This is a genomic window from Sulfurimonas sp. (assembly GCF_018698455.1).
In the GTDB taxonomy this organism is placed as follows: domain Bacteria; phylum Campylobacterota; class Campylobacteria; order Campylobacterales; family Sulfurimonadaceae; genus Sulfurimonas.
This window is the reverse complement of record NZ_JABIOQ010000007.1, coordinates 1-40,553: the sequence shown is the minus strand read 5'-3', so window position 1 is coordinate 40,553 and position 40,553 is coordinate 1. Positions and strand designations below refer to the sequence as shown.

Annotated in this window: 42 protein-coding genes and 4 pseudogenes; 30 read left to right on the top strand and 16 right to left on the bottom strand. The window is 34.0% G+C overall.

What is annotated here, in order from left to right; genetic code table 11:
- The 5 genes and pseudogenes from HOG88_RS01540 to HOG88_RS01520 all read left to right on the top strand — a co-directional run.
- Positions 1-501, top strand: a pseudogene (locus HOG88_RS01540) (DNA topoisomerase IV); the annotation flags it as partial.
- Positions 501-1,121, top strand: coding sequence for a guanylate kinase (gmk, locus tag HOG88_RS01535; RefSeq protein WP_295002433.1), 621 nt, complete (start codon positions 501-503; stop codon positions 1,119-1,121). The pseudogene HOG88_RS01540 and the gene gmk, both read left to right, overlap by 1 nt.
- Positions 1,122-1,196: 75 nt before the next feature.
- Positions 1,197-1,427, top strand: a complete 231-nt coding sequence (gene tatA / locus HOG88_RS01530; RefSeq protein ID WP_295002431.1) for a twin-arginine translocase TatA/TatE family subunit — start codon at positions 1,197-1,199, stop codon at positions 1,425-1,427.
- 3 nt (positions 1,428-1,430) lie between these two features.
- A complete protein-coding gene (argS, locus tag HOG88_RS01525) occupies positions 1,431-3,032 on the top strand; it encodes an arginine--tRNA ligase (protein WP_295002429.1) in 1,602 nt (533 codons plus the stop codon).
- A gap of 1 nt (position 3,033) precedes the next feature.
- A complete protein-coding gene (locus tag HOG88_RS01520; protein WP_295002427.1) occupies positions 3,034-3,348 on the top strand; it encodes a hypothetical protein in 315 nt (104 codons plus the stop codon).
- A gap of 21 nt (positions 3,349-3,369) precedes the next feature.
- Here HOG88_RS01520 and HOG88_RS01515 read toward each other — a convergent pair whose 3' ends face one another.
- From HOG88_RS01515 to HOG88_RS01505, 3 genes are all read right to left on the bottom strand, one after another.
- Positions 3,370-4,923, bottom strand: coding sequence for an OmpP1/FadL family transporter (locus HOG88_RS01515; RefSeq protein WP_295002425.1), 1,554 nt, complete (start codon positions 4,921-4,923; stop codon positions 3,370-3,372).
- Positions 4,924-5,053: 130 nt separating this feature from the next.
- Positions 5,054-7,453, bottom strand: a complete 2,400-nt coding sequence (locus HOG88_RS01510; protein ID WP_295002423.1) for a hypothetical protein — start codon at positions 7,451-7,453, stop codon at positions 5,054-5,056.
- Between the two features lie 315 nt (positions 7,454-7,768).
- Entirely contained in the window at positions 7,769-8,440 is a 672-nt protein-coding gene (locus HOG88_RS01505) for a L,D-transpeptidase family protein (protein ID WP_295002402.1), read from the bottom strand.
- A gap of 53 nt (positions 8,441-8,493) precedes the next feature.
- On the opposite strand from HOG88_RS01505, the gene HOG88_RS01500 reads away from it, so the two are divergent.
- Complete coding sequence (locus tag HOG88_RS01500) at positions 8,494-9,114, top strand: acyl-CoA acyltransferase (protein ID WP_295002400.1); 621 nt, start codon at positions 8,494-8,496, stop codon at positions 9,112-9,114.
- A gap of 57 nt (positions 9,115-9,171) precedes the next feature.
- On the top strand, positions 9,172-10,509 hold the full coding sequence (locus HOG88_RS01495; RefSeq protein ID WP_295002397.1) for a Na+/H+ antiporter NhaC family protein: 1,338 nt from the start codon (positions 9,172-9,174) through the stop codon (positions 10,507-10,509).
- Here HOG88_RS01495 and HOG88_RS01490 read toward each other — a convergent pair.
- Both HOG88_RS01490 and HOG88_RS01485 read right to left on the bottom strand, forming a co-directional pair.
- Positions 10,484-11,227, bottom strand: a complete 744-nt coding sequence (locus HOG88_RS01490) for an exonuclease domain-containing protein (protein WP_295002395.1) — start codon at positions 11,225-11,227, stop codon at positions 10,484-10,486. The genes HOG88_RS01495 and HOG88_RS01490 overlap by 26 nt on opposite strands.
- Positions 11,228-11,263: 36 nt before the next feature.
- Positions 11,264-12,283, bottom strand: a complete 1,020-nt coding sequence (locus HOG88_RS01485) for a hypothetical protein (RefSeq protein WP_295002394.1) — start codon at positions 12,281-12,283, stop codon at positions 11,264-11,266.
- Between the two features lie 87 nt (positions 12,284-12,370).
- Between HOG88_RS01485 and HOG88_RS01480 the strand changes: the two genes are divergently transcribed.
- Both HOG88_RS01480 and HOG88_RS01475 read left to right on the top strand, forming a co-directional pair.
- Complete coding sequence (locus HOG88_RS01480; RefSeq protein ID WP_295002392.1) at positions 12,371-13,501, top strand: DUF819 family protein; 1,131 nt, start codon at positions 12,371-12,373, stop codon at positions 13,499-13,501.
- Positions 13,502-14,500 carry a dipeptide epimerase gene (locus tag HOG88_RS01475; RefSeq protein ID WP_295002390.1) on the top strand — a complete coding sequence of 333 codons (999 nt, stop codon included), beginning with the start codon at positions 13,502-13,504 and terminating at the stop codon, positions 14,498-14,500.
- A gap of 99 nt (positions 14,501-14,599) precedes the next feature.
- Here HOG88_RS01475 and HOG88_RS01470 read toward each other — a convergent pair.
- From HOG88_RS01470 to HOG88_RS01460, 3 genes and pseudogenes are all read right to left on the bottom strand, one after another.
- Positions 14,600-14,668: pseudogene (locus HOG88_RS01470) on the bottom strand (hypothetical protein); the annotation flags it as partial.
- Between the two features lie 49 nt (positions 14,669-14,717).
- Entirely contained in the window at positions 14,718-14,993 is a 276-nt protein-coding gene (locus tag HOG88_RS01465; protein ID WP_295002388.1) for a Na+/H+ antiporter NhaA, read from the bottom strand.
- 44 nt (positions 14,994-15,037) lie between these two features.
- Positions 15,038-16,285, bottom strand: a complete 1,248-nt coding sequence (locus HOG88_RS01460) for a diguanylate cyclase (protein WP_295002386.1) — start codon at positions 16,283-16,285, stop codon at positions 15,038-15,040.
- Positions 16,286-16,360: 75 nt separating this feature from the next.
- Between HOG88_RS01460 and HOG88_RS01455 the strand changes: the two genes are divergently transcribed.
- Both HOG88_RS01455 and HOG88_RS01450 read left to right on the top strand, forming a co-directional pair.
- Positions 16,361-17,635, top strand: a complete 1,275-nt coding sequence (locus tag HOG88_RS01455; RefSeq protein ID WP_295002384.1) for an ATP-dependent RecD-like DNA helicase — start codon at positions 16,361-16,363, stop codon at positions 17,633-17,635.
- Positions 17,628-18,521, top strand: a complete 894-nt coding sequence (locus HOG88_RS01450) for a DMT family transporter (RefSeq protein ID WP_295002382.1) — start codon at positions 17,628-17,630, stop codon at positions 18,519-18,521. The genes HOG88_RS01455 and HOG88_RS01450 overlap by 8 nt, the downstream gene beginning before the upstream one ends.
- 67 nt (positions 18,522-18,588) lie before the next feature.
- On the opposite strand, the gene HOG88_RS01445 is transcribed toward HOG88_RS01450, so the two are convergent.
- Positions 18,589-19,185: a peroxiredoxin gene (locus HOG88_RS01445; RefSeq protein WP_295002380.1), complete on the bottom strand. Its 597-nt coding sequence runs from the start codon at positions 19,183-19,185 to the stop codon at positions 18,589-18,591.
- A gap of 187 nt (positions 19,186-19,372) precedes the next feature.
- Between HOG88_RS01445 and metK the strand changes: the two genes are divergently transcribed.
- From metK to HOG88_RS01410, 7 genes are all read left to right on the top strand, one after another.
- Positions 19,373-20,530, top strand: coding sequence for a methionine adenosyltransferase (gene metK, locus HOG88_RS01440; RefSeq protein ID WP_295002378.1), 1,158 nt, complete (start codon positions 19,373-19,375; stop codon positions 20,528-20,530).
- 111 nt (positions 20,531-20,641) lie between these two features.
- Positions 20,642-20,926 carry a 4Fe-4S dicluster domain-containing protein gene (locus tag HOG88_RS01435; RefSeq protein ID WP_295002376.1) on the top strand — a complete coding sequence of 95 codons (285 nt, stop codon included), beginning with the start codon at positions 20,642-20,644 and terminating at the stop codon, positions 20,924-20,926.
- A gap of 163 nt (positions 20,927-21,089) precedes the next feature.
- Complete coding sequence (ndk, locus tag HOG88_RS01430) at positions 21,090-21,503, top strand: nucleoside-diphosphate kinase (RefSeq protein ID WP_295002374.1); 414 nt, start codon at positions 21,090-21,092, stop codon at positions 21,501-21,503.
- Positions 21,504-21,513: 10 nt separating this feature from the next.
- Positions 21,514-21,885, top strand: coding sequence for a hypothetical protein (locus HOG88_RS01425; RefSeq protein WP_295002372.1), 372 nt, complete (start codon positions 21,514-21,516; stop codon positions 21,883-21,885).
- Between the two features lie 15 nt (positions 21,886-21,900).
- Positions 21,901-22,050: a 50S ribosomal protein L32 gene (gene rpmF, locus HOG88_RS01420; protein ID WP_275851265.1), complete on the top strand. Its 150-nt coding sequence runs from the start codon at positions 21,901-21,903 to the stop codon at positions 22,048-22,050.
- A 3-nt stretch (positions 22,051-22,053) separates the two neighbouring features.
- Positions 22,054-23,052, top strand: a complete 999-nt coding sequence (gene plsX / locus HOG88_RS01415) for a phosphate acyltransferase PlsX (protein ID WP_295002369.1) — start codon at positions 22,054-22,056, stop codon at positions 23,050-23,052.
- Positions 23,052-24,050 carry a beta-ketoacyl-ACP synthase III gene (locus HOG88_RS01410; protein WP_295002367.1) on the top strand — a complete coding sequence of 333 codons (999 nt, stop codon included), beginning with the start codon at positions 23,052-23,054 and terminating at the stop codon, positions 24,048-24,050. Before plsX ends, HOG88_RS01410 begins: the two co-directional genes overlap by 1 nt.
- A 15-nt stretch (positions 24,051-24,065) precedes the next feature.
- Here HOG88_RS01410 and HOG88_RS01405 read toward each other — a convergent pair whose 3' ends face one another.
- Both HOG88_RS01405 and HOG88_RS01400 read right to left on the bottom strand, forming a co-directional pair.
- A complete protein-coding gene (locus tag HOG88_RS01405) occupies positions 24,066-24,440 on the bottom strand; it encodes an HIT domain-containing protein (RefSeq protein ID WP_295002435.1) in 375 nt (124 codons plus the stop codon).
- A gap of 116 nt (positions 24,441-24,556) precedes the next feature.
- Positions 24,557-26,170 carry a DEAD/DEAH box helicase gene (locus HOG88_RS01400; RefSeq protein WP_295002365.1) on the bottom strand — a complete coding sequence of 538 codons (1,614 nt, stop codon included), beginning with the start codon at positions 26,168-26,170 and terminating at the stop codon, positions 24,557-24,559.
- A gap of 246 nt (positions 26,171-26,416) precedes the next feature.
- On the opposite strand from HOG88_RS01400, the gene HOG88_RS01395 reads away from it, so the two are divergent.
- The 3 genes from HOG88_RS01395 to HOG88_RS01385 are packed head-to-tail and all read left to right on the top strand — an operon-like array spanning position 26,417 to position 28,238.
- A complete protein-coding gene (locus HOG88_RS01395) occupies positions 26,417-27,661 on the top strand; it encodes a DNA recombination protein RmuC (protein WP_295002363.1) in 1,245 nt (414 codons plus the stop codon).
- A complete protein-coding gene (locus HOG88_RS01390; RefSeq protein ID WP_295002361.1) occupies positions 27,662-27,862 on the top strand; it encodes a hypothetical protein in 201 nt (66 codons plus the stop codon).
- Positions 27,852-28,238 (top strand): DoxX family protein, encoded by a 387-nt coding sequence (locus HOG88_RS01385; protein WP_295002359.1) that lies wholly within the window; start codon positions 27,852-27,854, stop codon positions 28,236-28,238. Before HOG88_RS01390 ends, HOG88_RS01385 begins: the two co-directional genes overlap by 11 nt.
- Before the next feature lies 1 nt (position 28,239).
- On the opposite strand, the gene HOG88_RS01380 is transcribed toward HOG88_RS01385, so the two are convergent.
- Positions 28,240-28,797: a CDP-alcohol phosphatidyltransferase family protein gene (locus HOG88_RS01380; protein WP_295002357.1), complete on the bottom strand. Its 558-nt coding sequence runs from the start codon at positions 28,795-28,797 to the stop codon at positions 28,240-28,242.
- A gap of 148 nt (positions 28,798-28,945) precedes the next feature.
- Here HOG88_RS01380 and HOG88_RS01375 point away from each other — a divergent pair, with 148 nt between their 5' ends.
- The 6 genes from HOG88_RS01375 (at position 28,946) to mltF (ending at position 36,012) form a co-directional block, all read left to right on the top strand.
- Entirely contained in the window at positions 28,946-30,160 is a 1,215-nt protein-coding gene (locus tag HOG88_RS01375) for a hypothetical protein (RefSeq protein WP_295002355.1), read from the top strand.
- 41 nt (positions 30,161-30,201) lie between these two features.
- Positions 30,202-30,429, top strand: coding sequence for a FeoA family protein (locus HOG88_RS01370; RefSeq protein ID WP_295002353.1), 228 nt, complete (start codon positions 30,202-30,204; stop codon positions 30,427-30,429).
- Entirely contained in the window at positions 30,426-32,561 is a 2,136-nt protein-coding gene (gene feoB / locus HOG88_RS01365) for a ferrous iron transport protein B (protein WP_295002351.1), read from the top strand. The genes HOG88_RS01370 and feoB overlap by 4 nt, the downstream gene beginning before the upstream one ends.
- A 72-nt stretch (positions 32,562-32,633) precedes the next feature.
- Positions 32,634-33,296 (top strand): response regulator transcription factor, encoded by a 663-nt coding sequence (locus HOG88_RS01360; protein WP_295002349.1) that lies wholly within the window; start codon positions 32,634-32,636, stop codon positions 33,294-33,296.
- A 14-nt stretch (positions 33,297-33,310) separates the two neighbouring features.
- On the top strand, positions 33,311-34,585 hold the full coding sequence (locus HOG88_RS01355; protein WP_295002347.1) for an ArsS family sensor histidine kinase: 1,275 nt from the start codon (positions 33,311-33,313) through the stop codon (positions 34,583-34,585).
- 23 nt (positions 34,586-34,608) lie between these two features.
- Positions 34,609-36,012 (top strand): membrane-bound lytic murein transglycosylase MltF, encoded by a 1,404-nt coding sequence (mltF, locus tag HOG88_RS01350; RefSeq protein ID WP_295002345.1) that lies wholly within the window; start codon positions 34,609-34,611, stop codon positions 36,010-36,012.
- On the opposite strand, the gene rsfS is transcribed toward mltF, so the two are convergent.
- A complete protein-coding gene (gene rsfS / locus HOG88_RS01345; protein WP_295002343.1) occupies positions 35,999-36,337 on the bottom strand; it encodes a ribosome silencing factor in 339 nt (112 codons plus the stop codon). The genes mltF and rsfS overlap by 14 nt on opposite strands.
- Positions 36,330-36,869 (bottom strand): nicotinate (nicotinamide) nucleotide adenylyltransferase, encoded by a 540-nt coding sequence (gene nadD / locus HOG88_RS01340; protein ID WP_295002341.1) that lies wholly within the window; start codon positions 36,867-36,869, stop codon positions 36,330-36,332. The genes rsfS and nadD overlap by 8 nt, the downstream gene beginning before the upstream one ends.
- Positions 36,870-36,932: 63 nt before the next feature.
- Between nadD and gap the strand changes: the two genes are divergently transcribed.
- The 3 genes from gap to HOG88_RS01325 are packed head-to-tail and all read left to right on the top strand — an operon-like array spanning position 36,933 to position 39,908.
- Positions 36,933-37,934 (top strand): type I glyceraldehyde-3-phosphate dehydrogenase, encoded by a 1,002-nt coding sequence (gap, locus tag HOG88_RS01335; protein WP_295002339.1) that lies wholly within the window; start codon positions 36,933-36,935, stop codon positions 37,932-37,934.
- Positions 37,935-37,944: 10 nt separating this feature from the next.
- The gene (gene pgk / locus HOG88_RS01330; protein ID WP_295002337.1) at positions 37,945-39,138 is read left to right on the top strand and encodes a phosphoglycerate kinase; all 1,194 of its coding nucleotides are present in this window, start codon (positions 37,945-37,947) and stop codon (positions 39,136-39,138) included.
- A gap of 8 nt (positions 39,139-39,146) precedes the next feature.
- A complete protein-coding gene (locus tag HOG88_RS01325; RefSeq protein WP_295002335.1) occupies positions 39,147-39,908 on the top strand; it encodes a triose-phosphate isomerase in 762 nt (253 codons plus the stop codon).
- Positions 39,909-40,264: 356 nt separating this feature from the next.
- On the opposite strand, the pseudogene HOG88_RS01320 reads toward HOG88_RS01325, so the two are convergent.
- Both HOG88_RS01320 and HOG88_RS01315 read right to left on the bottom strand, forming a co-directional pair.
- A pseudogene (locus tag HOG88_RS01320) lies at positions 40,265-40,378 on the bottom strand (transposase); the annotation flags it as partial.
- Positions 40,374-40,553 (bottom strand): annotated as a pseudogene (locus HOG88_RS01315) (hypothetical protein); the annotation flags it as partial. The pseudogenes HOG88_RS01315 and HOG88_RS01320, both read right to left, overlap by 5 nt.

The window sequence follows — 40,553 nt, the reverse complement described above, 5'->3', positions numbered from 1 at the left end:
GAACTAGACTTAGACGATTTAGATTTAGGAGAAGATGATCTTGAGCTAGACGAAGAGTTATCACTAGACCTAGAAGAAGAACCTGAAGAAGCTCCGGCCCAAGAGGAAGAGGAACTAGATATAGAAGCTCAAATAGAGAATGCTGTTGATGAGTTGAGTGAAGAAGAATTAGAAAGTGAGGTTGATGCAGAGACCCTTTTAAATATAGTTGAGAATGATATGAATGTGTTTGACGGTTTAACGAGTAAAGACCTTAAAATTGCGATTGGTGAAGAAGTAGAAGAAGAAGGCTCAATCATTGATGAGTTAGTAGAAGAAAGTTCTGAAGAAGAGAATGAAGTAAACGAAGAAGTTGTTACAGATAGCATTAAAGAAGAAACATCTGATAATAATGGTATAGAAGCTTTAAAGAAACTTCTAACAGCTTTAAGTGATAAAGATGTCGCAGCTTCTATGAAAGGGATGAAAATAAGTATTAACATTACTCTGGGTGATCAATAGTGGTTGAGAAAAATGGAGTAGTTTTAGTTTTATCTGGACCAAGTGGAGCTGGTAAAAGTTCTTTAATAAATAAGATATCTGATGCCATTGGTGATTATTACTTTTCAATCTCTACGACGACTCGTCCCATAAGAGAAGGGGAAGTACAAGATGTACATTACCATTTTGCTACAAAAGAAGAATTTGAAAAAGACATAGAAAATGATAATTTCTTAGAGTATGCATCAGTTCATGGTAACTACTATGGGACATCTATAAAACCAGTAAAAAAAGCACTGGCAGATGGTAAGTTAGTTATCTTTGATATAGATGTTCAAGGTAATATGGCTATCAAAAATAGACTAGGTGATATAACTACTTCAGTATTTGTTACACCACCTAGTTTGTCTGAACTGCAAAGACGACTGAAAAACCGTTCTACTGATTCACAAGAAGTAATTAATCGACGTGTTAAAATGGCGATTAGAGAGATACAAAGGGTTTCTGAATTTGATTATTTTATAGTAAATGATGACTTGGAAACAGCTGCATCAGTTCTTAAAAAAGTAGCAATCACAGCACGATTAAAGATCCCTCACGACAGGATAAATACTTTTGTGCAAGGATGGGAAGAGATATAGTAATAGCCTCGATAAGAGAAGTTACAGCAAAGTAGCGATATACTCACAACTTAATTTTATAAAAGGAAATATATAATGGGCATGCCTGGTACAACAGAACTAGTAATAATATTTGGAATAATTGTTCTTCTCTTTGGAGCAAAGAAAATACCTGACTTAGCAAAAGGTTTTGGAAAAGGAATCAAAAACTTTAAGAGCGAAATGAAAGAGGTTGATGAAGAGATCGCAGCAGATGAGCCTAAAAAAGTTGAAGGTAGTGAAGAAGTAGCTTCTGCTGAAACAACTGACACAACAACAAAAGTATAATATATGAAACAACGTGTATCGGCGCTATTGCGCGAAAAGCTAGGTCGAGAGGTTGTTTTAGAAAAACCACGTGATCGTTCTTTTGGTCACTTTGCGACTCCTATAGCATTTTCACTTGCTAAAGAGTTGAAAAAATCCCCTATGATAATTGCAGAAGATTTAGTTGCATCTTTTACAGAGTCTCCAGAGTTTTCAAGTGTTGAGTCTGTTAAAGGTTATATAAACTTTCGTTTAAGTGAGGGCTTTTTAGCTGAGTATGCATCTTGGGCATTAGATAATCCAAGTGCATTTGCTAAGCAAGACAAAAATCAAAAAATACTTTTAGAATTTGTATCTGCAAACCCTACTGGACCTCTTCATATAGGTCATGCACGTGGTGCTGTTTACGGAGATACACTTTACCGTTTAGCAAAACATTTAGGTTATGACATTACTGCAGAGTATTATGTTAATGATGCTGGAAATCAGATAGATTTACTTGGTCTCTCTATTCAACTGTATGCTCGTGAAAATATTTTAAAAGAAGATAACGTTGAGTATCCTGAGTCTTATTATAGAGGTGAGTATCTTGAGTCTTTAGCTTCAGGTGCAAAAGAACATTTTGGAGCTGAAATTCTAAATGATGAATCTCGCCAAAAAGAACTTGCAATGTGGGCTAAAGATAAAGTAATGGACATCGTAGTTGATTCTTTAGCTGACACTAACATCCATTTTGATACTTTTGTTCATGAGTCTGGTCTCTATGCTGACTGGGATAGAGTAATGAAGAAGATGGGTGACAATGTTTATGAGAAAGAAGAGAAGCTTTGGATAAAGTCTGAGTCTAAGGGTGATGATCACGATAGAGTAGTTGTTCGTGATGATGGTCGTCCAACTTACTTAGCTGGTGACATAGTCTATCACAACCAAAAGTTTGAACGAGGCTATGATCATTACATAAATATCTGGGGAGCTGACCACCATGGGTATATCCCGAGAGTAAACGCAGCTATAGATTTTCTCGGCTATGATTCAAATAAACTTGAAGTACTTCTTTCTCAAATGGTTTCTCTTTTAAAAGATGGTGAACCTTACAAAATGAGTAAGCGCGCAGGTAATGTAATCCTTATGAGTGACATAGTTGAAGAGATCGGTTCTGATGCTCTGCGTTTCATCTTTGCATCTAAGAAGTCTGATACTGCATTAGAGTTTGATTTAGCTGAGTTTAAAAAGCAAGATAGCTCAAATCCTGTTTTTTACATTCAGTATGCACATGCTCGTATTCAAACATTACTGAGCAAGGCTACTGTTTCAAAAGACGAGATAAATGCAGCCGAGCTTAAAAACTTGGGTGAGAGTGCAGATATCTTACTTTTTGACGCTCTTTTACTTCCTGAGATTGTTGAAGACGCTTTTAATTCTCGTCAAGTACAAAAACTACCTGATTACCTAAAGTCATTAGCGGCATCTTTACACAAGTTTTACTATGATGTAAGAATGATAGGTACAGATGATGAAGCAAAACTACTCAAGCTTATACTTGTTGTTGCTTTAAGTATAAAAACTGGTCTTTCTCTTATGGGAATTGCAGCTAAAGATAAGATGGTTAAAGAAGAGGAAGTATAAAATGATAATTCCAGATAATAGAACAGGTTTCTCTATGAAAGTAGAAGGTATACACCTCACTCGTCCTGATCTACATGAGATTGCAGCAGACTTGAAAATACAACCTAAAGATATATTGTTTACAAATAAGATACTAACTATTTATACTACATCTGAGGCATGTCAAGAGATTGTTGATGATAATGCTCTTATGTCTTTTGTTTCGATGGCTCTTGATATTCCAGTAGAAGACCTCAGTGAATTGACAGCGGTGAAGGCAAAGCCAAAAGTCTTAGACATGAGCGATTTGCTTGAAGATGATGAGGACGATGACTAGTTTATATTGTAAGAAATACTTTTAGAACTTATAGTTAATACCAAAAGAGAGGCTTAGTTGTTGCATAGTTGTTTGATATTCATAAGGCATATCTACAGCTTCAAATCCTAGTTCAACTGGATTTAGTGAACCAGAGCGAGTTGCAGTTGCTGTTGGCGAGTACATCATGGCAAGGTCAAAATCTATATCTTCATCAAAGGCATAACCTCCACCAACACTAAAATGTGTGGTTGAAATAGCAGGAAACCCTACCATATTTAACATAGAAACTGCCTGTTTAAATACAAGTGTACCTTGCACATCTGTCAAGACTGCTCCAAATTCATCAGTAGTATTTGGGATAGGTGAATCAGCATAGGAATAACCTGCACGTAGGACATAATCTTTTCCTGTGTGTTGCATACCAAAAGCATAAACATGTTGGCTATCCCAGCCAAAATCTCTATAACCTTCAGCCGTTCCCCATGCAATATAACGATAATCAAATGTCACAACCATTTTATTAGATATATCATAAGCGAAGCCAACTGCTATTTCCCAAGGCTGTTCCATTGTTAAATCATCTCGGTGATCTGGATTCGTTGCAGCAAGTGCATCTGTAATACTACCAGCTCCAGAAAGTTTTTGAATAGTATCTGCTATATCCTGTGCATTTGGAATAGTTGAAAAGGCTACATTATCCATTAATTGAACACCAATAGTACTGACATCACCTGTTGTTAGTCCTGCTCCTGTATTATTTCTCATCCATTCATCAGCCATGTAGACCATTCCATTTGGTCCAAACTGCGAAAAATTTGCAACTTCTCTATAGGTATTTTTTAAAGCAGAGTTATAAGTTGCACCTATACGTAGTTTTGGAGTTACTTTGACATCCATTCCAACAGTATAGCCAATAGCGGATTCTAATTCACTTCCTCCAACATTAGTTCCAAATATACCCTCACGCTGTGATTGTGGTTTTGTACCATAATCATAAGAATTACCACTTTCATCTAGGTAACGATCATCATAATTTAAGCTTAAAGAACCAAGACCTAAAACGGGTGCAAAACCAAAGGTTGTATTACCTTGTCTATACGAAAAACCTGGAATTATTTTCATAAGTAACATTGAAGAGTTTAACTGACGCTGTGAATACTCACCCTCATACTGTGTTGCCATACCAGCAGCTCCTATAATTGCAAATCCAAATACTAGTTCATCAAATATACGAGTTGCATAAGTCATTGATGGTATGAAGTTAGTATCGAACATATTTGCACTTGTCGCTGTTATTGGATTGTCGTAACTAGGGAGATTTGGAAGCACTAGATTTGCATTGAGTGGCATTTTATCATAGACAGTTGAATTCACTGTGGCACTAAAAATAGTCATATCAAACTGAAATTCATCTTTTTCTATGTCGCCAAGCATTGAGATATTTTTATGCATAGCTTCTGTTGCATGAGAGTAAAAGGCTACACCTGTTCCACCCATAGAACGAGAAACCGTAGAAGTACCTACCATGTTAACACCGTTTGTGGCAAGCAGTAAAGTAGCAGACAGTGATAGTAAAAGAGTTTTTTTTAACATATAAAGCCTATTGTTGAAAATTTTTGTATTAAAATTCTACTGAATATTAAGAGAAAAATTTCTTAGAGTGTAAAGTAGAGTAAACCAGCTTAAAGCTGGTTTACATATAAGCGAATAAGGAATTAGCTACTTACGGTGCTACCGTAGTATCTACATTAGCAGTGTTTGAAGAGTCAAGTCCGATAGCACTTAATGCACTATCACTTAGATCTGATAGGTAGTTCATAAGAGCTTGAGTATCTTCTGGTGTAATAGCACGGATTTTATAAACATTAAGACCAGTAATATCAAGACCATCTTCATCAACAGCGATAATATCATCGTTACCCATATCAACTTTAGATATTTCAATAGTTTTAACAGTACCAGCAACCGTAACTAAATCAATGTCGCCAGTTGTTGTTACATTGTTTTCATCAGTAACATGAAACAGAGTCTCATTTATTGAAGTTACATAGATATCAAAGTACCCAGCATTAAAGTCAAAGTTAGTTTTAGCAACATTTGTATTTTTAAAGTTTGCAGGGGCACTTAGCCAATCAACAGCGAGCAACCAGTTCGGAATATAAATATTTTTAGCAGATGGATAAAAGTATTCACGAACTAGTTCATTTGAACTTAAGTCAGCGAGCCAATTAGCATCAACATTGTTATCATAGTAAGCCATTGCACCATTAGTTGCAGTACCGTAAGCAAATTCCCAAGTAAGTTCGTTAAATGCTGGTAAAGTAAACGCAGCTTTAGCATGAGCCATAGTGTAACTTACATTGTTATCACAAGTGTATCCAAGTGAATTTTCAAAAGAGGTAGTTATATCAGTTGCACTACTACCGCAAGTAACATAAAAAATATCTTCTTGCATAGCTAATTCAATGAGACCATGTATCCCATAGACATTGTCATTTTCTATTCCATCTTGAGTCGATGGAATATAATTAGGATTAGTAATTGTAGTCATATAAGCTTCATTTTTACTTCCATCAGCATTACGACCATCTACAAAAATTGAGTATGCAGTATTACCTTGATCAGTTAACTCAGCCATAACAGATTGATCACTACTTAATAGTGCGGAACTAAGGTCTGCAAGACTTACACTTGACCATGCACTAAGCATAAGGTCAAAAATATCATCATACCAGTCTGAACCTGTAAGCCCTAAACCAGCTGAACGAGCAGGAGAAGGAGTTGCTGCTACATCAGTTGGAGCAGTATAAGCATCCCATGCAGCTTGAGCAACAGTAGTTGCACTATCAAGTGCAGTACCCCAAACATTTATACCATGAAATTCAGCATACTTATAGCCAGCATTCATAAATGCTCTAGCATAAGTCATGTAACGATCAGATGGAATAAGACCTGCAAAACCAATAAATGCTCCAGAGTAAGCACCAAAACCATAAGCACCAGAACGAGTACCTTCAGCATTAGCTTCGCCATAAATTCCATCATACATACCAGAACCTATAGCGATTATGTTTAAGTAACCTTGTATAGTATCAGCTTCACCAGCACCATTTGGTTTGCCAAGAAAGATGTTGTCCATAAGCATAGTAAGTGTATTAGTTCCATTAGCTGCATCAGCTGATTTTACTTTATCCATTGCAGAGACAAAAGAGTCTGTTGTTTCTGGTGTTTTGAAAAGTGAGTAGAAGAATTTTTCATTTATAAGTTCATTTGCATCACCATGACCTGTAAAAGTCTTAGTATTTGCATCATAAGTTGCATTAGCACCTGTGTTTAAAAGTAAAGAAACAAACTTATCAGCACGACGCACAGCTGTTGAACCAGTTGGAGTAATGAAGTAGTCATTTGCATAACGATCCATTAAAAGACCCATATATGCATTTGTAGAGTGTGAAACACTTCCATCATGTACAGCATCATTGTTTGAAAGAAGCATGGCATCTGTTAAACAGCCGTACATATTTGCGTCTATTCTTTCAAAGAAGAAACGACCTATGATGTCACGTTCTTCTGCAAGTGCAGTAAATTTTTCACCAAACTCTGTACTCCCGCGAAGCATAGGACACATTTTTTCAGCTAAACCCCAGTCTGCTTCCATAGAGTTAATCATGATTTGTGAAGTTGTCTCAGACTTACGTGCTAAATCAAGCATAACAACAGTAACACCCTCGGAGTTAAGTACAACATCAAAAGCAGCAGTTGTAACTTTGTCACCAAGTTTTGTATCTAGTACTTTTACAAGACCATCTTTAACTTTATCTTTAACTTTATCAGTAATTTTAGAAAATAAACCAGCTGTCTGTGTAGCAGTTTGAGTTGATGAAACAGGTTGACTAGCTAAAAGTTTTGCTTCTCTTGTGGCTGCATCAACTTCTTCTTGTGTTGAGTTTTCATCTAAACCTACAAATGCTTCATTAATTGCATCAATAGTATTTTCTGCTTGAATAACTGAAGCAGAAACCTTGGAAGTAACTGTTGTGTTCTCTGATTCGCTTGAACCACAACCTTGTAAAAGAAGAGCTGCTAATAGAACTGATCCAACATACGATTTTAAATGTAACATGAGTTTCCTTGCTAGAATTTTGCATTAAAATAACAAAACCCTATATTTAAATTTCATATATTATAAAAAAATCTAATGTATAGAGAGCTTAATTTATAACATTTTTTTATTTAGTGTATGACTGAAATTGGTATAGAAACGGCTGTAATCCATGTGTGTAGTGTATTTATGTGTAAAAAATAGAGAGATATCCATGTTACTAATGTACACACTATAAACACGTGATTGGGAAGGGTAAGACTAAATGAATCACTAACTTTTGAGTCAAGGTCTGAAATATTTATAATAACATGAAAATGAAGACGAGGATGACGACTAGAACTTTTTAATAAGTTCTTTCACTTCTTGGAGATACTTTTTTGGTACTTGTATTAAAAGAGGTTTTTTCTTTTTATCTAACCAGTTAACTATCTTTTTTAAATCACCATATTTCATCGATGTGCAACCAGCCGTTGATGCACCTTCCTCTTTTTGAACATGTAAAAATATACAAGAACCTCGTCTTGAAATAGCTTGTCCATTATGCCCTATAACCACACCTAAAGTATATTGTGAGTCTTTGCGTTTCATGTACTCAAAACTTTTCTCATTTCCATGTGCTTGAATGATTTGATTATAGAAGTTTGATTTGGAGTCATCAACACAGATAAGTTCCTTTGATGTATATAAATAGGGTAAAGAAAAGTTGTTTACACTTGAGTATCCAAATATATCAGTGAGCTTAAAGATACCTATTGGGGCTTTCCCATCACCTTCATATTTTATAGGTTCTCTAGAGTCATGTTGTATACTATGGTCCCCAAGCCCCCATGCTAAGCCCGTCCTCCCAATATTCACTTTTATATTAGAGAAAATTAGTTTATCATCTTCATAACAATTTAAGCTTGCTTTTGACGTGTTGAAGTCATCTGCAGTAACTAGAAGTATTTGTTGAGATGAAAATAGTAAAATTGAGGTATTTAGTAAAATTAAGAAACTTTTTATCATAAAGTATGGTACTATTACTATTATATGATTTAAATTAAATATTGGAAAATATTATGGGTATTAAAATACGTAAGGCTACTGTTATTGATAGTTCATTTTTAGCACAGATGATTTTACAAAGTTCACGTGCTGGAAAAAAAGATGGTCTTTTCGATTTACTTTTTAAAACAAACGATGATAAAGTTATTTTAGAGTATCTAGAAAAGCTAACAGTTACCAATGCAAAAAGTCACTGTAACTATAGTAATTTTTTAATAGCAGAGATGGATGGGAAAAGTGTTGGAACACTTTGTAGCTATGAACCAAGAATAGCTACTAAAGAAACATTTTTAAAAGCACTCCAAGAAATTGGTGTCGATGAAATGGATGAAGCTCTTTCTGTTATGTACTGTTGTGATTTTAATTTAAATAACAGAACATTAATGTTTGACTTTATGGAAGAACTTGAGGGTTTTATAGATGTAGGAATTTTAAAAGAATTGATGCAAAAATCACTTTTAACAGCACGATTAAAAGGCTATAGAATCGCACAAACAATGATAGAAATAGGCTCTCTAGATGCAAAATTATTTTATACAAAACTTGGATTTAAAGAAGTCTCTCAACTAGAGTGTGAACTTTATAAAGAAAAGTTTGGACGTGCTGGTCTTGTACTACTGTCCTTAGAGTTTTAGGAAATATTTATAGAACTCTCTGCATTATCTTTACTCCCTTCTCTCCTTGCTATTGTCTTGGCACTTTACACAAAGAATGTGATTGTATCCTTGTTTAGTGGTATTTGTGTCGGTCTTTTCATACTTAATAATTATGATGTTCTTGCATCACTTGAAGCCTTATATACTCTTTTTACTTTTTTACTAAGTGAAGGATGGATACTTAAAACCTTGGCTTTTGTTATTTTAGCAGGTGCAATTATGGCACTTATTCAAAAGAGCGGTGGAGTACATGGTTTTGTGAATTTCATGTTACATCAAAAAAAGATAATTAAATCTGAGCGTTCAGCATTGATGGTTAGTTATATTTTAGGTGTTGTTATATTTGTTGAAACTTCAATAACAGCACTTGTTTCGGGAGCAGTTGGAAAACCACTCTGCGATAAATACAAAATACCTCATGAAAAGTTAGCCTTTGTATGTGACTCAACTTCTGCACCCATAGGCTCACTTATAGTACTTAATGGTTACGGAGCACTTCTTTTAGGATTGTTAAATACACAAATATCTCAAGGATATATTCAGGAAAATTCAACAACACTTTTAATAAACTCTTTGATGTATAACTTCTATGCTATATCTGCACTAATTGTCACATTTACATTTATATACTTCAACTTTGAAATAGGTGCTATGAAAGAAACTGTTTATAAAGCTAAAGTAAATGTAGACAAAGAGCATCGACCCTCAAGTATGTATTATATGCTTTTACCTATTTTTTTAATGGTTAGTTTAGTCTTTGTATTTTTATATATTACGGGTAATGGTGAAATACTCAAAGGAAGTGGTTCATCTTCTATTTTTTACACTATGTTAAGTACATTTGTATTTATACTTTTTTACTATGTGGGTACTAAGAACTTATCCCTTCGTGAGTGGAGTAGTACTGCTTACAAAGGTGCAAAAAGTTTTGTTCCAATTTCATTTATATTAGTCTTTGCCTTTGGAATCGGGAATGTGACAGGAGAACTTAAAACTGGTGTCTATCTTTCAACTTTAGCTACTGAGAATGTAAATCCATACTTTTTAGCAGGAAGTATTTTTTTACTAAGTTCTTTGATGTCATTTTCAACAGGCACATCTTGGGGAACATTTAGTATTATGATACCTATAGCCATTCCTATGGCAGTAGGTATGGACACTGATGTAGCCTTAGCAATAGGAGCTGTTATAAGTGGAGGTGTCTTTGGTGATCATTGTTCACCTATTTCTGATACTACTATTATTTCTTCGATGGCTTCAGATTGTGAAGTGATGGATCATGTGAAAACACAACTACCTTATGCACTTATCAGTGGAGTAATCGCATTAAGTTTATTTATTATTTTTGCTATTGACCCAATGCAATATTTATAGAGTACTTCATGTCATCATCGAGGTTATCCATGGAGCTTAGCATCCATCTTAGGTAGCCAGCATCTTCTCTCGCTACTTCGACTAACTCTTTTCCCTTATGTTTTCCAAACCTAAATGTTTTGACTAATATAGGTGTACTAGTAAGGTCGACCATTTTTTCCACTGGATTTTCTCTAGGATAAAGTAGAGTAACGCTCTCTTTTAGTTTTGAAAGGAGTAACTTTAGAACAAGAACATCACCTATCGCATCATGAGCCTTTACAACTACACCAAGAGCTGCTGCTTCTTTCTCTTCTTCTTTGTATAGTTCCATTTTATATCTAAAATATTGAAGTCTGTGAGCATCTTCATCTGGAAGTATATGTTTTGCTACTCTCAGTGTATCTATAATCTTCATTTGGGGAGTAAAGCCCTCTTTTTGAAGCATTTTAACATCAAATGGTGCATTATGAATGATGAGATAATTTTCGTTATTATTGAGATCGAGGAGCCTTTTATATGCAGAAGTCTCCGTACACTCAGGTTTTCCTTCAAGTAAGTCCGGAGTAATTCCATGCACTTCCATTGCCCCAAAATTTATTGGAACATCAGTAGAGTTGAATTCATTATGAACTTCTATGGGTTTAGTACCAAGAACGATATAACCTAATTGTATAACGCGGTCATTGTCTCCTGTGCCTGTTGTTTCTGTGTCTAGAATTATATATTTTGCTGCCAATGTTTAGCCTTTTTTATTTAAATGTCGAATATCTTGTTATTCATTGCTTGTTGCATAGTTATGCACTTCATTAATAATATTATTTTGCTGTTTAGTAAGGTATTCATGAATTTTTTTACTACTTTTATTTATACTTATAATTAAAAATATGATTTTTATTACTTGCCCGTCTTTATTATAAATAGTTTTAAGATACTTTGTTTGAATAGGGAGTTTATCTTCATAAAGAGTAATTGACATTGAAGTTTTATTTTTTAAAAATTCTTCTTCTTCTTTGGATATAGCTATACTAATACCTTTTTCTGATAAATCGTGTACTGTAAACTCTAAAACTTTATAATTAGTATCTGTAACTTCTACAATTACTTTAAACGTAGGCTTTATTCTAATAGATTGTCTTAGGTGCGCATCTTTTTTTACTAAAACAAAATTATTAATTGTAAAGATATTCTCATGTGTATTGGCAACATGCCCATGAACAACAAATTTCCCTCTTTTAGTATTAGAAATAAGTAAAATATCATCACTTTGGAGGAGTGAAATATGATGCTTATGGTCTACTAATATCTCTATAGAGTTTTCACTTAGCCTAAGAATCTTACCAAGATTTTTTAAAGGAAGACCTTTATATAAAGTCAATACTGTTATTTGCGATATTTCATTAACTTTATAAAATTTTGCGACTTTAGAATCAATATTTATTGTGTCAACTTTCTTGTGATCTAGCACGTGCTCTTTCTCATAGTTTTGTATCGTACCGAGCAAAGAATGAGTGATTAGCATAAATGAGAATATGTCTAAATTATCATATTTTTTTTGTGAGATAATAATTGTTTTACCGATATATTTAAAATACTCGTAGTTACAGAAAAACAAAAATAGATTTTCTTCATTTTCTATATTAATAGTTTTGAGAAAAATATCAATGCCATTTTTCTTGCTAAGAAATTCAATGTTTAGGACTTCTAACATATACTGGTTTATATGTTCAATCTTTTTATTTTTAAAGGTTATAACACCATTCCCGAGTAAATTAAAAGCTTCTAAATTATCCATATGTTCCATCTTTGTGAATTATTTTATTATCTTGTATATATTATAACAGATAGTTCGCTAAACTTATAAAAAAATATAGGCAACAATTTGATTAGTAATCCGTATATATACCTTTTGACTCTTGCATTTATAGCTACTGCTTTATACAGTATTGAGACAAAACTTAAATTTAGAGTTTTCAAGCTAGTTCCAGCTATTGTCATGATATATGCTTCAAGCATGATACTCGCTACAAGTGGTGTTTTTGAGTTCAACGAAGAAGTGAATTCCATATATAAGCTAACAAAGTCAAACTTACTCCCTGCGATGCTTTTTTTGATGCTTATGCGTATTGATTTTAAACACTTTTTCAAACTTGGAAAATCTTTACTGATAGCTTATGTCTTAGCTGTCTTATCTCTAGGTATTGGATTTATAGTAGTTGCAATAATATTTAATTTTTCACCTGAAATGTCAGCTGCATTTGGAGCACTTGCGGGAAGTTGGATGGGCGGTACAGCAAATATGATAGCTGTGGGTTCCGCACTTGGAGTAAGTGAAGAAGCTTTTGCTTATGCTTTTGTTGTCGATAGTGTAAATTATACCCTATGGGTGATGTTACTTCTTTTTCTTGTTCCTTTTGCAAAGTACTTTAACAAATTTACTTCAAGTGATACGAATTTAGCCTATGTAAGTGATATAGCATGTGCTTGTAATATGGGAGCTAAGCGGTACTGGCTTTTAATTCTTTTATCTCTAGTAGCTTCTTTTTTAGCACAATATATAAGTACAATAATCTCAATACTAAACACGCCCACAACAACTGTTATCATGGCGACTCTCTTAGGAATTGGGGCTTCATTTACAAAATTAAAAGATTTAAATGGATCGAGTGAGGTGGCTACTTCTATGCTCTATATAATTATAGCTCTCATCGGTTCAAAGGCAGTTATCCAAAGTTTTAGTGGACTGGGTGTTTATGTTGGAGCAGGTTTTAGTATTTTAGCTATTCATGCGGCTATTATGATTGTGGGGGCAAAGGTTTTTAAACTTGATCTGTTTTCAATAGCAGTCGCTTCACTTTCAAATATAGGAGGAGTAGCTTCAGCTCCCATACTTGCAGCAACTTATAATAAGAACCTTGTGAGTGTAGGTGTGCTTATGGCAATCATGGGGTATATCATAGGTACGTTTGGTGGATTACTGGTAGGAAATATTTTAATAGGAATAACAAGCTAAATGAATAAAATAATATCTACAATAACAACAGAGGTAAAATACATTGCCCTTAAAACACCATTTATCACTGCTTTAAGACGAGTAGAAGACATTGAGTTTGTGCGTGTTAGTATAGAATGTAGTGATAGAAGTATTGGTATAGGTGAAGCACCTGCTACTTTTGCCATTACAGGCGAAGACATAGAAACTATACTTCATTCCATCAAGAGTATTAAGGATGAACTTATCGGCTTACAACTCCAAGATGCAATGACTGCACTACATAATTCATCTATTGGTTCAAGTGCAAAAGCCTCTCTTGATATAGCAATACTCTCTCTAATGGGTTACTTTAAACTGGAGAATTTTGAGAGTATCAAAACAGATATAACTATAAGCTTTAATCCAAAAGAGAGAATGCTGAGCGATGCAAAAGATGCTCTCTGTCGAGGTATGGATATACTAAAAGTAAAACTTGGCAAGGACATCAACCATGCTATAGAAGTTACAAAAGAATTCTCAACAAAATTACAAAATGCAAGACTACTCATAGATGCGAATCAAGCCTGGAGTTTAGAAGATTCACTTCTGTATGTAAACGCGACGGATGATTTAGGCTTAGAACTTATAGAACAGCCAGTTGTGGCAAGTGACCTAAAGGGTCTCAAAGAGATTAGAAACGCTACAAAAACTCCTTTATTAGCAGATGAGTCTGCATTTACACTTGATGAGGTGAAAACAATTGTAGAGTCTAAAAGTGCAGACATGATAAATATCAAACTTATGAAATGTGGTGGTGTAAGTAAGGCCGTAGAGATTCTAGAGTATGCACGAGAAAAAGGTATAGACTGTATGTTAGGTTCTATGCTCGAAGGACCATACTCTATAAATGCAGCTCTGTACCTCGCATTTAACTATAGAGATGTTATAAAGTATGTAGACTTAGATAGTCCTCTTCTTTATAGAGAGGCTTCTTCTGAATTGGACTTTCATTTTGATGGAGCAGTTATTAGTTTTTAAAGATTAAATTTCGCTCTTAGCTACATAATGTAACCAAATATATCCAAATACTCCTGCAAATAGAGAGGCACAGAGTATTCCAATTTCAGCTTGAGAGATTCATGATTCGTTACCTAAATATGCTAAATCAGCTATGACAATTACAGCACCAATATCATCTACAATAGCAAGAGCTACAAGAAAAGTAACAAGAGCTCTCCCATTAAAGCTTCGCGTTTTATTTCAAGTCCAACATAAAGAAAAAAATAGCCATGAGACCATCGTTTATCCAATGATGTACAGTATGAGAGAGATACCAAGAACCAACACAAAGGTCTACTTTCATATGAAAAAAGTGGACATATGTTTCAGTCAAAGGAGTGTTGGCAAGTAAAAGTGCGATAAAAGTCATGACTATCAAAACTAAACCAGTTGTAGTCTGAGCATGAATAAAGTGTTCAAATGGTGTTGCGACTTTATTGAAGGCTTTTCCCCATGGTGCATATATTTTCATTTTACTCTGGCCTTTATAAACTACTTCCCGTAAAAACTGCTAGATTACTCAAAAACTACCATGTTTCGACCAGAACTCTTTGCCTTATGTAACATCATATCTGCTTGAGCGATAATATCTTCGAGTGAATTATTGTTATGAATGGCTACGCCAATAGAAATAGTGAACTTAATTGTAGTTGAGGGATCAACTCTAAATATAAAGTCTTCTACATCTTGTCTTATACGTTGAAAAATATCTAAAGTACTGTTATGGTTGATGTTTTTGAGAACAATACAAAACTCTTCTCCACCAAAACGAGATACTAGGTCTTTATGGTTTGTAGATGATCTTAGTACCTCTGAAAGTGCTACTATCACTTTATCACCTACATCATGACCATATGTATCATTTATTTTTTTAAAATAGTCTATATCTATCATTGCAAGTGCAAATTCTTCACTATGAAGTTGCCTATTTTCTATATATTCATTCATATTTCCAAAGAAAAATCGGCGGTTATAAAGTCCAGTTAAAAAGTCGCGATTTGCATGATTTGTTATAATTTGTATATTTTCTAAAGCTTCTATTGAATTATTAATTCGACAAGAGAATTCTTCTTTTAAAAAAGGCTTCTTGATGTAGTCGCTTGCCCCTTCTTTTAAAAAAACAGAATTTATTTCATTATCTTCATTTGAAGAAATAGCAACGATGCCTAGCTCATTTTTATTATATTTTTTCCTAAGCTCCCTTGTGAGTTCTAGGCCATTCATAACAGGCATATTATAATCTGTTAAAACAAGTGAAAAGTCCGTATCGCGTCCTATTAGGCTTATTGCTTCTTCTCCATGTGCAACAGCCGTAACAATAAAAAACATATTTTCTAACATACGTTGCAACTGTTTTCGAAACACTATAGAATCATCTACGACGAGAACTTTATGGTTTGTATTTTTTTTTAGTCTTTGAATAGTTTGAATAATATAGTTTACATCTTTTGAGCCACTTTTATTGACATAATCTATAATGTTTTTTTGAAGCATTTGTTGACGAAATTCGTTGTCTATAGTTCCACTTAGAACGATAGCTCGATTGCCTTTTTCTAAAACATAATCGACGACTTCACCATTGGGAGCATCAGGAAGGTTGATGTCAAGAAGTGTTAAAAAGTATGTGTACCTTTTTAGAAATAACTTAGCCTCGGAAAATGTGTAGGCAATATCTACCTGATATTTTAAAGAAGTCTCTATTTTTCTAGATATTAATTTTGCCAGTGCTTTGTTGTCTTCTACTATTAATACTCGTTCAGTCATAATTTCTCCATAATTCTTCTAGCTATAATACTATAATTCATCTGAAATTATAGTGATAATAGATATAATAATTGAATGAATTATCTTGAGATGGCAATAGAAAAACTACTAAATGGGAATAATGTCTTCTTAACAGGAGGTGCTGGAGTTGGGAAAACAACAATTACTCGAGAGATAATATGTCACTATGAAAATGAAGCAAAAAAAGTAGCAAAACTTGCCTCAACTGGAATGGCTGCAACACTTATAGGTGGTCAAACACTCCATAGTTTTTTAGATTTAGGTATCGCTTCAGATATGGAGGATTTAAAAACTAAGGGTAAGTACGAGATAAAAAATAAAGTTAAAAAACTTATTTTATCAATGAGTCTCATAGTTATAGATGAAATATCCATGGTAAGTGATACTCTTTTTGAAATGATATCCCTGCGTTTACATCAGGCAGAATTTAACGGTACACTTTTAGTTGTAGGTGATTTTTTACAGCTTCCTCCTGTTGTCCGTGGAAGCAGTGAAGTCAGATTTGCATTTGAGTCTTCTTCATGGAATATATCAGCATTCCAGAAGATAGAACTTACACATATATATAGAACTGATGACAAAAAATTTATAGAACTTTTAAACCATGTGCGTTTTGGTCTTGTCAATGAACAAGTGCATAACTATCTAAATGAATATATTAAGCCTTTGCCAAATGATGGAAGTAAGTTTACATTTCTTTTTGGAAAAAATATCTCAGCACAGAGACATAACAAAAAACAACTTGAATTTATCCAAAGCGAACTTTTTATCAAAGAAGCACAAATAATCAAACATAACAAGTCCACAAAAGAGAATGAAATCGAGCGATTTATGAATGATGCAAGGATAGAAAAAGAGTTGGAGTTGAAGGTAGGTTGTCCGGTGCTCTTTACAAGAAACTCGTGGAACTATTTTAATGGTGAAAGAGCAGTGGTAGTCAATGTAGAGGCAACATACATCTATGTGCAAAAGAGTGATGGGAAAATCATAAAACTGGAATCAGTGGCACAGAGCAAAGCCAAGTGGAATGAAAAAACAATAGATGGAAAAAAAGAGATGATAGAAGAGAACATTTTTACCATTTATCAGTTCCCAATCAAGTTGGCGTTTGCGATAACCATTCATAAGTCACAGGGAATGAGCATAGAAGACTTAATAATAGAAACAAACGAGATATTTGCTCCCTCACAGTTTTATGTAGCACTTTCACGTAGTTCAAATCCGAGTAACCTAAACCTTATAGCACCTCAAAAACAGTGGCATTCTTTAGCATATGCTAATGAGAGGGCAATGGCATTTGTGAAAAATAAAAAAGAATACATTGTTTAAAGCAATAGATAAAGGCATATTATATATGCTTTTTGGTGCTCTTGTATCAGCACTGAATGGGGCAGTTTCAAAGATACTTACTGATGATATGTCAGCTATGGAAATAGTCTTTTTCAGAAATATTATAGGAGTTGGACTGATTCTTTATGCACTTAAGCATACTCCTCCAACTCTGAGTGGTGGAAAGTGGTACTTGCTTATAACTCGTGGAGTTTTTGGTTTTTCTGCCATGATACTTTTTTTCTATACAATTGCAACCATCCCTCTTGGAGAAGCGATAACTCTTAACAAAACTTCACCACTTTTTGTGAGTATTTTAGCTTACTATCTTCTTAAAGAAAAGCTAAATAAAACTACACTGGTCGCACTTTTAATAGGTTTTTTAGGAGTTGTATTTATAGTTAAGCCTATGGGGATGAGTATATCATATGAGCATTTTTTAGGGATATTGGGTGGATTCTTTGCAGCAGCAGCTTATACGACCATAAAAAAGATAAAAGACATTTACGATGCTAGGGTGATTGTACTCTCTTTTGTGGGAATAGGGACTCTGTTGCCAGCACTGTTTTTTTTCCTTGCTCCTTTTGTAGATGGACCAGAGTCTCTTTCATTTTTATTTCCAGTGTTTAGTTATCCGAGTTCATTTAAAGTGTGGGGGCTTATTGCTTTTATGGGTGTAATTTCTGTTGTATCACAGTGGTTACTCACAAAAGCATATAGTGCTACAAACCTAAGTATAATAGGTGTAATCTCTTATACTAATATTCCTTTCGCAATTGGTTTTGGCTGGATGCTTGGTGATGTTTTTCCAGATATTATGATGTTTATAGGTATAGGATTAATTGTTTTAGGTGGTATTTTAGTAGGAAATAAAAGTAAAAAATGATATGTAAAATAACTAGACAAAGAAGTTAAGAAGTAAGTAGTACTTACTTCTTAGGGTGGAGTGATGATTATAAGTCACCCTCGTGCTTACCAAGATACTCAGCAACACCTTCAGTTGTAGCCTTCATACCTTCGTCACCTTTTGTCCAACCAGCAGCACATACTTCACCATGCTCATCAGTAAACTGCATTGCATCTACCATACGAATCATTTCATCAATGTTACGACCAAGTGGTAAATCATTAACTACTGAATGACGAACAACACCATTACCATCAATTAAAAATGAACCACGCAGCGCAACTGCTTCACCAAAAAGTACATCGTAATCTTTAGAAATTTGTTTTGTAAGGTCAGCTACAAGAGGATAACCAACACGGCCAATACCACCATTATTAATTGGAGTTTCTCTCCAAGCAAAATGAGAAAATTGGCTATCTACTGAACAACCGATAACTTCAACACCACGGTCTTTAAATTCTTGAAGTCTGTGATCAAAAGCGATAAGTTCTGATGGGCAAACAAATGTAAAGTCTAGTGGATAGAAAAATAAAACTGTACCTTTCTTTCCCATATTCTCTGATAATTTGAAATCTTCAACGATTGAACCGTCACCTAAAACTGTTGTTGCTGTAAAGTCTGGAGCTTGATTAGTTACTAACATATATAATGTCCTTTAGTTTTGTATGTGCCATTCTAGCTAAAGTAAACTAATAACACTCTGATTCATAATTGAAAGAAATTACTTAAAGAAAATATTTATTTTTTGTATACAAATTTTATTAATTAATTCTTAGATATACTTTCATCGATTTATAGGGCTAGAACCTATACTTCAATAAGGAAAATCGATGACAAAAGAGTATATATTTACTTCAGAGTCTGTAACAGAAGGGCACCCTGATAAGATGGCAGATCAAATTAGTGATGCAATTTTGGATTATATTATTGAGAAAGACCCACAAGCACGTGTTGCTTGTGAGACATTAGTGTCTAATGGTTTTTGTGTAATTGCAGGCGAATTGAAGACAACGGCTTATGCCCCTATGCAAGAGATTGCTAGAAAAGTTATTCAAGAAATAGGATACACTGATGCTCAATATGGCTTTGACTATAGAGCGGCAGCTGTATTAAATGGAATAGGTGAACAATCACCAGACATTAATCAAGGTGTAGATCAAGCTAATGGCGAGATTGGTGCTGGAGATCAAGGTCTGATGTTTGGATATGCTTGTCGTGAGACAGATGTTCTTATGCCTTTACCAATTCACTTAGCGCACCGCTTAACACAAAGACTGGCACTAGTACGTAAAGAGGGTATCGTTCCTTATCTACGTCCTGATGGAAAAGCACAAATAAGTGTAAGATATGTAGATGACAAACCAGTAGCGGTTGAGACTGTTGTTATTTCGACTCAGCACCACGATGGAATTAGTCAAGAACAGATTCACAAAGATATGATAGAAGAAGTAATTAAGCATGTTATCCCTGCTGACATGATGGATGAAAATACTATTTTTCATATCAACCCAACTGGTAAGTTTGTAATTGGCGGACCGCAAGGTGATGCTGGTCTTACTGGTCGTAAGATTATAGTGGATACTTATGGTGGTTCATGTCCTCACGGTGGTGGAGCATTTAGTGGAAAAGATCCTACTAAAGTTGATCGTTCAGCTGCATATGCAGCTCGTCATGTTGCAAAAAATCTTGTTGCTGCAGGTTCATGTGACAAAGCTACAATTCAAGTTGCTTATGCAATTGGTGTTGTTCAGCCTGTATCTATTATGGTAGATACTCATGGAACAGGAAAAGTTGACGAAGAAAAAATCGAAGAGTGTGTAAAAGAGCTTTTTGATTTATCCCCTGCTGGTATTATTAAGTCTTTAGACTTACTAAAACCTATATATAGAAACACCGCAGCTTATGGTCACTTTGGCCGTGAAGAAGATGGCTTTACTTGGGAAAAACTAGACAGAGTCGCTGAGATTAAAGAGTATTTATCTCTTTAGTGCTTTCTACAAATGTAACAAATCTGTAGATTTTTATTGTAGCTAGAGAATTTTAGCTACATTTAAAACTCTACAGTGTATAGTACGAGGATTAAAATAAAAGGAGAAATAATGTCAGTAATAATTAATGATACTTGTATCAACTGTGGTGCTTGTATAGATGAATGTCCTGTTGAGGCAATTGTAGATGAAGATGATAATCCAGATGGTGAGGATGTTTACTATGTATATGGTGACAAATGTGTAGAGTGTGTAAGTCATCACGATGAACCAGCATGTGCTACTGCATGTCCTACTGAGGGATGTATTACTTGGGATGCTATCGGTGATAGTCCATCACATAGAGAAGACATTACTGAAGAGCAACGTTCAAATCACGAAAATATCGTAGAGTAGTTTTTTTACTCTTCAAACTAGAATATCTTTTGATATTCTAGCTTTTTATCCCTGCTAAATAACAACTTCCCCTTTATAAATCAAAAAATATTCTTTTTAAACAAAAAAACATCTTTATTTAGATATAATTCCACTCACAATTTATATTTTTAGAGGAGATTTGATGGAAAGAACACTATCAATTATTAAGCCAGATGCAGTTGCAAAAGGTGTTATAGGTAAAATTTTAGACAGATTTGAGAGCAATGGTCTTAAATTAGCAGCAACAAGAAAGATGCAACTTTCTCGTGGTGATGCAGAAGCATTTTATGCAGTTCATGCAGAGCGTCCTTTTTTCAACGACTTAGTTGATTTCATGATTAGTGGTCCTGTTGTTGTGACAGTACTTGAAGGTGAAAACGCGATGCAAATTAATCGTGACCTTATGGGTGCTACTAACCCTAAAGAAGCTGAAGCTGGTACAATCCGCGCTGATTTCGCTGAAAATATCGATGCAAATGCAGTTCACGGAAGCGATTCAGTTGAAAATGCAGCTGTTGAAATAGCTTTCTTTTTCTCAGAACGAGAAATTTCTTAAGTATATACTAATGAAAGTTGTACTTAGAAAAGTAAATAAAACTCCATTGGATTTTGATATAAAATTCAATGAAATAACTTTTAAAGGTTATTTACAGTATCATACAGGTAAATTAATTTTGCTTAAAGCGAACTTGGAAGGTTTACTCCCAAAATCGTGTGATATATGTGCAGAAGAATTTATGATGCCAGTTAAAGAAGAGATAGAGTTTTTTATCTCGGATGGTATTTATGAAGATGAAAATAACATCGAATTTGATGTTGTTGAATCTTTTGATGGGAATGCAGATATAGATGAGTTACTTAACTCAGAAATAGAACTTATCAAAAGTGACTATCACAGTTGCGATGAGTGTAAGCACTCAAACTTAAATTTAAAATAAAAGGAACTTAATACTATGGCAGTACCTAAACGAAGAGTCTCTCATTCACGTGGAGCGAAGAGAAGAACTCACTATAAAATCACATTAGCAAAACCAGTTAAATGTGAAGATGGAACTTACAAGTTACCACATCACCTTAACCCAACTACGGGTGAGTACAAATAGTCAATGATTAAAATTGCTATTGACGCAATGGGCGGGGACTTTGGTCCTGAGCCAATTGTTAAGGGTTGTATTGCCGCACTTAAAAAGAAAAAATTCATACCTATTCTTGTAGGGAAAAAATCAGAAATTTTACCTCTGTTACCAAAACGTTATAGAGATAAGATTTCTATAGTAGATACTGATGATGTAATTTCTATGAGTGATGCAGCAACTGATGCAGTTAAACGCAAACAAAGTACTATTTATATGGCTGTAGATCTTGTGAAAACTGGTCAAGCTGATGGTGTTGTCTCAGCTGGGCATAGTGGAGCAACGATGACACTTGCAACATTGAGACTAGGCCGCCTTAAGGGTGTCTCGCGTCCAGCACTAGTAACTCTTATGCCAACAAAAACTGGTCGCCGTTCAGTTGTGTTGGATGTTGGTGCAAATGTAGACTCAAAACCGGAACATTTAGTGCAGTTTGCGGTAATGGGTGGTTGTTATGCGGAAGATGTTTTAAATATTGAGAATCCCAGTATTGGCCTTTTAGCTAATGGCGAAGAGTCATCTAAAGGGAATGAAGTAACTAAAGCAGCATTTAAACTTTTAGAAGGTTATAGAGGCTTTAAAGGAAATGTTGAGGGCGGAGATATATTTAATGGATCTTGTGATGTTATTACCTGTGATGGATTCATTGGAAATTTAGTTCTTAAGACTACTGAGGGTGTTGCCTCGACTATTGGTCAATTGATAAAAGATTATATTAGAAAATCTCCTATTGCTATTACTGGTGCTCTTTTAATGAGAAAAGTTTTTAAACTTCTTAAAAAACAGATAGATTATGCAGAAGTAGGTGGTGCACCACTTATTGGAATAAAGGGATGTGCTATTGTGAGTCATGGTAAAAGTAACCCGAAAGCTATCCAAAATGCAATCTATCAGGCTATTAGTTATGTAGATACTGGTGTGAATGAGCATATAATAAAAAGACTAGAAGAGTTACAACAAAAGGAATCTTAATGGCATATGCTGCTTTTCGTTCTATAGGTGCTTATGTGCCAGAGAAGATACTTACTAATGAAGACCTTGCTAAAATGGTTGACACTTCAGATGAGTGGATTACTAAACGTACAGGTATTAAAGAACGTCATATTGCGGCAGAAAATGAGTTCACTAGTGATTTGGGTACTAATGCAGCTAAAATAGCTATTGACAGAAGTGGTATAAATCCTGATGAAATAGACATGGTCATATGTGCAACTATTTCACCAGACTATTTTTGTATGCCATCAACTGCTACTATTGTCAGTAAAAAACTTGGACTTAAAAATATTACTGCATTTGATATTAGTGCTGCTTGTACGGGGTTTGTTTATATACTTTCAATTGCAAAAGCTTTTATAGAATCTGGTATGAAGAAAAATGTACTTATTATTGGTGCTGAAAAACTTTCTTCGATTACGGATTATACAGACCGTGGAACTTGTATTATATTTGGTGATGGTGCAGGTGCAGCACTAATTAGTGCAACTGAGAATAAAGAAGAAGCAATAATAGATGTTCACACAGGTGCTGATGGTACGTATGCTGACTTGCTTATGACACCAAATGGTGGAAGTGGTTCAGAACATGATTCATTAAGCGAAGAAGTAAATAGTTGCTTTATGCAAATGAAGGGCAACGAGACATTTAAAGTAGCCGTACGCACACTTACAAAAGATGTTAAAGAGATTTTGAGCGAGAATAATATAGAAAGTGACTCTGTAAAACATTTTATACCGCACCAAGCAAATTATCGTATTATTAAAGCTGTTGGTGATGCTTTAAAAATGAAAGATGAACAAGTTGTAGTAACTGTTGGAAAATATGGAAATACCTCAAGTGCATCTATCCCAATGGCGATGAATGATATTTATGAGAATGGTAAACTTCAAAAAGGAGACCTTATGCTTCTCGATGCATTTGGTGGTGGCCTTACTTGGGGTTCAGCACTTGTCCCTTTTTCCCCTCTCGTATAAAATTTAACAGAGCTTTTAATTGTGTTTTTGTGTAAGAGCATTAAAAACTCTTTTGTGAAAAGCATCTTGATCTGCTAATTGAAGTTTTGAATCTCTCTGCTTTTCTCCCCACATTGGGTTTGGAAAGTAACTATCTTCTTTAAACCTTGCCATTACATGAATATGAACACGAGGTAAGATATTGGCAAAAGATGCCATATTAATCTTGTCTGGATTATAATAATGTTGCATCTCGTATTCTATTAAGTCATAAGTTTCCCAAAGTTTTTTACGAAGACCAAGTGGAATATCACCTAACTCTTTATATGGCTCTTTTGTAAATATCTTCAACCAAGGTATTTCACTTTCTTCTTGTTCGACATAGAAAGAAGCATCTTCATATATAATCATATTTGACATAACTAGAGCCTTTTTAACAATTATAGCAGATATTAGAAAGAATGTGTGAGAAAAGAGATTCTCGGGAGAATCCCGAGAAAGAGTAGAAGAGTGTTATAGGTTTAAAATTAGTCTCTGTTACCTTTATAACCACCAGAACTTCTTCCGCCAGAGCGGTTTCTATCGCCACCTGAAGAATTTCTGTCACCACCTTCACGGTTACCTTTGTATCCACCACCGCCACCAGAACGGTTTCTATCTCCACTACCTGAACGAGGTTTGTTTCCACGGTATCCACCACCACTACGACTACCACCACGACCACGACTATTTCCACCACCACGCTGTGCAGCGCGAGCTAAAATAGCATCAAGTTTATCAGCAGGAATACCAATGTTAGCAGGCCCTTTTATATCTTGCTTATCAAGAATCATAGAAATTAGCTTGTACATGATTTGCTCTTCATCTATGTCTTCTTTAAGACGGTCAAGAATTTTATGTGCTTCATCGTAAATATGTTGCTCTTCAATGCTACTTACCATTGCATCAACAGTATTACTTCTTAGGTCATTTTTACTTGGAATAAAAGCATGAGTCATTGAAGTTCCAACTTTTTGCTTGATACGTTGTAGTTCTTTGAACTCCATTGGAGTAAGAAGAGTTATCGCCTTACCTTTTGTACCAGCACGCCCTGTTCTACCAATACGGTGAACATAAGACTCAGGGTCAAATGGAATATGGTAGTTAAAAACATGAGAGATGTTACTAACGTGGATACCACGAGCAGCAACATCTGTTGCAACAAGAACATCTATTTGATTATTTTTAAAACCCTTAATTACGTTTTCACGTTGGCGTTGCTCCATATCTCCATGAAGGCTATTCGAAGAATAACCTTCTTTACTTAGAACATTTGAAAGTCTATCTACTTCAGATTTTGTTCTACAAAATACAACTGATTTTGCACTAGCTTCAGAACCCATAAGACGGATGATAGCATCATCTCTCTCATGCTCGTCAATTACATAGTACTCTTGTTCGATATCAATGTTTGTAGTTTCACCTTTAGTGATTGAGATAAACTCAGGGTCTTTAAGAATTCTAGACGCAAGCGTTTTAATAGGTGCTGGCATAGTTGCTGAGAAAAGTAGTGTTTGACGCTCTTTAGGTAAATATGAAAAGATTTCATTGATATCATCCAAGAAACCCATGTCAAGCATCTCATCAGCTTCATCAAGTACAACAATTCCTGGAGCAAAATCTGGTACCATTCCACGCTTAAGTATGTCTAACATACGTCCTGGAGTTGCAACAACAACTGAAGCACCACGAGCGATAAGGTCAAGTTGACGTTTGTATGAGCTACCACCATAAACTGTTACAGTTTTAGCTCCTAAGTTTCTACCATATTTGAAAATTTCATCACTTACTTGAGTTGCAAGTTCACGAGTTGGTGTTATAACTAACATCTCAACTGAACCATCCATCTTCATGTTATGAAGTGCTGGAAGACTAAACGCAGCAGTTTTACCTGTACCTGTATGTGCTTGACCAACCATATCACGACCAGCTATCACAACTGGGATTGCTTGTGCTTGAATCGGTGACGGCGTAGTAAAACCTGCGTATTTTACACTTTGAAGTAGTTCAGATTTTAATCCTAACTCGTCAAATGTCATAGTTTTTTCTTCTTCTATCTTTGGTTCTTCGGGTGTTTGTTCGTTTTGTGCATTTTCTTGCATTATAATCCTTTAAATTAAGGAGATAATACAAGCTGCTTATACACATTACACAAAGCAGGGTACCTTCCCCTTAAATATTAGGCGAATTATACCCAAATTTATCTTTAATATGATTAAAAATTCATATACTACTAATTACTTAAGTTTATAATGCTACAAATAGAGCTCTTATTTTGCAATATGTCATATAAATGAAAGTAGAAAATATTTAGTGTATAATCTTCTAATATAAATATAGGATACACAATGGCATTTAACTTCTACATTCTTTCTAGCATTATTGGATTTATATCTTTTCTAATTACATTCTATCTATACATAAAAGAAAAAAGTTTGAACCAACAATATATTTTCTTAGCCGATAACTATAGAAAAATCCAAGAATCCCATAAAAACTTAGAACTTAGTAGTACGATTTTAAAGACTCGCTATGAAGAAGAACAAAAATCTTCTATAGAAAAATTAAAAGTATTACAAGATGCAAAAGATGAACTCTCAAATGAGTTTAAACTTTTAGCAAATAAAATATTCGAAGACAAGGCTAAACAATTTAGCTCTTCAAATAAAGAACAACTTGAACTACTTCTAAAACCTTTTCGTGAACAAATAAGAAATTTTTCTATTCAAACAAAAGAACAATTTATATCGCAAACAAAAGAAGGAGTTCTTCTTAAAGATGAACTGTCGCGTTTAAGAGATATGAACTCACAGTTATCAAGTGATGCACTCAACTTAACAAATGCACTCAAAGGTGAAAATAAAACGCAAGGTAATTGGGGAGAAATAGTTTTAGAAAGTATTTTAGAACAATCTGGATTAAGGAAAGATCTAGAGTATGAACTTCAAGCAACTTTAAAATCTGAAGAAGGTAAGAGTTATAGACCAGATGTAATTATTCATATGCCACAAGAACGCGATATAATTATAGATTCGAAGGTGTCACTTGTTGCATATGAAAGATTTATAAATGCAGATGATAAAAAGATAAAATCAGATTCACTCAAGGAACATATACTTAGTATTAAATCTCATGTTAAAGGTTTGAATGAGAAAAAGTATGAGAAGTTAGAAGGTGTAAATACACTTGATTTTGTACTACTATTTATGCCAATTGAAGGTGCTTTTTTATTGGCTCTTGAACATGATGGAGAATTTTTTAAAAGTGCATATGAACAAAATATACTTGTTGTTTCTCCCTCAACACTTTTAGTTACACTAAGAACTATAGAACATATTTGGAGAACACAGAGACAAGAGGAGCATGCTCTAAAAATTGCAACTGAAGCAGAAGGAATGTATGAAAAACTTGTTGGTTTTGTTGATGAGATGCAAAAAATAGGCACACATCTAAATAAAGCTCAAGAATCATATGACAAGTCAATGAATAGACTCCATACTGGACGAGGAAATGTTATTAAAAAAGCTGAAAATATTGTCAAGCTTGGGATTAAACCTAAAAAAGAATTAAGTATTAAAAGTGAGGAAGAGTAGTTGAATATACAAACATGTTACAGTTATGAAAAAAAGTTTACAGATACTAATGAAAAAGATTTATTAAGAATAATAGAAGAAGAAATAGGTGATGCCGATGTAGCGGGAACACTCCTATATATTAAAGAAGTCATTAAAAATTCAAAAACAATTAGCGTTGGTAGTTGTAAATTTAAATTAAAGGAAAGTAATGTTTCTTAGTCCAGATATAGCAAAACTTTTATTAAGAGTGAGTCTAGGTGTTTTAATCTTGTTTCATGGAATTCATAAAGTAATTTATGGAGTAGATGGAGTTAAAGGCATGCTCAGTAATGTTGGCCTTGCTGAGTTTTTCGCTAATGGCGTTTATATTGGAGAGGTAATAAGTCCTATATTTATTATACTTGGTCTTTATGCTCGAGTTGCTTCTTTAGTCTTGGCATTTAATATGCTTGTAGCTATATTTTTAGCTTATGGATTTAGTTTTTCTTTGTCGAAGTATGGTGGCTTAGGAATGGAATCACCACTTATCTTTTTTATAATGTCTCTTGTAGTCTTCCTGCTTGGAAGTGGAAGATATGGAGTTAATTCGAAATAGTCTAAGGGTGTTTTACTTTTAGTTTTGAATTAAGACTCCATCCTATGAGAAGCATTAAAATTCCTACCGCATATGCAGGTAAGAAAGAATAAGTAAACGCGACATAAACTAACCAGAGAAGAATAGCACCGAGTGGAGTAGGGACTCCAGTGAAATATTTGTCAACTGACCCAGCATCTGTATTTATATTAAAATGTATTAGTCTTCTAAGACCTGCAATTACATAGTAAATACTAACGATAGCAGCAGGTATGAGAAAAGTACTCTCAAGTGAAGTTGTATAAACAGCTTGAAAAATTAAAAAGACAGGAACAAGTACAAAACTTAAAAAGTCTGCAAAACTGTCTAGCTGCACCCCAAATTCATTACTTAATTCATATTTTCTAGCAATTTTACCATCAAAAATATCAAAAGCACCACCCACCCATGCTAAAATAATTGCAAGAGTAAAATTATTTTGAGTAATAAAATAAGTAGCCGTTAGACCAGCAGAAATGTTAACAAAGGTAAAAAGGTTTGCTAAGTTAAATTGAGAAGAGGGTGTCCATAAAAATTTCATACTAAAAGCCTTAAAAATATTTCTGACATTATATCTAACTTAAATGCAAGATTAAAAGAGTAACTAAAATAGTATAATGATAATAGATATCAATATTAATTTGTCTCTAAGTAAATTATTGCTATTATTCCGAAATAAGGTCAAGTGAATGATAAAAATAATGAAAGCTTCTTTAATAACTGTAATCATGATACAAATACTTGGTGCAGCAGATATAGAAGAAATAGATACATTAGAAAAAATGTTTACTAATGCATCAGTAAGTGGTGAAATAAGGTTTATATCTGCTGGTGAACACCAACCATCACCAGCAATGGATAGTACTTATACAACTGCTATTGGTGGTATGCTTAAGTATGAGTTGGCTGTATTAAATGGCTTTAATGCAGGGTTTGCATTTAGAACTTCTCAAGACATTGGTGTTGCAACACATGAAGCTAGTATAACTAAAACTTCTGGTAATTCAAATCTATCTTCATCAGCAGGTGTATATACTAAACTAACAGAAGTTTATGTTAATTACAAGTATAATGGTTTAAATATTAGACTTGGTCGTCAGGTGATAGATACACCCTTGGCTGATAGTGATGATTGGTCTATGAATTCAAATAGTTTTGAAGCTTACATTGCCACTTATGAATATAGTGACTTTAGTTTTATGGCTGGAAATCTTCAAAATTGGCAAGGTACTGACGCTGGTCTTGATAACTCTTGGGTCAGTCATGGTGAAAATGGAACCTACTTAGTAGGAGTTATATATTCACAAGCCTTTGATATGAGTGCATGGTATTATGATATTTCAGTAAAAGGTGCAGAGACAAAAGCTATTTATTTTGATGCTTCATATAGTTATGAGTTTAATAAAAATATTTCATTAAATAGTTCCATTCAATATATTAATCAATCACAGGTAAATAATAGTGGAGTGGAAGCAAATATTTATGGTGCTTTAGAAGAACTTGCTGTCTATGGTGCGACAATAAATGTAGCTTATAGCAAATCTCTTGAAAATATAGATAAAAAAAGTTTTAGTGGATTTGGTGGAGGAGTGCTCTACACAAGTATGAATATTATGATTTTAGACGTCATAGCACAAGATAGAGAAGCCGATGCATTTATGGCTATGATTAACTATAACCTTTTTGGTGCCGATATTTATTATGCTTATACAAACTTCATAGGTGGAAAAAATAGTTTAGGAAAAGAAGAACACATCGTTGAGCGTGATATTGGTGTTAATTATGCATTTAATGATAACTTTGAATTAGTGTCAGTTTATGTAATAGAAGAAGATTTCAAAAGTAGTGTGAAAACACCTAATGATTGGGAACGTTTTCAGGTAATGTTACGATATACATTTTAACTGGTAATGATTATAATTATAAAATATTCTGAGAGGAAACAATGAAAACATTAAAAGATTGCAAGAAAGCATGTAGAGTTAAAGTTGTTAAGCTAAATGCAGATACTGATTTAAAGCAGAGATTAATTTCATTTGGAATTATGAAAGAAACAATAATAGAAGTAATAGAGTACTCACCAACAAAAAGTACAATAGAAATTAAAGTAGGCAAAATGAAAATAGCTCTCAGAGCAAATGAAGCTCAAAAAATAGAGGTAGAGAAGATATGAATGAAGATATGAAAGCCTGTCCAATAACTGCGAAACACATCAAAGTGGCTCTTGTTGGACAGCCAAATGTTGGAAAAAGTATGCTTATAAATTCTGTAGCGAACTCACATTTACATGTTGGAAATTTTTCGGGTGTAACAGTAGATAAGACAGAAGTAATTTTTGACTATAAAGATTACAGCTATACAGTTGTTGACTTACCGGGAACTTATGCTTTTACGGATTATACTATTGAAGAGAGAGTAACACATGATTATCTTAGTGCCCAAGAGTATGATATTATCATTAATGTAGTAGATTCAACTAACTTAGAAAAAAACCTACAACTTACGTCTGAACTTTTAACAATGAGTAAAAAAGTAGTAATCGCTTTAAATATGAGCGATGAAGCAGACAGAGAAAATATTCAAATAGATGAAAATTATATGAGTGAGTTAATTGGTGTCCCTTGTGTAAAAGTATCAGCAGTTACAAAACTTGGAATTGAAGAGTTAATAGAAACTGTTAGTTTAGCCAATGAAACACCAAACAATGGTTCAAAACTTATATTTAGCGAAGCTGTAGAAGAAGAAATAGCTCGTTTAGTTTGGTACCTTGATAAACATAAGTATGAGTCTGTTAATTCTTATAGAAACATAGCAATTAATATTCTCAAAAACAATAAACGAACATATGAAAAACTTCATGATAATCCTATATGGACTGAGCTGCAACCTATTCTTATAGATGCAAGTAGACATATAGAACTACATCATGATAGTGATGATATAAAAGAATGTTTTGCTGAAGAGTATGCCTCTTTTAATAGAGGTGTTGTCGCTGAAGTAGTTAAGAGTAAGTTGCTTGAAGAAAAAGTGACAATGACAGAAAAAATAGATTTTATTCTTATTCATCCAACTTTGGGAATACCAATCTTTTTATTTTTAATGTGGGGTCTTTTCCAATTGACATTTGAAATTGGTGCGATACCAATGGATTACATAGATATGTTCTTTTCTTGGTTTGGCAATACAATAGGTTCAACAATTCAAAATGAGGATATACGTTCTTTGATTGTAGATGGAGTAATTGCGGGAGTTGGAGCAGTTGTACTTTTTGTGCCAAATATTATAATACTTTTTATAGGTATAGCACTTTTAGAGAGTACGGGTTATATGTCACGTGTTGCCTTTTTACTTGATGGCTTTTTCCATAAATTTGGTTTGCATGGACAAAGTTTTATCCCACTCGTGACAGGATTTGGCTGTTCAATACCCGCCTATATGTCTGCAAGAATACTTAAAAATGATAGAGATAGATTACTTACTCTTTTTATCATAGGCTTTATGTCATGTGGAGCAAGACTTCCCGTTTATGTACTTTTTGCAGGTGCATTTTTTAGTCCTGAAATGGCTGGAAATGTTTTATTTATTATTTATATAAGTGGAGCTATGTTTGGTTTAGTTGCCGCGAAAATATTAAAGCTCACTGCGTTTAAAGGGGTCGATGAACCTTTTGTTATGGAAATGCCTAAGTATAGACTTCCCTCCGTGAAGTTAATTTGGCATACTGTTTTAACAAAAACAATGATGTATCTTAAAAAAGCAGGAACATATATCGCTGCAGCTTCTCTGCTCATCTGGTTTTTAAGTAATTATCCACATAATCAAGAGTTGGAAAAAGAGTATAACTCTAAAATAGAAATTGCAGTGAGTGAAGATAAAAAGTTTGTTTTGCAAAACCAACTTGCAGAAGGCTTACTTGAACAGAGTTATTTAGGAACTATTGGAAAGTTCTCTGAGCCTATATTTGCTCCACTTGGCTTTGACTGGAAGATGAGTGTTGCTCTTCAAACTGGTCTTGCTGCGAAAGAAGTAGTAGTATCAACACTTGGTGTATTGTATGCACTTGGTGGAGATGTAGATGAATCAAATAGTTCTCTGGTTAATGCTATATCAAAACATATATCTTTGGCTTCTGCTATTGCATTTATTATTGTTGTCATGATTTATTTACCATGTCTAGCAGCCTCAGTTGTATTTACTCGTGAAGCAGGACATATTAAATACTTTTTTTATCTTTTTATGTTTACATCAATAATTGCTTATGTAATGGCATTTCTAGGGTATAATATTACATTATTAGTAGTGTAGAAAGTATCCTTAAGCGATGAGTTTTACATTAGAGTTTACCAAAACATTAATAAACTCTGATAAGATGTAACTATGAATAAAATACTAATGATTGAAGATGATTTAGAACTCGCAGAGATACTTACAGAATATCTTGAGCAGTATGAGTTTAAAGTTATCACAGAAGATGACCCCTTTAAAGCAGTAAGCATTCTAAAGCTTGAACCATATGATTTAGTAATCCTTGACTTAAGTCTTCCAGGTATGGATGGTCTTGAAGTCTGTGAAGCAATTCGTGAACGCCAAGATATTCCCATAATTATTTCCTCAGCTAGAAGTGATGTAAATGATAAAATAAAAGCATTAGAACTTGGAGCAGATGACTACCTTCCAAAACCTTATGATCCAAGAGAATTAGAAGCAAGAATTCATTCTGTACTCCGTCGTTATGAGGCAAAAAGTGAAGAAAAGGCAGAATCTAAAAGTGATTTTAAATGCGATAAAGCGACAATGGTGATAACCTATAAAAGTCGTAATATCGATCTCACTAATGCTGAATTCGGGATACTATCTTATATGATAAGTAAACAGGGACTTGTAGTTTCACGTGAAGACCTTATACATAATGTTAATGCTATTAATGAAGATTCTTCAAATAAAAGTATAGATGTAATGGTTGGCCGTATACGTAATAAACTTGGCGATAAAACCCTCATAGAATCAGTTCGCGGTGTTGGCTATAAGCTCTTAAAATAAACTATAGGTCTCAAATGAAACGCCATGCTGTCCTCATAACTATTCTCTTTGCACTTACTGTTTCGCTTGCAAGTGTAAGTGCAATATTTTGGGAGTTTTATAAGCTAAATAAGCAACAATATATAGACCATATCTTTACAAAATATTCTGTTATAACTCAAATCTATCGTAACCATCAACAAAAAAATCATTCAGAAATTATGTTAGACGCTAATCTCGCTGTTTACAAGATGCAGATAACAAAAAATGAAGAAGAGCAAAATTGTGTAATTACTAATGGAAAAATTCTTAAACGCGAAGGGTTTGAAAGTCTGAACTCATCATTTTTGATAGATGGAGGGGGAATTTATCGAAAGGATATAGTTACAAAGTTACGTGCAACAATGATAGAACATAAACAGGGTATATATTTTTATATACAAACACAATCTGCAGGTATCTTGATAAAGGATGGCAGTTTAAAGGTTTATAATTATCTTAGTATGTTTTATACATACATCACCATTTTTTTGATAATAAGTACTTCTTTTGTTCTGGTCCTTCAAAAACTACGTCCACTTATTAGACTCAGAAGAAAGATAGCTCTTTATGGTGATGGAAATATGGATATATCCTTTAAGACAAAAAGTTATGATGAAATAGGGCTTGTATCTAATGAGATAGAATCGACTAGGCAGTATGTAAACAATCTTCTCGAGTCAAGAACACTTTTTTTGAGAAACTTGATGCATGAACTAAAAACACCGATTGCTAAAGGTACTATTGCTACACAGATGTTAGATTCACAAAAGCAACGTGATAGATTTAGCTCAATATTTACAAGGCTAGAAAATTTAGTAACGGAATTTGCTCTTATAGAAGAGGTAACGAGTATAGATGATAAACGCGACTTTAAAGAGTATCGACTCGTTGACATCATAGATGGGGCAGTAGATATATCAATGGTCGATAGAAGCAACGTCAACATTGATATATCATGTGATACAAAAATAATGGCGAACTATAGACTCTATTCAACAGCTATAAAAAATATGATAGATAACGCCATGAAGTACTCAGATGATTCAAAAATCAAGATTTTACTACTAAACGATGAACTTAGTTTTGAGAGTAAAGGACAGTGTTTATCTAATCCTTTAAGTTACTACATCGAACCATTTACTAAAGATAATCCATCCAAAAATAGTTTTGGTTTAGGTCTATACCTTGTAGATTCTATACTCAAAGCACACGGAGAGGTTTTAGCACATGAGTATGAAAATGGAGTGAATCGTTTTATTTTTGCATAAGTTTAAAGATGTAAACTATAAGAATGAATAATTATAAATACTTCTTAGGAATTTTTCTTGCACTCTCTTTTTTTTCTTTTGGTTGGGTAAGTCATGCTTCTTATGAACCAGGTAAAAAGATAGGAAAACTTTCATTACTAGATAAAATAAAAAAACGAAAATCCTTGAATGTAGTTTTACTTAATGGTCCTTCTACATATTATATAGGAACACAAGACTCTCAAGGTTTTGAATACGATCTTTTAAAAGCATATTCAGATTCTTTAGGAGTTAAACTCAATATTACAGCTGTTCATACTGTAAAAGAGGCACTAGAGCTTAGCAAAAGTAAGGATATTGACATAACCTCTGCTTCTATTGCTAAAACAGTATTGAGAGAAAAAAAATATAATTTTGGTCCATCCTACTTTGAAGTACAAGAGCAGGTTGTCTGCCATCGTGGAATGCTTGGAAGTCCACAGTTTCCCAGAGATGTTGAAGAGCTAGCAGGATTAAGTATTGTTGTTGGAGCAGAAACTAGTTATAGTGAGACAATAAAATCATTACAAAATGATGGTTTTGATATTAATGTAAGCTTGAGTGAAGACTACTCTACTGAAGAGTTATTAAGTCAAGTCTCCTCACACGAGATAGATTGTACTATTGCTGATTCTAATATTTATGCTTTAAATTTACGATATTTTCCTGAAATTGCTTTAGCGTTTTCTATTAGTGGACGAGAGCAGTTAGCTTGGATACTTCCTGAGGGGTCAGAAGAACTTGAAAAAGATATGTATTCATGGTTAAACTCTTTTAATCAACAAGGAAAAATGTTACAGCTAAAAGATCACTACTATAGCTATGTTCTCTTTTTTGATTATTATAATACAAAGATGTTTTATAAACGAATTAAAAGTAGACTACCAAAATTTAAAAAGTATTTTGAGGAGGCTGCTACTCGTTTTAGTATACCATGGAGTCTTTTAGCAAGTATGTCTTATCAGGAATCTCACTGGAATCCAAATGCAAAAAGTTTTACAGGAGTAAGAGGCTTGATGATGCTTACTCAAAGTACTGCAAAAATGTTAGGTGTTACAAATCGACTTGATCCAAAAGAGAGTATTAAAGGTGGAACGAAACACATCAAACATATGCTTAAGTATGTTCCAGAAGAAGTACAGGGGGACAATAGACTTAAGTTCGCACTTGCTGCTTATAACATAGGGATGGGACATGTGAGAGATGCTCAAAAGCTAGCAGTAAAACTGGGTCTGAATAAAAATGTTTGGAGTGACTTAAAGATAGTACTTCCTCTCTTATCAAAAAAGAAGTACTACAAAACTTTAAAGTATGGTTATGCAAGAGGTGCTGAACCTGTAAAGTATGTAGAAGCTATTTATAACTACAGAGAAATACTAGATAATGGAGATATAGCTATTCTTCCGTAGAATCTTCATTGTTATTTGATAGTTCAGCTAAAAAAGCTTCCATATCATATTTAATTCTATACTCTGGAGTCATTATGTGTATAAGTACATCACCTAGATCAATAACAACCCAGTCTCCACTTTCATCAACATTATTGAAATTTTCAGACGGTTTAAGACCATTTTTAAGGTGGTCTAAAAGAGCAGTTGTATGTCTCAGACCAAGTGATGATGCGATTATTGCATAATCTACAAAGTAGTTTTTCTCTCGTAAATCAAAAACTTCGATAGCTTCTGCTTTGTTCATATCTAGAATGTTAGTGATTGTTTCTATTCTATTATTCATTGTTTTCCTTGTAATATTGTTGAATTTTTTTTGCCATTTTTTTTGATAGTTTAGCGATATCTATCTTTTTTCTAAGAGCTGATGAAGATATCTTTTCATCTACTTCCAAAGTGATGAAATTTTCAGAAATCTCAACTCCATCTCTTTGTGCAACTATAAATGTAACAAGTTCTTTTAACTCATCAAACTTATACCAACTTTGTAGTTTCTCTAAGTTGTCAGCACCTATTACTAAGTATACTTTTTCATAAGTTTGAAGTAAAAACTTCACACTTTGGATAGCAGGTACTTTTTTGTTTTTATCTACTTCATAAGAGCTAACACTTACTCTCTCATAATTAGAGTAAATCTCTTCTAGCCAATCTAAACGCAATGAAGCAGGGGCAGTTGAGACATCCTTAAAAGGATTTAGAAAAGTCGGCATTATTATGATTTTATCAATATAGTTTAAATCTAAAAGAGCTTTTACAACTGCTTCATGACCGATATGTGGTGGGTCAAAAGAACCACCATATAATGCTATGTTTTTCATTTAAAGCGAATTATAGCTTATTTTTGCTAAAATAGCCCAATTAAAATATATATAGGATAGATAATGGCACTGAAAATAGCAATTAATGGATTTGGAAGAATTGGTCGTTGTGTTGCTCGTATAGCAGCTACAAGAAACGATGTAGAGATTGTAGCTATTAATGATATGGCAAGCATGGATATGATGCTGTACCTTTTAAAAAATGATTCCGTTCATGGTACTTTTAAAAGTGACATTATAGAAATAGATGATGATAACATTAGCATTGATGGTCATAAAATCAGAGTTTTTTCAGACCGTGATCCTAAAAATCTAAAGTTTGCCGATTGTGGTGCAGATATGGTTTTAGAGTGTACAGGTGTGTTTTTAACACAAGAGTCAGCTCAAGTACACATAGATAACGGTGTGGAGAAAGTTCTTTTTTCTGCTCCTTCAAAAGATACAGCTACTGATACTTTTGTAATGGGTGTTAACCACGAGTTATATGATGGTCAAAAAATAGTTTCAAATGCATCTTGTACTACAAACTGTTTAGGTCCTGTTGCAAAAGTTTTAGATGATGCATTTGGAATTGAAAAAGGTCTTATGACTACAATTCACTCATACACAAATGATCAAAATATCTTAGATGTAAAACATTCAAAAGATAAACGCCGTGCTCGTGCAGGTGCTATAAACATGATCCCAACAACAACAGGTGCAGCAAAAGCAATTAGCCTAGTGATGCCACAGCTTAAAGGTCGTTTACATGGTCAATCTGTTCGTGTACCAACACCTGATGTTTCTATGGTTGACTTAAATGTTGTTGTTAAACGCGACACTACAAAAGAAGAAGTGACAAAAGTATTTAATGATGCTGCAAATGGTTCACTTAAAGGTCTTTTACTGATGGATAAAGAGATGAGAGTATCTCAAGACTTTGTTGGTTGCGAATATAGCTCTATTGTTGCAGAGGATTTAACACAGGTTATCGGTGGTGATATGGTTAAAATAATGGCTTGGTATGATAATGAGTGGGGCTATTCAATGCGTTTGATTGACATGGCACTTCACATCAGTAAATAGGAATTTTTAATTGGAATTATTAAATATAAAAGAATTAGACTTAAAGAAGAAAAAAGTATTTATTAGATGTGACTTTAATGTTCCAATGGATGAATTTGGAAATATTTCTGATGATAGACGTATTCGCTCTGCTATAGCTACGATAAATTACTGTTTAGATCAAGATTGTGCGATTATATTGGCTTCTCATTTGGGCCGACCAAAAGGTGAGGCCAATGAAAAGTACTCACTTACTTCTGTAGCAAGAAGACTACATCATCTTTTAAAAAGAGAAGTTGTTTTAGCGAATGATGTTGTAGGCTTAGATGCAATGGCTAAAGTAAAAGCCCTCAAATGCTGTGAAATACTTCTTCTAGAAAACCTTCGTTATGAATCTGGAGAGACAGAGAACTCAAAAGAACTTTGCGAAAAACTCGCTTCAATGGCAGATGTTTATATAAACGATGCATTTGGAGTAAGCCATCGTGCACATGCTTCAGTAGAAGGAATTACACATTTCTTTGATGAGAAAAGTATGGCCGCTGGTTTTTTACTTGAACGTGAGATTCGTTTTTTTGGTAAACTAATCGATGCACCAGTACGCCCTTTCGCAGCTATAGTCGGTGGAAGTAAGGTTTCTGGAAAACTTGAAGCTTTAGTAAACTTACTTCCGAAGGTAGATAAAGTTTTTATTGGTGGAGGGATGGCATTTACCTTTTTAAAACAGATGGGGTATGACATAGGAGCTTCACTAGTAGAAGATGACTTATTAGAAGAAGCTCAAAAGATTATGGACGAAGCTAAAAAACTTGGTGTAAAGTTTTACCTCCCAGTAGATGTTATCGCAGCTGACAAATTTTCAGAAGATGCGGTTATAAAAATAGTAACATCTCAAGAGATACCAGATAACTGGATGGGACTTGACATCGGTCCGGCGACTGTAAGACTTTACCGTGAAGGTTTAGCTGATGTGCAAACTGTACTTTGGAATGGCCCAATGGGTGTTTATGAGATGGATAAGTTTGCACGTGGATCTTCAAAGATAGCAAATTTTGTAGCTGACTCATATGCTACAACTGTTGTTGGTGGCGGTGATACTGCTGACTTAGTGCAACGTATAGGTCTTGATGACGAAATGAGTTTTATATCTACAGGTGGTGGTGCTTCTTTAGAACTACTTGAAGGTAAGATTTTACCAGGTGTAGTACCTCTTATTAAAAAGTAGGATAGAAAATGATTATTGCAGCAAATTTAAAGACAAACTTTACGAGAACAGAGACTAGAGAATATATAGAGAAAACTGAAATTTTTATAAAAGAGACGAAGACTACTCAAGAAGTTCTCGTTTTTCCTGCAATGTCATCATTAGATTCATTTGACACTAAACTTATACAGGGTGCACAAAATGCTTACCCAACAATAGATGGTGCATTTACAGGTGAAATAGGTCTGAAACATTTAGAAGAGTTTGGCATTAAAACTATTTTAATCGGACATAGTGAACGTCGTCATATATTTGGCGAGTCACAAGAAGAATTAGTGAAAAAGTTCAACTTTTACAAAGACTTAGGCTTTAAAATAGTTTACTGTGTAGGTGAGCCACTTGAAAAACGCGAGGCTGGAAACACTGCTATGATGGAGTATATATCATCTCAATACGAGGGGATAGATACTGAATATGAGAACCTCATTATTGCTTATGAACCTGTTTGGGCTATTGGAACAGGTCTTACTCCTACCTTTGAAGATATAGAAGAAATACATACTGCACTTAAGAAAAAGTCACTTGCATCCTTACTTTATGGTGGAAGTGTAAAAGTAACGAATGCTAAGGATGTTTTAGCTATTGCTAATGTTGATGGTATACTAGTAGGCAGTGCAGCACTCTATGTAGAGCACTTTTGTAATATGATAAGTTTCGCAGAAGAGCTTTCTGTGACTGATCACCCTGTGAAATCTCAAAAAAATTCTAATATCTATCCTAATAAAGAGTGATACGGCTACACTTATTCACACAAAGAATACAAAGGTCTACAGTTAAAGAGACAATTGATGATGAGAACATTAGGCTTAGAGCTGAAAACAAAGATCTCAAACAAGAGCGTGATATTTAAAAAAAGGAAGCGGCATATTTTGCAAGAGAAGTTCTGTAAAATATGCCTGGATCAAAGAAAATAAATTGAACTTCAGTATAACAATTATTTGTAAAGTTTTGAAAGTTAATGTGAGCAGCTATTATCACTGGGTTAGAACAGGTTGTATAGTTCAAAAGGTTGATGAAGAGCTGAGTAATCTCATCAAGAGCATCTTCAAAGCTGACAGAGAAGCTTACGGACAAAGACGGATTAAAGAAGCCCAACGAATCGTATGAACAATAAGTTTGCATATAGAGCATCTTCCATCCTTTGAACACTTAGGTTGTAATATTTTTGTACAAGGAGTATTCTAAACATTAAAACATTAAAACATTAAAACATTATCATAAGCAGGCGATCCAGTTGCATTCTTTCCACCTTTACCATTCTTATTTAGTATTGGTCTGAGTTTTTCAAAGTTTATAATTGACTCTCGCTCCTTTAGGAATGAAGTCACATTATTAAGTCTTGATGTTATTGCTATATCTGAAAATGTGTTATTTGT

Bases quoted from the DNA above. Each gene is read 5' to 3' on its own strand.
- tatA (WP_295002431.1), top strand. From the start codon at position 1,197: ATGGGCATGCCTGGTACAACAGAACTAGTAATAATATTTGGAATAATT.
- argS (WP_295002429.1), top strand. From the start codon at position 1,431: ATGAAACAACGTGTATCGGCGCTATTGCGCGAAAAGCTAGGTCGAGAG.
- HOG88_RS01520 (WP_295002427.1), top strand. From the start codon at position 3,034: ATGATAATTCCAGATAATAGAACAGGTTTCTCTATGAAAGTAGAAGGT.
- HOG88_RS01515 (WP_295002425.1), bottom strand. From the start codon at position 4,923: ATGTTAAAAAAAACTCTTTTACTATCACTGTCTGCTACTTTACTGCTT.
- HOG88_RS01510 (WP_295002423.1), bottom strand. From the start codon at position 7,453: ATGTTACATTTAAAATCGTATGTTGGATCAGTTCTATTAGCAGCTCTT.
- HOG88_RS01505 (WP_295002402.1), bottom strand. From the start codon at position 8,440: ATGATAAAAAGTTTCTTAATTTTACTAAATACCTCAATTTTACTATTT.
- HOG88_RS01500 (WP_295002400.1), top strand. From the start codon at position 8,494: ATGGGTATTAAAATACGTAAGGCTACTGTTATTGATAGTTCATTTTTA.
- HOG88_RS01485 (WP_295002394.1), bottom strand. From the start codon at position 12,283: ATGGATAATTTAGAAGCTTTTAATTTACTCGGGAATGGTGTTATAACC.
- HOG88_RS01475 (WP_295002390.1), top strand. From the start codon at position 13,502: ATGAATAAAATAATATCTACAATAACAACAGAGGTAAAATACATTGCC.
- HOG88_RS01465 (WP_295002388.1), bottom strand. From the start codon at position 14,993: ATGAAAATATATGCACCATGGGGAAAAGCCTTCAATAAAGTCGCAACA.
- HOG88_RS01460 (WP_295002386.1), bottom strand. From the start codon at position 16,285: ATGACTGAACGAGTATTAATAGTAGAAGACAACAAAGCACTGGCAAAA.
- HOG88_RS01455 (WP_295002384.1), top strand. From the start codon at position 16,361: ATGAATTATCTTGAGATGGCAATAGAAAAACTACTAAATGGGAATAAT.
- HOG88_RS01445 (WP_295002380.1), bottom strand. From the start codon at position 19,185: ATGTTAGTAACTAATCAAGCTCCAGACTTTACAGCAACAACAGTTTTA.
- metK (WP_295002378.1), top strand. From the start codon at position 19,373: ATGACAAAAGAGTATATATTTACTTCAGAGTCTGTAACAGAAGGGCAC.
- HOG88_RS01435 (WP_295002376.1), top strand. From the start codon at position 20,642: ATGTCAGTAATAATTAATGATACTTGTATCAACTGTGGTGCTTGTATA.
- ndk (WP_295002374.1), top strand. From the start codon at position 21,090: ATGGAAAGAACACTATCAATTATTAAGCCAGATGCAGTTGCAAAAGGT.
- HOG88_RS01425 (WP_295002372.1), top strand. From the start codon at position 21,514: ATGAAAGTTGTACTTAGAAAAGTAAATAAAACTCCATTGGATTTTGAT.
- rpmF (WP_275851265.1), top strand. From the start codon at position 21,901: ATGGCAGTACCTAAACGAAGAGTCTCTCATTCACGTGGAGCGAAGAGA.
- plsX (WP_295002369.1), top strand. From the start codon at position 22,054: ATGATTAAAATTGCTATTGACGCAATGGGCGGGGACTTTGGTCCTGAG.
- HOG88_RS01410 (WP_295002367.1), top strand. From the start codon at position 23,052: ATGGCATATGCTGCTTTTCGTTCTATAGGTGCTTATGTGCCAGAGAAG.
- HOG88_RS01405 (WP_295002435.1), bottom strand. From the start codon at position 24,440: ATGATTATATATGAAGATGCTTCTTTCTATGTCGAACAAGAAGAAAGT.
- HOG88_RS01400 (WP_295002365.1), bottom strand. From the start codon at position 26,170: ATGCAAGAAAATGCACAAAACGAACAAACACCCGAAGAACCAAAGATA.
- HOG88_RS01395 (WP_295002363.1), top strand. From the start codon at position 26,417: ATGGCATTTAACTTCTACATTCTTTCTAGCATTATTGGATTTATATCT.
- HOG88_RS01385 (WP_295002359.1), top strand. From the start codon at position 27,852: ATGTTTCTTAGTCCAGATATAGCAAAACTTTTATTAAGAGTGAGTCTA.
- HOG88_RS01380 (WP_295002357.1), bottom strand. From the start codon at position 28,797: ATGAAATTTTTATGGACACCCTCTTCTCAATTTAACTTAGCAAACCTT.
- HOG88_RS01375 (WP_295002355.1), top strand. From the start codon at position 28,946: ATGATAAAAATAATGAAAGCTTCTTTAATAACTGTAATCATGATACAA.
- HOG88_RS01370 (WP_295002353.1), top strand. From the start codon at position 30,202: ATGAAAACATTAAAAGATTGCAAGAAAGCATGTAGAGTTAAAGTTGTT.
- feoB (WP_295002351.1), top strand. From the start codon at position 30,426: ATGAATGAAGATATGAAAGCCTGTCCAATAACTGCGAAACACATCAAA.
- HOG88_RS01360 (WP_295002349.1), top strand. From the start codon at position 32,634: ATGAATAAAATACTAATGATTGAAGATGATTTAGAACTCGCAGAGATA.
- HOG88_RS01355 (WP_295002347.1), top strand. From the start codon at position 33,311: ATGAAACGCCATGCTGTCCTCATAACTATTCTCTTTGCACTTACTGTT.
- mltF (WP_295002345.1), top strand. From the start codon at position 34,609: ATGAATAATTATAAATACTTCTTAGGAATTTTTCTTGCACTCTCTTTT.
- rsfS (WP_295002343.1), bottom strand. From the start codon at position 36,337: ATGAATAATAGAATAGAAACAATCACTAACATTCTAGATATGAACAAA.
- nadD (WP_295002341.1), bottom strand. From the start codon at position 36,869: ATGAAAAACATAGCATTATATGGTGGTTCTTTTGACCCACCACATATC.
- gap (WP_295002339.1), top strand. From the start codon at position 36,933: ATGGCACTGAAAATAGCAATTAATGGATTTGGAAGAATTGGTCGTTGT.
- HOG88_RS01325 (WP_295002335.1), top strand. From the start codon at position 39,147: ATGATTATTGCAGCAAATTTAAAGACAAACTTTACGAGAACAGAGACT.